Annotated in this window: 48 protein-coding genes, 1 tRNA gene and 1 other annotated feature (1 of these 50 only partly in view); of the genes, 27 read left to right on the top strand and 22 right to left on the bottom strand. The window is 41.4% G+C overall.

Annotation, left to right across the window (positions count from 1 at the left end; genetic code table 11):
- The 5 genes from V7K44_RS21640 to scyA all read right to left on the bottom strand — a co-directional run.
- A protein-coding gene (locus tag V7K44_RS21640; protein WP_334934195.1) for a ScyD/ScyE family protein crosses the window boundary here: on the bottom strand, nt 1-699 show its 5' portion. The gene continues 678 nt to the left of window position 1, outside the view; the window shows 699 of its 1,377 coding nt (coding positions 1-699); it begins with the start codon at nt 697-699; its stop codon lies off the left edge, out of view.
- Nucleotides 700-803: 104 nt separating this feature from the next.
- A complete protein-coding gene (locus tag V7K44_RS21635) occupies nt 804-2,081 on the bottom strand; it encodes a ScyD/ScyE family protein (protein WP_334934193.1) in 1,278 nt (425 codons plus the stop codon).
- A 133-nt stretch (nt 2,082-2,214) separates the two neighbouring features.
- On the bottom strand, nt 2,215-3,183 hold the full coding sequence (scyC, locus tag V7K44_RS21630) for a scytonemin biosynthesis cyclase/decarboxylase ScyC (protein WP_334934191.1): 969 nt from the start codon (nt 3,181-3,183) through the stop codon (nt 2,215-2,217).
- Between the two features lie 25 nt (nt 3,184-3,208).
- Entirely contained in the window at nt 3,209-4,270 is a 1,062-nt protein-coding gene (gene scyB / locus V7K44_RS21625; protein WP_334934189.1) for a tryptophan dehydrogenase ScyB, read from the bottom strand.
- A gap of 396 nt (nt 4,271-4,666) precedes the next feature.
- Nucleotides 4,667-6,544: a scytonemin biosynthesis protein ScyA gene (gene scyA / locus V7K44_RS21620; RefSeq protein ID WP_334934187.1), complete on the bottom strand. Its 1,878-nt coding sequence runs from the start codon at nt 6,542-6,544 to the stop codon at nt 4,667-4,669.
- A gap of 1,659 nt (nt 6,545-8,203) precedes the next feature.
- Here scyA and V7K44_RS21615 point away from each other — a divergent pair.
- Together V7K44_RS21615 and V7K44_RS21610 are read left to right on the top strand one after the other, a co-directional pair.
- The gene (locus V7K44_RS21615) at nt 8,204-10,183 is read left to right on the top strand and encodes a scytonemin biosynthesis sensor histidine kinase (protein ID WP_334934185.1); all 1,980 of its coding nucleotides are present in this window, start codon (nt 8,204-8,206) and stop codon (nt 10,181-10,183) included.
- A 312-nt stretch (nt 10,184-10,495) separates the two neighbouring features.
- Nucleotides 10,496-11,368: a response regulator transcription factor gene (locus tag V7K44_RS21610; protein WP_334934183.1), complete on the top strand. Its 873-nt coding sequence runs from the start codon at nt 10,496-10,498 to the stop codon at nt 11,366-11,368.
- 9 nt (nt 11,369-11,377) lie between these two features.
- Here V7K44_RS21610 and V7K44_RS21605 read toward each other — a convergent pair whose 3' ends face one another.
- Nucleotides 11,378-12,580: an AAA family ATPase gene (locus V7K44_RS21605; protein ID WP_334934181.1), complete on the bottom strand. Its 1,203-nt coding sequence runs from the start codon at nt 12,578-12,580 to the stop codon at nt 11,378-11,380.
- Nucleotides 12,581-13,307: 727 nt separating this feature from the next.
- On the opposite strand from V7K44_RS21605, the gene V7K44_RS21600 reads away from it, so the two are divergent.
- The 6 genes from V7K44_RS21600 (at nt 13,308) to V7K44_RS21575 (ending at nt 20,306) form a co-directional block, all read left to right on the top strand.
- Nucleotides 13,308-14,096, top strand: coding sequence for a GDSL-type esterase/lipase family protein (locus V7K44_RS21600; RefSeq protein ID WP_334934179.1), 789 nt, complete (start codon nt 13,308-13,310; stop codon nt 14,094-14,096).
- 171 nt (nt 14,097-14,267) lie between these two features.
- Entirely contained in the window at nt 14,268-14,702 is a 435-nt protein-coding gene (locus tag V7K44_RS21595) for a hypothetical protein (protein WP_334934176.1), read from the top strand.
- Between the two features lie 427 nt (nt 14,703-15,129).
- The gene (locus V7K44_RS21590) at nt 15,130-16,416 is read left to right on the top strand and encodes a cation:proton antiporter (protein ID WP_334934174.1); all 1,287 of its coding nucleotides are present in this window, start codon (nt 15,130-15,132) and stop codon (nt 16,414-16,416) included.
- 269 nt (nt 16,417-16,685) lie between these two features.
- Nucleotides 16,686-18,875: a cation:proton antiporter gene (locus V7K44_RS21585; RefSeq protein WP_334934171.1), complete on the top strand. Its 2,190-nt coding sequence runs from the start codon at nt 16,686-16,688 to the stop codon at nt 18,873-18,875.
- A 4-nt stretch (nt 18,876-18,879) separates the two neighbouring features.
- A complete protein-coding gene (locus V7K44_RS21580) occupies nt 18,880-19,362 on the top strand; it encodes a hypothetical protein (RefSeq protein ID WP_334934169.1) in 483 nt (160 codons plus the stop codon).
- A 107-nt stretch (nt 19,363-19,469) separates the two neighbouring features.
- Nucleotides 19,470-20,306, top strand: a complete 837-nt coding sequence (locus tag V7K44_RS21575; protein ID WP_334934166.1) for an AMIN domain-containing protein — start codon at nt 19,470-19,472, stop codon at nt 20,304-20,306.
- Between the two features lie 121 nt (nt 20,307-20,427).
- Here V7K44_RS21575 and V7K44_RS21570 read toward each other — a convergent pair whose 3' ends face one another.
- The gene (locus V7K44_RS21570) at nt 20,428-22,347 is read right to left on the bottom strand and encodes a transketolase C-terminal domain-containing protein (protein WP_334934164.1); all 1,920 of its coding nucleotides are present in this window, start codon (nt 22,345-22,347) and stop codon (nt 20,428-20,430) included.
- 295 nt (nt 22,348-22,642) lie between these two features.
- Between V7K44_RS21570 and V7K44_RS21565 the strand changes: the two genes are divergently transcribed.
- Nucleotides 22,643-23,407: a DeoR/GlpR family DNA-binding transcription regulator gene (locus tag V7K44_RS21565; protein WP_094348929.1), complete on the top strand. Its 765-nt coding sequence runs from the start codon at nt 22,643-22,645 to the stop codon at nt 23,405-23,407.
- A 106-nt stretch (nt 23,408-23,513) separates the two neighbouring features.
- On the opposite strand, the gene V7K44_RS21560 is transcribed toward V7K44_RS21565, so the two are convergent.
- Nucleotides 23,514-24,053: a DUF3172 domain-containing protein gene (locus V7K44_RS21560; protein WP_334934161.1), complete on the bottom strand. Its 540-nt coding sequence runs from the start codon at nt 24,051-24,053 to the stop codon at nt 23,514-23,516.
- Between the two features lie 595 nt (nt 24,054-24,648).
- Between V7K44_RS21560 and V7K44_RS21555 the strand changes: the two genes are divergently transcribed.
- On the top strand, nt 24,649-25,476 hold the full coding sequence (locus V7K44_RS21555; protein ID WP_334934159.1) for an ABC transporter permease: 828 nt from the start codon (nt 24,649-24,651) through the stop codon (nt 25,474-25,476).
- Between the two features lie 8 nt (nt 25,477-25,484).
- Here V7K44_RS21555 and V7K44_RS21550 read toward each other — a convergent pair whose 3' ends face one another.
- Entirely contained in the window at nt 25,485-25,994 is a 510-nt protein-coding gene (locus V7K44_RS21550) for a hypothetical protein (RefSeq protein ID WP_334934157.1), read from the bottom strand.
- A 344-nt stretch (nt 25,995-26,338) separates the two neighbouring features.
- Here V7K44_RS21550 and V7K44_RS21545 point away from each other — a divergent pair, with 344 nt between their 5' ends.
- Nucleotides 26,339-26,995, top strand: coding sequence for a hypothetical protein (locus V7K44_RS21545; protein ID WP_334934155.1), 657 nt, complete (start codon nt 26,339-26,341; stop codon nt 26,993-26,995).
- An 86-nt stretch (nt 26,996-27,081) separates the two neighbouring features.
- Here V7K44_RS21545 and V7K44_RS21540 read toward each other — a convergent pair whose 3' ends face one another.
- Nucleotides 27,082-28,140, bottom strand: coding sequence for a glycosyltransferase (locus tag V7K44_RS21540; protein ID WP_334934153.1), 1,059 nt, complete (start codon nt 28,138-28,140; stop codon nt 27,082-27,084).
- An 879-nt stretch (nt 28,141-29,019) separates the two neighbouring features.
- On the bottom strand, nt 29,020-30,078 hold the full coding sequence (locus V7K44_RS21535) for a glycosyltransferase family 2 protein (protein ID WP_334934151.1): 1,059 nt from the start codon (nt 30,076-30,078) through the stop codon (nt 29,020-29,022).
- Nucleotides 30,079-30,231: 153 nt separating this feature from the next.
- Between V7K44_RS21535 and rplS the strand changes: the two genes are divergently transcribed.
- The 8 genes from rplS to rplL all read left to right on the top strand — a co-directional run bounded on the left by rplS (nt 30,232) and on the right by rplL (nt 34,568).
- Nucleotides 30,232-30,594, top strand: coding sequence for a 50S ribosomal protein L19 (gene rplS, locus V7K44_RS21530; protein WP_094348921.1), 363 nt, complete (start codon nt 30,232-30,234; stop codon nt 30,592-30,594).
- 152 nt (nt 30,595-30,746) lie between these two features.
- Nucleotides 30,747-30,819 (top strand) — tRNA-Trp (locus tag V7K44_RS21525).
- A 199-nt stretch (nt 30,820-31,018) separates the two neighbouring features.
- Nucleotides 31,019-31,240 carry a preprotein translocase subunit SecE gene (gene secE / locus V7K44_RS21520; protein ID WP_292743945.1) on the top strand — a complete coding sequence of 74 codons (222 nt, stop codon included), beginning with the start codon at nt 31,019-31,021 and terminating at the stop codon, nt 31,238-31,240.
- Nucleotides 31,240-31,893, top strand: coding sequence for a transcription termination/antitermination protein NusG (gene nusG, locus V7K44_RS21515; RefSeq protein ID WP_292743942.1), 654 nt, complete (start codon nt 31,240-31,242; stop codon nt 31,891-31,893). The genes secE and nusG overlap by 1 nt, the downstream gene beginning before the upstream one ends.
- Nucleotides 31,894-31,899: 6 nt before the next feature.
- Nucleotides 31,900-32,325 (top strand): 50S ribosomal protein L11, encoded by a 426-nt coding sequence (gene rplK / locus V7K44_RS21510; RefSeq protein ID WP_099102703.1) that lies wholly within the window; start codon nt 31,900-31,902, stop codon nt 32,323-32,325.
- Between the two features lie 130 nt (nt 32,326-32,455).
- Nucleotides 32,456-33,169, top strand: a complete 714-nt coding sequence (rplA, locus tag V7K44_RS21505; protein WP_334934148.1) for a 50S ribosomal protein L1 — start codon at nt 32,456-32,458, stop codon at nt 33,167-33,169.
- 70 nt (nt 33,170-33,239) lie between these two features.
- Nucleotides 33,240-33,407 (top strand) — a sequence feature (ribosomal protein L10 leader region).
- Between the two features lie 63 nt (nt 33,408-33,470).
- Nucleotides 33,471-34,085: a 50S ribosomal protein L10 gene (rplJ, locus tag V7K44_RS21500; protein ID WP_334934146.1), complete on the top strand. Its 615-nt coding sequence runs from the start codon at nt 33,471-33,473 to the stop codon at nt 34,083-34,085.
- A gap of 93 nt (nt 34,086-34,178) precedes the next feature.
- Entirely contained in the window at nt 34,179-34,568 is a 390-nt protein-coding gene (rplL, locus tag V7K44_RS21495; RefSeq protein WP_292734349.1) for a 50S ribosomal protein L7/L12, read from the top strand.
- 237 nt (nt 34,569-34,805) lie between these two features.
- Here the strand turns inward: rplL and V7K44_RS21490 are convergent, their stop codons facing one another.
- Entirely contained in the window at nt 34,806-35,024 is a 219-nt protein-coding gene (locus tag V7K44_RS21490) for a hypothetical protein (RefSeq protein ID WP_334934144.1), read from the bottom strand.
- A 47-nt stretch (nt 35,025-35,071) separates the two neighbouring features.
- Between V7K44_RS21490 and V7K44_RS21485 the strand changes: the two genes are divergently transcribed.
- Nucleotides 35,072-35,326, top strand: coding sequence for a hypothetical protein (locus V7K44_RS21485; RefSeq protein WP_334934142.1), 255 nt, complete (start codon nt 35,072-35,074; stop codon nt 35,324-35,326).
- Between the two features lie 44 nt (nt 35,327-35,370).
- On the opposite strand, the gene V7K44_RS21480 is transcribed toward V7K44_RS21485, so the two are convergent.
- Nucleotides 35,371-36,246: a prohibitin family protein gene (locus tag V7K44_RS21480; protein WP_334934140.1), complete on the bottom strand. Its 876-nt coding sequence runs from the start codon at nt 36,244-36,246 to the stop codon at nt 35,371-35,373.
- A gap of 219 nt (nt 36,247-36,465) precedes the next feature.
- On the bottom strand, nt 36,466-38,514 hold the full coding sequence (locus V7K44_RS21475) for an elongation factor G (RefSeq protein ID WP_334934138.1): 2,049 nt from the start codon (nt 38,512-38,514) through the stop codon (nt 36,466-36,468).
- A gap of 409 nt (nt 38,515-38,923) precedes the next feature.
- Between V7K44_RS21475 and V7K44_RS21470 the strand changes: the two genes are divergently transcribed.
- The 3 genes from V7K44_RS21470 to V7K44_RS21460 all read left to right on the top strand — a co-directional run bounded on the left by V7K44_RS21470 (nt 38,924) and on the right by V7K44_RS21460 (nt 40,954).
- Complete coding sequence (locus V7K44_RS21470) at nt 38,924-39,847, top strand: tetratricopeptide repeat protein (RefSeq protein WP_334934136.1); 924 nt, start codon at nt 38,924-38,926, stop codon at nt 39,845-39,847.
- 81 nt (nt 39,848-39,928) lie between these two features.
- Nucleotides 39,929-40,483 carry a phosphate-starvation-inducible PsiE family protein gene (locus V7K44_RS21465; protein ID WP_190240812.1) on the top strand — a complete coding sequence of 185 codons (555 nt, stop codon included), beginning with the start codon at nt 39,929-39,931 and terminating at the stop codon, nt 40,481-40,483.
- A gap of 225 nt (nt 40,484-40,708) precedes the next feature.
- Entirely contained in the window at nt 40,709-40,954 is a 246-nt protein-coding gene (locus tag V7K44_RS21460; protein WP_334934134.1) for a hypothetical protein, read from the top strand.
- Nucleotides 40,955-41,101: 147 nt separating this feature from the next.
- Here V7K44_RS21460 and V7K44_RS21455 read toward each other — a convergent pair whose 3' ends face one another.
- The 3 genes from V7K44_RS21455 to trpS all read right to left on the bottom strand — a co-directional run bounded on the left by V7K44_RS21455 (nt 41,102) and on the right by trpS (nt 44,031).
- The gene (locus V7K44_RS21455; RefSeq protein ID WP_334934132.1) at nt 41,102-41,905 is read right to left on the bottom strand and encodes an Rpn family recombination-promoting nuclease/putative transposase; all 804 of its coding nucleotides are present in this window, start codon (nt 41,903-41,905) and stop codon (nt 41,102-41,104) included.
- 127 nt (nt 41,906-42,032) lie between these two features.
- A complete protein-coding gene (locus tag V7K44_RS21450; RefSeq protein WP_334934130.1) occupies nt 42,033-42,962 on the bottom strand; it encodes a methylenetetrahydrofolate reductase in 930 nt (309 codons plus the stop codon).
- A gap of 58 nt (nt 42,963-43,020) precedes the next feature.
- A complete protein-coding gene (gene trpS, locus V7K44_RS21445; RefSeq protein ID WP_334934127.1) occupies nt 43,021-44,031 on the bottom strand; it encodes a tryptophan--tRNA ligase in 1,011 nt (336 codons plus the stop codon).
- Nucleotides 44,032-44,559: 528 nt separating this feature from the next.
- On the opposite strand from trpS, the gene V7K44_RS21440 reads away from it, so the two are divergent.
- The gene (locus V7K44_RS21440; RefSeq protein ID WP_334934125.1) at nt 44,560-44,757 is read left to right on the top strand and encodes a hypothetical protein; all 198 of its coding nucleotides are present in this window, start codon (nt 44,560-44,562) and stop codon (nt 44,755-44,757) included.
- Between the two features lie 163 nt (nt 44,758-44,920).
- Here the strand turns inward: V7K44_RS21440 and V7K44_RS21435 are convergent, their stop codons facing one another.
- Nucleotides 44,921-45,787: a calcium-binding protein gene (locus tag V7K44_RS21435; RefSeq protein ID WP_334934123.1), complete on the bottom strand. Its 867-nt coding sequence runs from the start codon at nt 45,785-45,787 to the stop codon at nt 44,921-44,923.
- Between the two features lie 207 nt (nt 45,788-45,994).
- Nucleotides 45,995-47,254 (bottom strand): glycosyltransferase family 4 protein, encoded by a 1,260-nt coding sequence (locus tag V7K44_RS21430; RefSeq protein WP_334934121.1) that lies wholly within the window; start codon nt 47,252-47,254, stop codon nt 45,995-45,997.
- 151 nt (nt 47,255-47,405) lie between these two features.
- On the opposite strand from V7K44_RS21430, the gene V7K44_RS21425 reads away from it, so the two are divergent.
- Nucleotides 47,406-48,140 (top strand): DUF429 domain-containing protein, encoded by a 735-nt coding sequence (locus tag V7K44_RS21425; RefSeq protein WP_334934119.1) that lies wholly within the window; start codon nt 47,406-47,408, stop codon nt 48,138-48,140.
- An 88-nt stretch (nt 48,141-48,228) separates the two neighbouring features.
- On the opposite strand, the gene V7K44_RS21420 is transcribed toward V7K44_RS21425, so the two are convergent.
- The 3 genes from V7K44_RS21420 to V7K44_RS21410 all read right to left on the bottom strand — a co-directional run bounded on the left by V7K44_RS21420 (nt 48,229) and on the right by V7K44_RS21410 (nt 55,335).
- Nucleotides 48,229-50,886, bottom strand: a complete 2,658-nt coding sequence (locus tag V7K44_RS21420) for a beta strand repeat-containing protein (RefSeq protein ID WP_334934117.1) — start codon at nt 50,884-50,886, stop codon at nt 48,229-48,231.
- Between the two features lie 891 nt (nt 50,887-51,777).
- Nucleotides 51,778-54,342 (bottom strand): alpha-glucan family phosphorylase, encoded by a 2,565-nt coding sequence (gene glgP / locus V7K44_RS21415; RefSeq protein WP_334934115.1) that lies wholly within the window; start codon nt 54,340-54,342, stop codon nt 51,778-51,780.
- Nucleotides 54,343-55,011: 669 nt separating this feature from the next.
- A complete protein-coding gene (locus V7K44_RS21410; protein ID WP_334934113.1) occupies nt 55,012-55,335 on the bottom strand; it encodes a hypothetical protein in 324 nt (107 codons plus the stop codon).
- A 758-nt stretch (nt 55,336-56,093) separates the two neighbouring features.
- Between V7K44_RS21410 and V7K44_RS21405 the strand changes: the two genes are divergently transcribed.
- Together V7K44_RS21405 and V7K44_RS21400 are read left to right on the top strand one after the other, a co-directional pair.
- A complete protein-coding gene (locus V7K44_RS21405) occupies nt 56,094-56,222 on the top strand; it encodes a hypothetical protein (RefSeq protein ID WP_256091202.1) in 129 nt (42 codons plus the stop codon).
- Nucleotides 56,223-56,886: 664 nt separating this feature from the next.
- Entirely contained in the window at nt 56,887-57,588 is a 702-nt protein-coding gene (locus V7K44_RS21400; protein WP_334934111.1) for an acyltransferase, read from the top strand.
- The last annotated feature ends 83 nt before the right edge of the window (nt 57,589-57,671 follow it).

The raw sequence follows: 57,671 nt of genomic DNA, 5'->3' as shown, positions 1-57,671 counted from the left end.
TTTAATTTTGTAAGCAGTGTTCCCGCCCCCGTCAACGACATAAGCATTATCACCATTAACAGTCAGGTCATAGGGATTGGTTACTACATCCCCTTTATCTGGATTTTTGGTGATTTCATTCTTGGCAAAGTCAAAAATACTGGTGAGAGCTCCCGTGTTCAAGTCAACTTTGGACAGTTGTGCTAGGAGCGGTGTATTCAAAACTTTATCAGGTGTTGATGGTGGGAAAGTTGCAAGTTGCTGTGGTGGGAGTGGGGATTTAGAACCAAGGTTAAGTGTTGCTAGATCGCGGTTTCCTGGATAACCAGCAAACCCAGTCAGCAGATAAGCATTCCCTTTAGAGTCGAATTGTATGTCTTGAATACCAGCGCCTTGGTTGCCAGTGGGTTGTTCTGCTAAAGACTGAAAGTTATTAAGTAGACGCTGTTTGGTACCGTTTGGTGAAACTTTGACTAGTGAACCAGTGTTACCAGCACAGATAGGCTGAAACAACGTACTCGGAGATGGTTGACAATTTCCGTTTCCGCCGATACCTGGCTCTGCTACGTAGAGACTGCCGTCAGGACCAAAGCTAGAACCCCGTGCATTACTAATTCCATCAACAATAGTTGTTAATGTTGCAGCTTGTGCAGATGCTGTTCCACAAATAGCAGCAAAACAAAATGTAACAGACCTAAGAGCAAATGACTTGAGTTTCATACCTTTGAAGATTGAGAGTTAAATAATTTGTTTGTGGAAACTTTTATGGTTTTAAAGACAACGAATCGCAGTCTTTGAGGAACGCAGAATTGGTTTGAAACTCTTTATTTGAGCGCCACCGCTCCATTTATAGGAGGTTTGGTAGCTCTCTTCTTGTACAAACAACCAATGCCTAAGGCAGCGATCGCTAATACGCCTAAATTAGAATCAGGTTCAGGAACAGATTTGATATTTTCAATTCTGAGAACTTGTCCAGATCCTGGGCGATCGCCTCGGTTGGTGACGTACACTGCACCATCAGCACCAATAGTCAGGGCGCTAGGCGACTCTAATCCATTGCCACTCAGAAGAGTGGTGCGTGTGCCATTGGGAGCTATTTTGATTACAGAACCATCAAAATTACCCTTCCAGGCTGACTGATTGGCGTACTGCAAAGCATACAAGTTGCCCGCATCAAATTGCAAGTCTGTGAGTTGGGTAAAACCATCGGCAAAAACTGATGATTTACCATCAGCACCGACTCGATAGATTTTTGCCCCACCTTCAGGGAAAGGAAACCCGGTAAATTGGCTGATGTAATAAGCACCATCAGGTCCTTTTGCCACACCTGAAGGTACTGGTTGAGTTGCAAACTGCGATCGCACCGCTTCACCTTGAGATGGAACCTGTGCAGGTTCATTGGATGGGGTATCAGAAGGCGGAAAGATGGGATTAGTTAATATGTCTTGGGGAAAGGTAGTAATAGCTTGCAAGTTACTACCATCAGTATTTACATTGAGTAGGTCGTTTGCACCTGCATCAACTGCAACTAACTTATTGCCATCTATGACAAAACCCAAGGGATTGCTACCGACATCACCACCATCGGGATTATTGGCGAGTTCATAGTTAGCGAAATCAGCAACACTCGTCCAGGAATTGGTATTAAAGTCGGGAGCAATGATTTTACCGAGGTCAGTGTAACCTAAATTGCGATCGCGAAAAGCAGGATTCGCCCCATACCCAATCAGAACATAAGGTTTACCTGTAGCATCAAATTGGATGTCACGAGGGCCACCGGCTCCAGTACCATCTGGTAATGCTATAGAAGGAAGTCCTGTAAGTATGCGCTCGGTTTTACCATTCTCAATTTTGGTAACTGCCCCACTTGTGCCATAGCATAAAGAATCACCTTGACCGCTTGCTGGTGGAACACAACCGCCACTTCCCCCGATTCCCGCCTCTGTAACATAGAGATTACCATCAGGACTAAAGCTTAGTCCTCCGGCATTATATAGACCGTCGGCGATTACTGAAAAAGATGCAGCTGAGGCAGCTTTCATTCCTGAAAAAGCGGCAACACAAAAGGTGAGGATGGTAATGGTAAGTTGTTTCTGTTTCATGTGTTGCAATACAGGTAATCTTGAGGAATTGAGGGGGAATTTTAAACGCAGAGGGGCGCATTAGCGAAGCGGTAGCGACGTTAGGAGCGTCAGCGTCTCGCAGAGAAGGGAAGCGCAGAGGAGCGCTAAGGTTTTAGTTGGTAACTAGAGGTTCTTGAATTTTTGGTAGATAGCTCATTCCTCGGTCAAAGGACTTGAGGTTGCCAGCTTTGGCTTCGAGTAAACGTTTGATGTTCATGCTCTCAGCACCAAAGTCTTCAATTTGAAGTTTGCCGTGGGTTACAGTTCCATCTGTTTTCCAGAATGTGATTCGATGCAGAATGAAACCAGAAGCTTCGGGGTCAGCGAAAGCATAAGCGGTTGGGATAAGTAACGCTACAGAACGCTGATAATAGTCGTACTCTGGATAAAAATGTTCTTGTTCAAGCAAGTAGTATTTACTCAACGAATGAACTCGCACAGAAACTTTCACTTTTTGGTCATATTCATCTTTGAATTCACCTGATTCAGCAGTGATATCACCATTTGGTCGTAGCAAATGTGCCCATTCATCTACATTTTTTAAGTCTTTTAAGTATTCAATGCCGATTTCAATGGGGGCATCAACATAAATGGTGTCTGTATCAATAAAGTGGCTTCCTTTAGCTGCTGAGGTCAGACCAGCTTTGCGTTCCAAATTACCTTTGAGAGAACGACACTCAGAAGTGTGTACTGTGTGAATTCCCTGCATAATCATCTGAGTCTGCCGTTTGGGATCGACAAAGCTCAACCAGTGAAAGTACACACCTTTTTCATCTGTTCCCGGCTCGATGTAGTCGGTGGGAAATAGCAAGACAGGATAAACCTGAAAATATTTTTGATACTCTAATCCACAGTGCCACTCAATGCCGTAGAAAAGGGGATTTTCTAATTTTTTAACATGATAATAGAGATTTTTGTGATAACCAGACGCAGTTCCCAGCCAGGTATCTTCATCAATTTGCTCTTTCATCCGGCTATAAAGCGTCCATTCATCCAAGTTTTTTAAACTACAAAGGTAGTTAAAAGCGCTCTCTGGTGAAGTAGCAATATATGCTGATGTAGCAAAGGTATTTTTTTCCATTGTTCACTCCTGAAGATAATAAGAATTAAGCTGCGATCGCTGTAGTTTTGCTTCGCTTACTATTGTTGATCCGGTCTTCTGCTAATCGTCTAGCAGCATCGTTAGTTGTAACTTCTTGCTCTTTCGCAATCTCAAAAATTGCTAATAGCGTGTCATAAATGTTATGTACTTGCTTGAAAGCTTTTTCTTCGTCATAACCAATCATTTCGTTGTAAACATTGATTAGTCCTCCAGCATTAATTACATAATCTGGACTATAAAGAATCCCTTTTTTAGCAAGCATTTGACTATGTAGTTGCTCATTCTCTAATTGATTATTAGCTGCACCAGCAATAATCGAAGCTTGTAGGAAAGGAATTGTATGACTATTCAGAATTCCTCCTAAAGCGCAAGGAGCGAATATATCTACATCAAGAGCATAAATTTCATTTGGTTCTACAACGGTTGCACCAAAAATTCGTTTTGCCTCTTCCGCTTTTACTGGATCTATATCGCTCACAAAAAGCTGGACATCATTCTCATGTAAGTGACGACAGAGATTTTTACCAACATTTCCTAAGCCTTGAACTGCAACTTTCATGCCATCAAGTCTTTTGCTCTGCCAACGAGACTCCACGGCGGCTTTAATTCCGAGAAAAACTCCTAGTGATGTTATGGGAGCAGGCCCGCCAGACTTTTCTGATACGCCAACAACATATTTCGTTTCTTGACTAATTGTCCGCACATCGTCGGGGGTAATATTGACATCTTGTCCAGTAATGAAACGCCCATTCAAGCTATCAACAAAACGTCCATAGGCTCTCAACAGATCGTCTGTCTTATTTTCAGGATTAGCAATAATTACTGCTTTCCCTCCACCAGCCGGAATATTGGCACAGGCAGCTTTATATGTCATCCCACGACTCAGACGAAGTGCATCTTTTAAAGCAGCTTCTTCGTTGATATAAGGTAAGATTCTTGTAGCTCCCATCGCGGGGCCCAAGGTTGTGTCATGGATAGCAATAATTGCCTTAATTTCGGGATTTTTACCATGACAGAAAAGAACTTGTTCGTGACCCATTTCTCTAACAGTTTCAAATAGTAGCATCTTGACCTCTCGATATTGTTTGGGATTGCTTAGAGAAAGTAATTAACATTACAGAATGTAAAGATATAAACACAAAATTACGCTCGAAGATTAAGATTGGATGAAGTAAGAGAGACTTTTGTGTTCAAAAAAACATTTAAAATTCCAGTTCGGTGAGTGTAGTTATTAGCTGAAATAAGAGAATGAGTAAACGAACCGCAAAGGTAAGAAAGCTGTAAAGGATTTTTGCATTGGGATGCTTCCGTGTCTTACTCTCTTCCTTTGCGTCCTTCTCTAACGAGACGCTGCGCGTAGCTTGCTTCCCCGAAGGGGTATGCGGTTCGTTAAAAAAATCTTTGAGCCGGAAGAGAGTAATGTCTATAACAATCGAATAAGATTGATTGCCAGCTTTTAAAATCAAACCATTGGAAATGAAACTTGCTTGACTGCATTTTTAGCGGCACTTGATTTAACTCCTTGTGCTGCCAAACTCTTATTACGTCCACCAGAAGGTGCTGGGCGATCGGCATCAATCACTACATCGATTAAAAAGGGAACGGTTGATGCGATCGCTTGTTCTAATGCCGCTTCAATATCCGACTCTCTGACGACGACGATCGCTTCTGCTCCCATCCCACGAGCAATCATGGCAAAGTTCGTCGGTGGAAGTGTGGCATCTGCACCCTTTAATCCCAAGATTTTCATCCCTTGATGGCACATGTTATAACGCGCATCGTTAAGTACAATCCAGATTGCCGGAATTTTGTATTTCACGGCTGTGCTGATTTCGTTATTCATCAGCATTGCTCCATCACCAACAATCCCTACAGCCTTACTATTATTTGCCAACGCTGCACCCAACACTCCGGTGACGGCGTGACCCATTGCTCCGACTCCGGTGCTGACTCGGTAACGATTGGCTTCGGCAAATTGCAGTAGATGCGTTGACCAAGTAAAGGAGTTACCACACTCTGCCATCACTACAGCATTGCTACCCTCAACAACGATCTTTTGAATTGCTGCCATCAATACTTCTGGACGTACTGGATAGTCTACGTCTGATGCCGGTTCAATTGCTTTGTGTTCTGGGCGAGGTAGCGGCATTGTGGAATCAGGAGCATCTGACAATTGCTGCAACAACTCTTTCACAAAAGCTTTGATGTCAGACCGAACTCCGAAAGTTTCAACGTGGGGATAGGCTACACCTGGAACTTCCGGGTCAATATCAACATGGACAAAACCTCTTTTTGGAACTAGCGCCGAACTCCAGAAGGAAGTCGGTTCGCCAAGACGGGTTCCTAATACGAGTGTGCGTAGTGGAGGTTGTTCTTCCATGTAAGTTAAGACGGAAGCATGGCCGCCTAAACCTGTGACACCCACAAACTGGGGATGATCTTCAGGGAAGATACCTTTACCACGGGGTGAGCAGATAACGGCTGCTCCAGTTTTTTCAGCGAGTTCAAGGATTTCGGCTGCTGCGTCACGCGCACCGAAACCAACCCAGATAGCAAAGGGGCCAGATGATAATAACTCTACCGATTTAGCGATCGCTTCTTTTGAAGCAGTCATCGGAAAGGGAGAAATATCTAGCTGAGGTAAGGCTATATCCTCAACCAAACTTGTCTGCACAGCGGTGGGAATACTCAAATGGGCGACAAACCCGCCTGGTTGCGCCATAGCTAAAGCCAGTTTACGAAAAATCTGCGGTAGTTGAGCCGCAGATTCAATAGTAATTGCATAGTTGAATAGCGCTCCTGGGGTAAAAATTCCTCCACTTGGCAATGTGTAAGTACTGGTTTCTTGAATTGCCCAACGTCCACGCTGCGGTGCTGATGTGCAAGCCGACAACAAAATCACCTTTGCACCTTCACCACGAGCTGCAAATAATCCGGTGAGGGCGTTGGTGATCCCCGGTCCTGCTGTGGTAAAAACTACAGTGGGGCGATTATTCGCAAAGTAAGCTTCGGTGGCTGCAAATGCGGCTCCAGCTTCATGGCGGAAGTTCAATACCTCTATAGTGCTATTGGATAGCGCACCCCAAAGGCTGGCCATTGCACCACCAGCGACACCAAAAGCGTAGCCTACTCCCAAATTTTCCAGCATTTGAGCGATCGCATCGGCAACTGACAGCGTTGGGGCTGTTTCATCGTTTAAAAAAGGCTGAATTCCCCCATTATTCTCCGATTCATCAAGCTGACGGGAGTCAGACACAGATTTTACATATCTGTTTGCTGGAAGTTCCTTGTATGGCTCAGTGGTGATGAGAGGATTTGAACCAGTATAGTTTTGACTCATTGGTTTCACGTAATTTCAGAAAGTTACACAAAGGCTTTTTAGTTTACAATCACAGCGCTAGGAATATTTAATACAAACAACTCTGTTGTTTCTCACAGCTATGATCTAGCTTGGTCAAGAGTAGAAATGGCTGATCGCTGCTGATTGATGCTTGTGAGCGCAGTACCAAAAAATTTTTACCGAAAGCATACAACAGTTGAGGCTGTGCTTCTTGTCACCAGAATAAAGGAGATGAAGACTGTCGTGCAATCAAAAATCTTTTGATGTGGGTGTCAAATTTTTCGCTTCTATGGTGGTGACTACAGTATTTAAGTAGATCAGCGGGGAAAAACTAAATGGTGTAAAGATATATAAACTAGGAATTAACCCGAATTTAAGCGTCTCTCAGAATCTTTACAAAACTTCATATAGCTAGCTTTAATAGCACCGATCTAATTAATAAACCCCTGGTGAGGTTCTTATCCACTACAATGAAAACCTAATTTACAATGAAAAATCTTTTGGTGTAGGTGTCAATTCTTTCGCTTTAATTGTGATTGTGACATTTACAACTTAGTCACCTGAAAGATTGATATTCTGCGTAGGCATCGCATAAACGGTACATTAATAAATTTACAATAGGAAATCTTTTGATGTGGGTGTCAATTCTTTCGCTTTAGAACTTACAGAACTTTTTATCCGAATTTAAGTATGAGGAGATTTAGCGGTCTTTATATTGCCAGCAAAAACTTTTTGAGTCAATTATTTGTAACGAAAAAGACATCATTTTTTAACTTTTTATAGTTCCTTTGAGAGATGACAAAGTATTCAGTACGTAAAAAACATTAAAAAATGTGTTTTAAAATACTTAACTTATAAATATGTACTTAGTATGCGAATGCAGTGTTTCTTGAGGATAAAACAAACACAATCATATACGTAAATATATACGTATATTTTTGATACGAATGTACTTCTTACGACAGATGACTAAGCATATTCTTCTATAGTTAAATCTCTGAGAGAGTAAGTTAAGATAAATTAAGAAAATGAGTTGAAGTTTATTCATTTAAGCCAGGTTTAGCACTGCAAATTCATTTATGTTGAAAATCAAACGACTCTAGAGAAGTAGTTCGCCAAAGTGCTTGGTAGGGAAAATGTTAAAGGATAAAAATTTTTATACTTTAATCTTTCCCCAGTGGAAACCCAGGAATTTTAGGTTGATGAACTCTTGTAGAGACGTAGTATTGCTAAGTCTCTACAAGAGTTATTGATAACGCATAATTAATTTGTGGAGATGTCTATGAATTAGTTCCGGTGCAGAACGAGTTTAAATATAAAATATCTTTTCTACTTATAGATTAAGAGTTTTAAACTCTTATCTAATAAGGTTGATTGGCTAATCTAGATTTGATTTGCCTAAATATTGTATTGTTATAAAAAGCTTTTTAATTCAAAAATTATTTTTGAAAATATTTAGTTTTTTTAGGAATATTTGGTTTAATAATTTACATTTTATTGGTATGATAAGTTTTGTTAAGGTAATTGCTAATGTTTTTTAATATCCTAACAAATTTTATTTTTTCACAGCCGAACAGTACACCAAAGATTTTAGTAAGTTATGACTATTAACTCATTAATGGGAATGGTGCTGATTGATTACCAGGAGGAAGTATGAATATGAATTCTGGCGAATATACACTAGCTAGATCAAACAATCAATGGGCACTACAACCAGAAATAGAGATGAAGTTTGCTCACTTTCTAATAAATCATGCTGTAGATGCTGCCTTCTGTTTAGGAGCAAACGCGCAGTTTCTTTACGTCAACGATGCCACTTGTCTGATGACTGAGTATTCCCGTGAGGAATTACTTTCTATGAGGCTGCATGATATAGATGTAGATTTTTCGCTGCATAATTGGTCAGATATTAGCTCACAGGGTTCCCTTACCTTTAAATCTCGTTATCGGACAAAAGGAGGTCGGATATTTCTGGTAGAAATATCCATGAACTATGTAAAACACCAAGATATGGAATTTGGCTGTGCCTTTGCTCGTGAAAAAACTGATGAAATAGTAGAATTGAGCGTGCAAAAATGGACTGATGAATTAAAAGATGCCAAAGACAATTTGCAACAAGAATTTTCTCAACTCAAGTCCAAAGAAGTAGAACTAGAAACATCTCTTTGTTTACTTCGTTCTACTCTTGAGTCTACTGCCATTGGTATTGTTGCAGTTAACTTTGAGGGAGATATTCTAAGCTTGAATCAGAAATTTGTGGATATGTGGCAGATCCCAGAATCCCTAATATTATCTAAAAAATGTCCTCGATGCAAAGCATTTTTTGAGAACCAACTTAAAGATCCACAAGCCTTTAGTCGGCTGATTTGGGAAGTATCTAGCCAATCTGATTTCGAGAGCTACGATATTCTGGAGTTGAAAGATGGAAGAGTTTTTGCACATTACTCTAAACCTCAGTTGCTTGAGGGTAAAATTATTGGGAGAGTGTGGAGTATTTGGGACATTACTGAATCGAAACAGACTGAAGAAGCATTACGTCTGAACGCAACTAGATTTCGGACTTTAGCAGAAACCACAGATGCCGGCACTTTTCTGATTCAAGGTACGCGGCTTTGCTATGTAAATCCGGCAGTAGAACAACTCACTGGCTATACAAAAGAGGAACTACTAACAGGTTTTGATCTTCGCCGACTGATTAAGAGCAAAAAACGCAGGCAAATACGTAACCCGGATGAAGCCGCTAACTTTGAATACCAGGAGATGAATATCTTAACAAAAAACGGCACGGAGCGCTGGCTAGCCTGTGCAGTTGCCAAGCTTGATGGAGGGCTGGATTTTGGGGGAAACCCAGTCGAACTGATTGCAGGTATCGATATTACCGATTACAAATATGCAGAATTAGGTCTTAACCAAGCTTTAGAACAAGCCAAACAACTTAGCGAACTTAGAGCGCGTTTTCTTTCTATGGTTTGTCATCAATTCCGAACTCCATTGAATATTGTTTCATTTTCTAATAGTTTACTTAAAGAAGAAGTAGACAAACGTACACAGAAGAAAATCCAGCCATTACTCGATCACATTCAAAAAGCTACTGAACAACTGAGTCTGATGTTGGATGATATTTTGTTCTTCTCTAAAGCAGAATCAGCAAAATTAAATTGTGAGCCAAAACCGCTTGAGTTAGTTCAATTTTGTCAGGATTTAGTTGCACAAATGCAGATGAATTTTAGCCAAAACCCCATCAATTTGGTAAGTCAAGATAGCTCTTTAACAGCCTATATAGATAAAAAACTGTTAGAGCCTATTTTGAAGAATTTGCTTGATAACGCGATTAAGTATTCTCCCTCGAATCTGGCAATTAATTTAGAACTATCTTGCCAAAATGAAAAATTAATTTTCCAAGTAAAAGATAAGGGTATCGGTATTTCAGTAGTAGATCAACAACGAATATTTGAGCCATTTTACCGTGGTAGTAATATCGATCATATACCTGGTACTGGGCTAGGACTATCGATTCTTAAAACTCTTGTAGATTTACATCATGGTCAAGTTTCTGTAGAAAGTCAAGTTGATGTTGGCACTACGTTTACTGTAATGCTGCCATTAATCAAATCAGAGTTTAGCTGTTCCGAGTTATGAGTGTTGAAATGAAGATAGTTGTTAATTAATAACTTAACAATCATAACTCTCGGAACGAGTTATATCAGGTTCGGTTAAATGCTTATAACATCTGTAGGTTGGGTTAAGGAACGAAACCCAACGCTTGATCCTTGTTCATGTTGGGTTTAACTGCCGTACCCTACGGGGATCTTGTTACAACCCAACCTACATTGATAAGTTTTATTATAAGTAATCACCCGAACTTGATATTAACTAAATTTCATTCCTATTTAGATATTCACCAAAGAGTCTAGTAAGTAGCTTGTTTCACATTTATAGTAATAGAAAATCATGTACGAATCGTCAAAGAAAATTCTCGTCATTGAAGATGATAGCGTTACCCGCAATCTTTATTTAAAGGGTCTTGAGGCTAAAGGTTTTGATATGATAGGCGCTAAAAATGGTCGTGTTGGTATTCAACAAGCACAAAAGGATGTACCCGACTTAGTGATTTGCGATATCACGATGCCTGATATGGATGGTTATAGTGTTTTAAATACACTACGCCAAGATCCTCTGACAGCAATTATTCCTTTCATTTTTCTGACTGGCAGTAGTACTAAAGCAGATGTTCGCAAAGCTATGGAATTGGGAGCAGATGATTATCTTACCAAACCTTCGACATTAGATGAATTGCTCAGAGCGATCGCTATTCGCTGGGAAAAGCAAGCGAATTTCCAGTACTGGTATGCAATGAAATTTGAGAAAGCTCCAAAATCATCAGCATTTACAGATAATACTACAGCGATCGCTGCCGGTGTTGCCGTCGCCTCTGATAAAGAAGTCAAAATTCCTTCTAAGTCAATCTTTCCCTGCATTCCCCAATTAAAAGAAGTTTTCGACTTTATCGAAGCCCATTATCATGAAGGAATTACTTTGTGTGATGTGGCTGTTGCTGTTGGTTACTCATCGGCTTACTTAACGAACCGAGTAAAGGAGACAAGTGGAGAGACTGTAAACTGCTGGATTGTCAAACGCCGGATGGCAGAAGCTTGTTTTTTACTCCAAAATAATAATGAGACAGTCGAGAAGATAGCGAAAGCATTGGGCTATCAGGATGTGTCTCATTTCTCCCGCCAGTTTCGCCAACATCACGGTTTACCTCCTCAAGCTTGGCGCAAACAGCATCAGCTTGTATCGCAAAAACAGGTGAAACTGTGGTGACAGTAGATTTCAAACAAATAGTTGTGTAAACTCGTATATTAAATCTACCCTACCCTTACGTAACATGGCTGGATCTAACCTTTCAGTAGTGTTACAAGTCATCAAGATAACTAACCGTTGCTGCATCTGAATACCAGAGTCATCAATTACACTCTGATACAAAGTGCCATCCAGCAAGCTCAAAATGTGTTCGGTTTTGTTATTGTATTGCGCTACCTCCGAAGCACGATTTTGCGCTAGATTATCAGCTTCGTTAATAACGATACAAATACGCTCTATGTAAGTCGGGGGGACAAAATTAGCGATCGCATCATGATCTAAAATAAAAATTACATACCCTAGAGGTACAAGAATTTCTTTTGCTACTGCCTGTGTCCAGACTGTTTTGCCAGTACCTGGTTGTCCATGTACAACAACCGCTAACTGGTTTTGATTCATAATCGCTTGCTGTACAGAATCAGTAAAGTTTTGGATATCTGCGGGAAATGTCCGAATGTTAAATTGACTATGAACTTTGCCTACCCGACTTTGATATCCACTCAGCATCACTGCTAAGTCGTAAGTTGCTTTGTTAATTAGTGGCGCGAGATTTTGTGCCATTAAAGTATATTGTCGTCGCCCGCGATCGTAGGGATCAATTTGCAACCAAATGTCATACTTAGACCAGTAAGCATAAACAGTATTAATAACGTCTAAGCGTTCCCAGCTAACGAATTTATCTATAGGAAAGTAAAAATCTCTTTCTGAGTAATACTGAGTAATAATATCAGGATTACCCAATACACCTAAAACTCGCATTACAGTAATTTCTTGCAATCGATTCAGAACATAATCAATAGGAATATTACTACGACTAACAAATTGGACAATAGGTGTTTCCGTACTCAAAACATCTTTGTAGCGATGATCTGGTGATTGAGGATCTGGTGTGATGTAATTCCAAAACTTTTCAACTTCGTAACGGGTATTATCAGATACGACACTTAATAAATTAGCCCACCAAGCATAATTATTTCGTCCTAAAACATCAGCAACATTACTCGCTAAATTCAAACTTTTTTGACTTAATTCGCGGGAGTCACTGTACAACAGTTGCCATAAAAATTCCCAGTCTAACTCTCGATTAAACGGTCGCCAACCGCAAGCAATTAAGCTTTGCCGAGTATTATTTGTAGGAGTGCCTTCGTTGCTTCTAAAATAGTCAAAAACCATATTTATCGGTTATGCAGCGTTAATTAAGTTATTTTGTGTTAAATAGGAAGTTTGGAAAAATTTTTCTCGTAATATCAACTAATTGCATACAAATGGTAATTGTATTTCCACTGTAGTGGCGAGGAAGTCTTTTTAATCTAACTCATTACTTTTGTATTATAGTATATTACAAATTGATTACTTGTGTCAACTTTTTTGACAAACCAATTGGTAAGTGAGTGTTTACTTTTAGCGATTGATGTACCTGCACTACTTATCCGTTTGTAGATGAGGACTGACAGCGCATTTCAAATTTATGAAGTACACAAGCTAGTCTCAAAGCCAGGTACAAAGCTTGTTTTACTTCTGTTAGCGCAGCGGGGCGTAGCCCATTCTGAATTCTGACTCATGAATTCTGCTGTATATCATGTCCGTGGAATTGCCCAGCAGAATTCCCGACATCTCAAAAATCAAATTTTCGCCCATTTGAATTTATGACATAAAGGCGAAAATTTTGAGGGAATCTCCCTCTTTTCTCTTCTTCAGCGTCCTTTGCGCCTCAGCGGTTCAATTTTCATGCTGATTGTTAAAGTGCGGTAGCCCATCGTACAGAGGCTCAACTGCGGCAATATTAACCTTACAACTATATCAACAAGTAAAAACTCCATCAATGCTTGAACACTAAAGATAGCCATCTATGGTATAGAAATGTATAGAATCTTGTAAAGATATAAAATATAGTTGTTAAATGCACACATTTCTCGCTTCTTCCTCAATGCAGCTGTCTGTACCACCAAATCACTTTCAGCCTATGAAGATTGTCGCACTGGGGGACAGCTTAATTTATGGATTCGGCGACCCGGAAAAAGGAGGCTGGATTGAGCAACTACGGCGATGGTGGATGTTGCCGGATAGTGCCGGTCATATTCTTTATAATTTAGGGGTAAGAGGCGATCGCACGCAACAAGTAGCCCAAAGACTGGAAGTTGAATTTCGCCACCGGGGTGAACTGCGAAATCGTGTTCCTGATTTGATTATTTTATCCGTAGGCGTGAATGACTCAGCCCGGTTGGCGCGTCCTGATGGTAAAAGTTACACAGATTTTACATTGTTTGAAAAGGAAATTGCGTCTCTGCTAGATTTAGCACAGCAACTCTGTCCTGTGTTATTCGTGGGCATGGTGCCAGTGGATGAAGCCAAAATGCCATTTTTAGATTGTTTTTACTATAATCGTGCCGACCAGTACCGCTACAAAGAAGCAACTCGAATTGCTTGCAGCAAAAGGCAGATTCCCTATTTGGATATTTTTGAGCAATGGATGGAACGCGGTGAAAGTTGGCGACTCAAACGCTTGAGTGAAGATGGACTCCATCCCAATACACTAGGTTATCAAGCTTTGTTAGAAGATGTAATCAATTGGGATGCCATACCTTCTCTACGTTCGCGCAGCGTGTCGCAGACAGACGCTACGCGAACAATGGACTTTGCCAATGCAGCTTACCATTCTAAATTTGATTATCACCTAAAACCATCCTAATAATATAGATGTGTTGGTGCTTTGAGGGTAGCCGATATTCTCGTATTTGCCATCCTCGCAAAAAGCACCAAAATTTTCCTAACTTTTTAATGAAGCAACTCAAAATCTATTTATAAAAACTCTAATTTATCTATATTATTCATAACTTCTAACTCAGCACTCAGCACTCCTATGACACCAACTTTATTTGGTCGCTGGCAAACTCGATTATTATTACTGGCAACTGTCGGCGTACTTGTATCTTTGCCATTTGGAATGGGTTGGATTGGCCCTGGTGCTAACTCGGTTTATTTTTGGATACTTGCTTATGTCGCCATCTTTGGCTTAGGTTGGGATGTACTTTATGACTATCTCCAAAAATCCCGTTGGGATAGAGATTGGCCCGCAGCTTATCAACTCTTAGCTGGTATATGGGAATTAATATTTATATTTTGTGGAGTTAAGTTATTTGGCTTATTGCCAATACCTTTACCGAAGGAAGAACTTTCACCAGGAGCTTTTTTATTGCACTATAGCATTGTGTGGCTAGCAGTTTTTATTAGTTCCCAAAGCCTGATGCGAATTATCTTCCCTCGTTGGCGTTTCCGGGGCGGTGAGTGGTTGTAAAATTTCAAATTCTCAAACTAATTTAATCAAAAATTATAGTTGTGTAGGTTGGGTTTAGGAACGAAACCCAACATTTTCATAGCTTTGTTGGGTTGCGCTTTGCTTTACCCAACCTACAATTTTTCTTAACCCAAGCGTATTGAGCTATAAATCGCAAATTAACAAATCATAAAAATCATATATGGCGGTTTGAGTTTGGATGCAATATGTTGTATTGACGTACAGTTGTGTGCGTTCTTAAGAACAAGATTACTTTGGAAACCAAAGCAACGCACTGCTTGTTGTATCTCATCAAATTGCAAACAGCTATCTTATGTTTACAAAACGGGCATTTGTGCTGATGTAGTAGTCATATATGAGTAAAACAGGACAAACTTTAGAGTCTGGAGAGATTCTTCAATGCAGAGACGTAAATTAAGGAAGTGCAATGTCAAATTTTGATCTGGTTATTCAACTATTTCTGCAACTCACAGTTATTTTAGTAACTTGTCGCATTGTCACGATTATAGGACGCCGCTATCTTGGTCAAACCGATGTTGTTTGCGAAATGATCGCAGGTGTAATGCTAGGGCCATCACTTTTAGGATTGATTGCACCAGATTTTCAGCAATGGCTATTTCCTAAGCTTCCTATCATCACTGCTGTTGGACTCAAGATACCCAATCCATCGATGTCTATTTTATATGCTATCAGCCAAATCGGGTTGGCAATTTATATGTTTTTGATTGGTTTAGAGTTTAATACCAAACTCTTAAAACATCATATTAAAAGTGCAAGTTTGCTATCTGCGGCTGGAATTATCACTCCTTTTATTTTAGGAGCGATCGCATCTTTTTGGTTTTATCACAATGGCGATTTTTTTCAACCAAAAGTCATGCCTTGGTCAGCCGCTTTATACCTGGGTGCGTCGATGACAATTACGGCTTTTCCGATGTTAGCTCGTATTCTTTACGAACGCGGTCTTGCACAAACTCGCTTCGGTACTTTGGCTTTAGGTGCAGCATCAGTAGATGATGCAGTTGCTTGGTGTTTACTGGCGATTGTGCTGGCTAGTGTGAAAAATTCTTTAAGCATAGCCATATTAGCAATTGGTGGTGGCATTTGTTATGTGCTATTTGCGATTTTTCTCGGTCAACCTTTACTGAAAGCATTCACACGCATGACAAAACGCGAAGGTGTGAACAGACAAACCCTGACTTTAATGTTGATAATTTTGATGTTTTGTGCATGGTTTACCGATGTTACAGGTATCTATGCAATATTCGGGGCTTTTGTGTTGGGAGCAGTGACACCACGCGGAGAATTTGCCCAACAAATTCGCCAATATACGGAATTTTTAACTACTTCTTTTTTGTTACCGATCTTTTTTGTCTTCTCTGGATTAAACACTCAAATTGGATTGGTAAACACACCTATTTTGTGGGGAGTGACGCTGTTAATTATTGCGATCGCAATTCTCGGTAAAGGTGTTGCTTGTATGTTGGCTGCAAAATTGGCGGGGGAAAATTGGCGCGAATCTGCAACTATCGGCGCTCTGATGAATGCGCGTGGTTTGATGGAGTTAATCATCCTTAATATTGGTCTGGAACAAGGTATAATTACCCCAATTTTATTCACTATAATGGTTATTATGGCGGTCATTACTACTCTTATGGCATCACCACTGATTGCCTTTTTATTGCACGGTACAAGCTATGAGAAATCTTCTACTTAAGCAAATTTAAATATTAAATTAATTAAGTATCTAGTACTCGATTAAGCTAGTTTTGAGGGTTTGTAGTAAGCGCTTTACTGCTGAGAAAATTAAGGACTAAAGTCCTTACTACGAACTTGCTTACCCATAACGGCTACAACTGCATCGTAACAATAATTAATATAACAACGAAGCACAAATTATTCTTTGTTGTATTTAACAAGCTTGACATTTTCTAGTCTTTTAAAGAATTATCTTAGGGAAACCAGATAGTTAATTTTGAGGAAACCATGCACATAGTTATTCTCGTTCTGGTTGAGGTGCTGATTGTTATTGGACTTTCACGGCTAGTAGGTCTAGCATTCCGTTCTATTAAGCAACCACTAGTAATTGGTGAAATTGTTGCCGGAATTATGCTCGGTCCATCTTTATTTGGTTTAGTTGCTCCCCATCTAGCAGTTACCTTGTTTCCACCAGAAACTTTTCCTTTTCTGAATGTTTTGTCTCAGGTAGGACTAATATTTTTCATGTTTCTGATTGGTTTAGAACTAAATCCCAAATATCTCGGAGGGCAATTAGAAGTAGCAGTTTTAACTTCTCATGTCAGCATTTTGGTGCCGTTTTCTCTAGGAACATTGCTAGCGGTGATACTTTATCCCCTAGTTTCCAACGCAAGTGTATCATTCACTGCCTTTGCTTTATTTTTGGGGGCGGCGATGTCGATTACTGCCTTCCCAGTGTTGGCGCGAATCATTACTGAAAACAATTTACAAGGAACGCGTTTAGGAACGTTGGCGTTAACTTGTGCAGCCGTGGATGATGTCACAGCTTGGTGTCTCTTGGCAGTTGCGATCGCAGTTGCGCGAACTGGTGACTTTGCTGGTGCTGTACCCACAATTATCGCCAGCATAGTTTACATCGGCTTGATGTTGACAGTCGGTCGTTGGTTCCTGCAACGCCTTGCCAAACACTACCTCCGTGCGGGACGACTCAGCCAATTACTGCTAGCTGGGATTTATATGGGCGTGGTTGCGTCGGCGCTAATCACCGAATTAATTGGGATTCACTTAATTTTTGGAGCATTTTTGCTGGGAGCAGCCATGCCCAAAAATGAAGATTTAGTGCGAGAGTTGGCAATAAAAACGGAAGATTTTGTTTTAATTTTCTTGCTGCCCATATTTTTTGCCTACAGTGGCTTAAAAACGCAGATTGGCTTGCTCAACCGTCCCGAATTGTGGCTTTTGTGTGCGTTGGTTTTAGCTGTGGCGATCGCAGGTAAGTATGTTGGTACTTATGTAGCAGCTCGTGTCAGTGGCATTAGTAAACGGGAAGCCTCGGCACTCGGTTGGTTAATGAATACTCGCGGTTTAACCGAACTGATAGTGCTAAACATTGGTTTAGAGTTAGGGGTAATTTCTCCCTTAATATTTACCATGCTGGTAATTATGGCATTGGTAACTACCTTCATGACCTCGCCACTCCTGGAATGGACATATCCGAAGAAGCTGATCAGGTTAGATGTGGTGGAACCGGAGTTAGAAGCACAAACAGCTACCAGCGCTACTGATGCCGAAACTTACATTCGTCCCTACCGAATTTTGGTGCCCGTGGCGAATCCGAGTACCCAAAAAGGCTTGGTACAGTTGGCAGCAAACATTGCGCTAAACTCCCGATATCCCTCTGTTGTTAACCCTCTGAGCCTGATTGAATTTGAAGAAGATTATGCTTTTGAAAGTACGCCAGTTGAAGCAGACCGATTAATTGCCCAGCGCCGCCAGCAGCTAGAAGAATTGATTAATACGCTCGAACCAGTAGAAACACGCTCTCACGTGCATCCCATCATTCGTATATCTAGTAATGTTGCACGGGAAACCGCACAGATTGCCGCACTCAAACAAGTTGATTTAATTCTTGTGGGATGGCATCGCCCAGCTTTTAGTAGCAACCGCTTAGGTGGAAGAGTTGGGCAAATGCTCACTACTGCGCCAGTTGATGTTGCAGTGTTTGTGGACAAGGGAAGCGATCGCTTAGAAAGCTTGTTAGTGCCTTATTCGGCAAATATTCATGATGATTTAGCGCTAATAATAGCTCTGAGACTGCTAATTAACCGTGAAACTTGTATATTACAGGTTTTGCAGGTTGTACCCGAAAATCACCTCAAAGATGAATTGAGTTACGAGTTAAATACGATGATGGAGCAATTACCGAGTAGTGTACGCGATCGCATCGAAATCAAAATTGTTCAAGCTCCAGATCCAATCCAAGCTGTAGTCGAAGCCTCAAAAAATGTAGACCTAACAATTGCAGGCACTAGCCGCACTTGGGGTATCGAGCGTCAAACCTTGGGAAGATATACAGATCAACTAGCCATTCAATGTTCTTCTTCCCTGCTGATCGCTCGCCGTTATAGTCAAGTTACCGCTCATCTGGCTTCCATGCTTCCTGATGTTAGCAGTCAAGAGCCAACACTTAGGAGTTGAGAACATGAATCATTTCAACTTCAAATCTTTAGCTTTTTACGGAGTAGCAATAATTTCAGTGCTACTGTTGTTTAAAACTGTCACTGTTTACGGAGAAAACAAACTCAAGGCTCCTCCGCCAGTTAACGGTCGCTATCGTCTAACTCTAGCGGAGAATTTGCCTAACTGTGAAAAATCGGATACTCTGACGTTAAACATTGAGCAGTCGGGTATTTACTTAAATGCCTCTGTATTACCGGCAAACGCTAACGCCGACACTGACGAAAAGCACTCTCTGGCAGGCATCTTCAGAAATCAACAATTAAATTTATCTGGAAAAGTTAGTAAATCAATCCTTTGTAATATTCCTCGCCCCCAAAACGATCCTCTGAACTCAGTCACAATTCAAATGCAACTTGTGGATAAAGGTAATATGACAGGTCAATTAACCGTAAATGGTATTCCACAAACTCTGAAATTTACTGCTGTGCCTCAAAAAGTTAATTGAATTGGGGGATTGGTAAAGACGCGATTCATCGCGTCTACAGGATTGTAAGCGCGAAATAAACAGCAATGTAAGTGCATTGTATGGGTTTTATGGAGCAAATAAAAAGAATGGATCGGGAACTAAAGACTAAGCAATTTTACCAATGGGGCAAGCAGTTATTTAGCATCAGTATATTAAGTTTTTATGCAGCGATCGCCCTCGAAACTTTCACTACTGCTGCTACACCAGGGGCAAAGCTAAATAATTGGCGTTTTTCTCCCAAGACACAACAACTCGAAATCACTCTCTCAGCAGCCACAACCCCTCGTTATTTCTACTTAGCTCAACCCTCTCGTTTGGTTGTAGATTTACCGAATACTAAGTTGGGCAAAGTTACCACGCAACAAAATTATTCTGGAGCAATCAAAAGTATTCGCATTTCTCAACTCAACGCAAACGATACACGTATTGTCCTAGATTTAGCAGCAGGGACTGTTTTTAATCCCAAAAAGGTACAACTGCAACCCGTTTCCCGAAAAAACTCTACTCGCTGGGTATTACGTCCGGTTATTTCTGGTAAAACTACTGCCGTAAAATCAGGAAGTTCCCCTCCTTCAGCCAAGAAACAACCTCAAACACTCCAAAAGCCGCCTAGTAACCTACCTGTAACTACTAATTCACAATCCCCCTCACTCACAGCTCCGCCTCCATCCAATGAACTGCCCTCAACAATTACTACTAACTCAGGGCAACCTTTTGTCACCGTACCTCCTTTAAATCCAAATACATCCTCTCCCTCTCAACAACCTGCTTCGATTCTTCCCCCTCCTTCTTTCCCAAATCAACCCAGCAATTTAAATAATATTCCTCCATTCGGGATGTCAGAATTTCCTGTTCCAACCATCCCCAACGATCCCGAACCCCAGGTAATCGAGTTTGGTCAACCTTTACCAAAAACTAAATAAAAATTGAGAATTGGGCATGGAGAAGAGGCAGAGGGGCAGAGAGGAAAAATTTACTGCCACTTCTCCCCTGCTCCCCTGCTCCCCTGCTCCCCTGCTATGCCCCATGCCCCTAATAAATGAATTAACTTTTTCCAACTAACTCCTTCACCTTGTTGATGATGCCGACTGGATCGATACCTTGATATGGGTACTGTTCCCACAAACCGCCGCAACCTTCTTTATAAGTTCCAAGATGGGCATATTTGGGAGTTAACCCCCGCTCTAGTAGCCAAGAGCCGAAACGACTACCTAAGCCAGTGCGACGGTTGAAGGCTTCTACTACAAGCACAAAAGGAGCATTACCAACTTTGGTAATCATTTCTTCATCAATAGTGTTTAAAGTTGTTTTGTTAATCAAACCAACGTCTAGTCCTTCTTGTTTCAGACGCTCTACAGCATCAACGGCACGGTAGAGAGCATCGCCAAAACTGATAATGTAGCCTTGCGTCCCTTCTCGTATAACCTCATCTTTACCAGGAACAAATTTGTAGCCATTTCCAAAGAAGTCATTGCCGTTGCTGTCCTTAATGTTGGGCACTTTGGAACGGGTGGAGAAAATAAACCGCAGTCCAGGCTCATGGAATACAGCTTCTACACAAGCTGTCATTTGATTATTATCTGCCGGGAAGTACAACTGTGTTGGGTAGCCATCATCCAAGCCATTGTCGGCAAACATATTATTTATACCAAAGTGGCAGCTGTTATCTGCCATGTCATCTATACCCGCATGGGAAAAATGACACAGAACATTGGAATAGTTCAGCCGTGCCATCGTGATTTCTGAGATACACATTTCTAAAAAGGCGCTGAAGGTGGCAAAAATACCTTGCTTGCCCTCGTCCATCCCGAATCCAGCCGCAGCAGAGAAGTTGCTCCGTTCCATGATGCCGGAGGAAATAAATATTTCTGGGTATGTTTCATGAATTTTCTTCAAACCGCAGGAGCCTTCTAGGTCGCTATCAATGACCTTAACTTTTTCTTTACGCTCCGCTTCACTCATGCGACTGAGGACACCCACTACAGCTTCACCAAACACAGTACGGTTAGCGCCCCATTTGTCACTGGAACCCAGAAATGTATATGTTTGTTTGGGTTTTTCAATACTTTTCAGGTATTCGAGCGCCGCAGTTTGTCCGCGAGATTCTAGATACTTAACTGCTAAATCTACAGGAATTACATCATGACCATGAATGGAACCTTCTAAACCTTCAATACCAGGACACATCGGGCGTTTATTGATAATAGCGATCGCTCCGGGAGTATTCACAGCTTCGCAAATACGACGGTATAAATCGTCTAAGTCTTCCCCGTCTCCTTGAAGTACTTTCAAACCGTGGCCTTCTAAGGTTTTGGCGACACTGAAACCTGGTAAATATTTAGAAGGATGTCCAGCGATCGTTACATCATTGTCATCAATAATTAGCTTGACGTTGAGATGTTGAGCAACAGCCAAGCGAGCAGCTTCAGCATCATTGCCTTCTTGCTGCGAACCATCAGAACCGAGACAGAAAACTGCCTTGCCTGGATTCGCCATTGCCACACCATTGATGTAAGGCCAAATATGGCCCAAGCGCCCAGAACTAAATTTCACACCAGGAGTTAGTTTTAGTTCGGGGTGTCCCGGTAAATTGGAATGTGCTTGCCGATAACGTAAAAGTTGCTCGGCAGGTAAATCACCATGCAATGTTGCCATCAGATATTGGGTGGCGACTCGATGTCCTGCTTCATCAAAGAAAATCGGTACAAATTGCTCCGATGCTCCCCGGAAAAAGGCATCAAGAATCATTACCTCTGGGACTGTATCGTATGGCCCGCCAGTATGACCGCCGACTCCGCTAGCAGCGCCAGTCGCTGTAAAAAAGACGATCGCATCCCGGCAGAGTTGAATATTCGCTTTTAGACTCTCTCGCTGTTCAGCTGTGAGGCTCGAATTTGCTGGATTGAGCGCTAAAGGTTTGTAAGCACTGAGATCGATCGGAAATTGGGTATTAATAATAGTCATGGTTTATTGATTGAATAAAAAACAATGTGAACAAGCAAAAGGCGCGATCGCACTACAAAAAAATTGTTAAAACCCAGATTGGGCAACAATTATCCAAGTTCAAGTTAACCACTCGGAACCGTTGTGGAACTGTGTGATTTGATCAAATGCCAAAATCAATAAATTCAATTATGCATGAATGTGCTTGAATTCAATTGAAGTTACGGATTACCGTACAAAAACTTGCATATCAATAAGTATAAACTCACAAACACGCAACTTCAAGCCCAAAAACGCAATTTCAGGAAAATTAATTATGCTAACTGCTGAACGACGACAATTCATCTTAGAAATTCTGCGTCGTGATAAAAAGGTACTTTCGACAGAACTTAGTGCTGTTTTGAAAGTTTCTGAGGATACGATTCGCCGGGATTTGCGAGAACTGGCAGAAACGGGACTATTGCAACGCGTTCATGGGGGAGCGCTCCTCAAATCTCCAGCCACCGCCAGTTATGCCGATCGCCAAAAGCAAGCGCCAAAAGAAAAGGAAGCGATCGCTCGAACAGCAGCAAAATTAGTTTGTACAGGACAAGTGGTAATTTTAGATGGAGGTACAACAACTCTCCAAGTAACCCGTCATTTACCCCTAGATTTGCACGCAACAGTGATCACAAATAGTCCGCCAATCGCCGTTGCATTAGCAGAACATCCCCACATAGAGGTTGTGATGTTAGGCGGACAACTCTACAAAAAAGCCTTGGTGAACGTGGGTACTGTCACCATTGAGACATTACGGATGATTCGTGCAGATTTGTGTATGTTGGGAGTTTGCAGTTTGCATCCAGAAGTTGGGATTAGTGTACCGAACCTAGACGAAGCCCACGTAAAACGAGCCATGATTGCTGGATCGGCTGAGGTAGTGGGATTAGTGACAGCAGAAAAATTAGACACGGCTGCTCCTTATCTAGTGGAGTCTATTCATGCCCTGACTTACCTAGTAACTGCACCAACAGTATCTAATAATATGCTGAGTGCCTACAAAGCTTTAGGTTTGACAATTATACGTGAAGAATACGAATGATCTAGATGAAGGCACTGAGGATTGGGCACTGAATAAGGGAATAGGGTACAGGTAAGACGGTACAGATTATTCCCTATCACCTCTTCCCTAACCCCAATGCCCAAATCTAAAATCTGTCCGTTTCTTGAGGTGTTCCAACTGCTCCTGGTTGAGCGGTGAAGAAGTTTTGAGCAGCTTCATTCTGATATATACATCTAATATCAGGTTGTCCACTGTCCAAGTTACCTGTGAAACCAAAGGTGTTCAGGCGATTTTTGCACTCATTTACCTGCTCAGATGTCACTAGCTTACGTTGCTCTAAAAGCGCCCAGTTATTTTGTCGGATCACGCATCCAGGACGCATACTCGGCTGGGCAACATAGACATTAAAGGGGTTGAGAGTGACGAATAGTCTCGCGTCCATCACCATCGCGCTGGCTCCGTATTGCACACAAATTTCAGGGTTTGGTGCTTTGGTGTCAATGAATTCACGAGAAGCCACATTTGATGGGGCTAACGTGGTTGTAGAACTAAAAGCAATACCAATCCCAATTCCCAAAATCAACACCCCTCCCATAATTGCGATGGTGGTGAAGTTAAATAGAGGGGATTGGAAAATAGAGGGTTTAGGAGTAGTAGCCGATCTACCAGTAGATTTACGTTTCATTGTTGCTTAATCACCTTCACGCCGATTTGGGAGGGAGTGGTCTCAAGTTTTTTCTCCCTCTTTCAGTATGCCTATTCTTGACTGTAATTGCCTGTAACTTTCTCTGCGATCTTCTTATTAAATGACAAAAATACGAGTTTATCTAGATTTTTGGGCAGAATTTCAATATCGTACACTGTGGCGAAAGTTTGCCTACCTTATACAAGTTAGTCAAGCAACTTGTCGAGCTAATTGAAATGATAGCTGAATTTATGCAAAGCCGTACTAGTCGCTGATTGTTTCCATCTGGAATAATTAGTGAGTATTTTCCTTTCTTTGCTCATTAACTAATTGTTATTATTTATCACCTTTGCACTACTTGACTTGATTAAGTAACTGTATGAATTTATTTTGTTAATTATACCATAGGTTGAATTGTTATCAGATATAAGTAATTGAGTTTTCACAATTAATTTAGTCAGAATCCTTAAACTATCTAACTTGTGCTGTTAATTTCCAATTTTGAGAATGAGATATTTTTGTTACCCCTAGTAATTGAGGTGTAAAACGATGTAAATTAACACTTAATGAAATTTTAATAACTAATTGAAAGCACGTGACATTTCAAAAAGCGCTATCTTCGGGCAAGAGGTTCAAAACTTCGCAACTTCAAATCTTTCTGGCTGATAGTCTGACTATTTTTTGGGGAGATTGGTTAGATTTACGCGCGAGAATTTTACCTGTTGCGGCATCAGGCTTAATATCGCCACTGATATATATTTTAGCTTTTGGCTTGGGTTTGGGTAGTTCCATCAAACCCGGTTCAGGAATTAGTGGCAACTATAACAACTATTTGGAATTTATCTTACCGGGAATGGTGGCGCTGTCATCGATGACGGTTAGCTTTGCTGGAACGACATTTTCAATTTGTGGAGACAGACTATTTACCAAAACCTTTGAGGAATTGTTGTTGACTCCCATAAACCCCTTAGCTTTGTACATCGGTAAAATGCTGGCGGGAGTCGTGCGGGGTTTGATGACTTCCGGTTCCGTGATTTTGGTAGCGCTGCTGTTAACAGGAAACTGGAATTTTCTCAATCCACTATTTTTACTTTTGGTGGCGCTGAATTGTTCGGTATTTGCTGGATTAGGGGTGATTATAGGGTTGAGTGTGCGATCGCTCGAATCAGTCGGACTCTACAATAATTTTATCATTATCCCCATGTCCTTCTTAGGAGCGACTTTCTTTGACCCTGCGACACTACCATTTGCTCTCAAAGTTGTAGTTTACCTTTTGCCACTAACCTACACCAGCATTGGATTGCGTGCAGTTGCACATCTACCCTTGTCTCAGTTTCCTTGGTACAGTATACCGATTTTGTTGGTGGTTGCGATCGCTCTTTCTCTCTGGGGCGGTTATAAATTTGCTCATCAACAAGATTAAAGCCTTAATTACAACCTGTGCTTTAACTGTTGAATTTTCTGTAAAACTTTTTCCCGATGCTGCGTCAGCTTGATCCATCGGGGTAGGCGACTGGCAAGACTGCCATTGTGCCAGCCTAATGACTCATCTGGCAAGTGTTCTCGCAACCTCGATCGAACATAGCTTTCCAGGAAGTTCAAATGAGCTTCATTATATGCCCATAGCATCTGACCGCAACAAGAGATTTGTAGCCACAGGGGTAAGCCAAAAAAATGGTCTAATATTCCATAGCTAGAATTTCGTTTATGCCTGTAATTGTTTTGCCACAATAGCAGTGCAGGTTTTCGTTTAGCAGCATTTGACTGTTGTTTTGTATAGCTACAGTGCTGACAGGTAATTCTTTTGATGGAACTGAGACTTGATTGCTCAGAGTTTACAGTCAATACCTTGGCAATGCGATTGCATTGGGGACAACGTACTAAAATTTCTTGCTCAAAATCAGAAAGCCGTTTGCCATAGTCTCTAAATCTTATAACCATTTCATCTCAAGCCTACTACGTGGCGTCCCGTTAAGACAGCAATGAACCACAGTTCATGAGGAGTCAGGATAATTACTTATGCAACACATATTGCCTAATGTGTCAATGTATAAGTTCTAATTTGGATTTATTATAAAGATTGCGTGAAATTACTAGTTATCATGATAAAGCATTACAAGAATTGCTTTATAAATCAACCTATGAGTAGATATCAACTCAGTGAGCAAGCACACATTAACCATTATTTATCTAGCAGGTAGATGCGGTTGAAAAGTGAGTTTTTGCTGTTTGATTTAACTCACACGGTATAGCATTCTGTTAATAAATATCAGAAGGACACAAATATGACTAGAATTGCCACAAAAATAGCCTTGTCTGTTCTAGGAGCAGCAGGAATTAGTTTTTTGTCTTGGACACCAGCAAAAGCCGTCATCTTTGTAGAACCCATTGTGACGACTAAAAATCAAGATGTACTTGATGCAAAAAAACCAAGAACTCTTACAGGGTTTTTACCAGGACAAGTAATAGAATATGGTGTTCCAGATGTAGCTAATAACTTTATAAATGCTACCGGGTACGATATAAATAGCTTGGTCTTTGATTTAAAAACGCTGTCCTATAGTAATCCAAAATCTACTCCACCATTTGATAATGAAAAAGTGGAGTGGGGAGATGTTAATGGAGATGGGAAGATTGGTTCCTCTGTTAACCCCGATCTAAAGGATATTTTTAAAGACATTACCATCAAGGGTAGTACTGTCACTTTTAGTGGTGGCGTAATCCCTAATGGAAGCCTATTTTACAATCCATTCGCTACCAAGCCTAATCTAGCGCCAGGTGCTGGAATCATTCCACCAATTCCAGCAGATCAAGAAGATAAAGATGGTCCGATCAGGGTAGCTGCTTATTACACGGCTGTTCCTGAATCAACTAACGTTTTGGGTGTACTGGTTTTTGGCGCTTTAGGCGTAGCTTTAAAATTAAAGCGATCGCTCTGTTAAGGGGATTGGGGAAGAAGCAGGGGAGCAGGGGAGAAGTTGCAGTAAGTTTTTCCCTTCTGCCCCTCTGCCTCTTGTGTCCCATGCTCTCATTCTGTAATTAACTCACGATACACTGTCATTGTTTCCTGATGGACGCGGGCAACACTCAGCCTTTCTAGGTTTTTCTTTGCCCGCTGTTTCCACTCTTGCAGCATCTCGGCATTACTCAGTAATTGCACTAAAACCCCAGCCAAAGCATGACTATCTTTTGCTGGCACTAAAAGACCTGCTCGCCCGTTGTCTAAAGCTTCAGGAATCCCGTCTACCTGAGTCCCGACGATCGCAGTTCCAGTTTCTCTAGCTTCCGAAAGTACCAGAGGGCAAGGATCACGGTGGGAAGCCAGCACAAATATGTCACAAGATATCAGATAGCGTTGAGGTTCCGGTTGAAAGCCTTCAAAATGAATGCGTTCTTTTACAGAAGTTGCTTGTGCCTGTGCCTCAAATAGCTGTTTATCGGGGCCGTTTCCTACCAAATAAAGATGAGCTTGGGGAAAATCTGAGGCAATTTGTTCAAAGGCAGCAATTAACTCAGCAATTCCCTTGCGTTGATACATCCCGGCTACAGTAGCGATCGCTGGATGTTGTAATGGTAAAGGTAGATAATCTTGTATTTGTCGAGTGCGCGGACTGCCTAAAGTGCCGTTACATACCACCCGCAACTTATGTTCTGGAATACCACGCCTAATCATAGAATCACACACAGCTTTACTGACAGCAATTACTCTGTCAGCTAAACCCATTAGTAGGCTGGCACGCTGAAATTCGTTGTGGACTGTAGAAACTAAAGCATATTTGTTTCCTTTAAAAATACGTGCTAATATTAGTCCCGTCATCATGTGGGCATGAACAATATCCGGCTGAAATTCAGCTGCGATCGCTCGGTAACGTATAGCTGCTTTAATCGTATTTAGCGGTTTCCTGCTTTGGTCTAAGTAGTAATGTTTGACACCACAAATATCTAGTAAAGCCTCGTATTCCCCACCAGCAGAAACAACCGCGACCTCATAACCAGATTTTGCCTGTAGACAAGCCAGATCCACAGCCACATTCACAATACCGTTACCTATTTCTTGAACGTGGTTCAAAATATGTACGATTCGCATAATCTTTGAGATGTATATAAAAAATAAAGATAAGTAACCGAGTATAAATCAATCAACATAATTATTGAGGTCTTCAGCGACAACTCAAAAGTAGTCAGTAGTGCGTAAAATTAACCACTTTCTAATGATTAAGAGCGCTTATTACCAGTTACTTAGCTTAAAGACTTATTCAGTAACGGCTCGATAAATCGGGGTAAAACTTCAAAATTCTGAAGACTGAATCTGTTATCTCAAATTTTATATTTCTTAATACCTAGTATCCAAACTCTAGTACAGCACACCAGCCAAACCAGAGAATAAAAGCTTTTTTAAAATACTGCTTTATAACAACAGCATTTTGCTTGATGTTAAAGAAGGTAATTAATGGTAACAAATAATTCATTATTACTGTTAATAGTTGTGTGAAATCCCAGTAATGATAAAGCTTCAGTCAGTTTTAGAGGGTGTTTTAAAAGTCTAAATTATTACTAGCGTTGGTGACTAGAAGTCACGGCTACACAGACTTGTGTTGAGCGGAGTCGAAATACAAAACCCACCTACGTGGGTTAAAGAGTTTGATTTTGTGTTACTCCGCACAGGCGGACTTTGCTTGTATAGCCGCGATTTCCAATCGCCCAAAACTTTTCAAACATCCTCTTAGTTGAATTCATAATCTTAGTGTGAGGTGACAAAATGGCAACGTTACAGACTCCATACTGCCAATCAAATTCGATAATTCCCACCTCATGCACCCATAACCAGGTCTGATGGCAACATATAATTTTTGCAATCTGGTACTTCTACAGAAGTTAAAGTCCTTGGTTATTATCCTTTTTACACCTTGGCGACTTTGGATAATTTCACTGCGACAAATCTAGTAGTTGGTAGTAATGTCCTCGTTTAGCGCTCAGAGTTCGACTGAGCGCTCACAGGCAAGTTCACCAGTGACACAGAATCTAATTCTAAATTCTGAAGACTGGCGCTTGTATTCTGGGCATTTTGCCAGACATCATAGTAAAACTCAATCAATACAAGTTTACGAACCTGAGAATTGTTTCCCTGAGAGCGGCGTGATGAAATAGCAGTTAGCAAAAATTTCCAAGACCGAGGAGAAAGTATTGATGGATCTATGATTGAAAGAAAACTCTTGAGATTTTTTTGCTTGAGTGCGACTAAAAGCCAATGGAGTTTCAGGTAATTTTTTATATCCTGAAAGACGGGAATCTTTGAGCGATGTTGCTCATTTACCAAGGCGTAAATTTTCTCCTTCATCAAAATATTTGTCGTCAACCGCCGAGACAAAGAAAACTTTTGATTATATGCACCCGGCCAGATAGTGCGGTAAGCAAGACACTGGTTGAAGAAAATAGCATCGCCAAACTGAGCAATCCGAATCCAGGAATCGATGTCATCACAGTTAGCATCGAGTGTGGAGTCCCAACCGCCACTTTGCAGGAAAGCATCACGGCGGCAAGCTACTTGTACAGGTGTGCCAAAGGGTACAAGCTCTAAAAGCATCCCATAATGAATATCGGCTTGGGGGATATAAAAAGCTAAACCAGGGCCAACTTGGGGGGTGCGAGAGAGTTCAACTTCATTGCCATCCACCTGAGCCGCCACACAAGAGCAGATTACAGCATCGGGACGAAGTGCGATCGCCTTTGCCATTTCTTCTATACAGTTGGGCGCTAAATAGTCGTCATCATCTAAAAACTTAATCCAGTTGCCGCTAGCTTTGGCAACTCCAGCATTTACCGTTGCTGCATGACCAAGGTTTACTTCGTTACGATGGTAAACAACCTTATCCCCTAAGCTTTTGAGATAGGTTTGGGTGTCATCAGATGAACAATCGTCAGCAACAACCACCTCGCACTCCATTGTTTGGTTACGAGCCGAATCAATTGCTCTTTGCAGCAAATTCAAGCGATTATAGGTACTGATGACGATACTAAATTTCATAAATTTTTCCTTTGTAGTACGGCATTCTGCAATATAGCTTCGATCTTTAGGCTGTTGTATCAGTACAATTATCAATCCTAACAAGTAGACTGAAATAGGATTATCGATTTATCATTGATGATCGTGAGTTTTTTTTAAGCAGACAGAAAGACTATGAACGCTCAAGAGATTATCCGCTCCATTGAAGCGGAACAGATAAAATCGAATCTGCCCGACATTTATGTGGGCGACACTGTAAAAGTGGGAGTGAAAATCAAAGAAGGCGAAAAATACCGCGTGCAACCTTACGAGGGAGTTGTGATTGCCAAGCGCAATGGCGGCATCAACGAAACTATTACAGTTCGTAAGGTTTTTCAAGGCGTGGGCGTTGAGCGGGTATTTCTGTTGCATTCTCCCCGGATTGACAGCATTAAGGTGTTACGTCGTGGTAAAGTCCGCCGTGCTAAACTATATTATCTCCGCGATCGCGTAGGTAAGGCAACCCGAATCAAGCAACGGTTTGACCGCCCTTTGTGATTCGTCCTTCAAAAGTATGGGAGAAATCTCAAGCTGCAAGCGGCATCTGCCGCTGACTTGTTTTCCCGACAAAATTAAGGTATGATATAAATCGCATATTGCGTTAAACTGAAATTTAGTTCAGCGCAATCAGTGAATCAAAAACAGCTTGTGCGCTCTTAGTTCAGTTGGTAGAACGCAGGTCTCCAAAACCTGATGTCGGGGGTTCAAGTCCTCCAGGGCGCGCTCAAGAGCAAAAAAACAAAGCCCGAAATAATTACGCAGCTGCTAATAGAGCAGTTAGCGCTAATAATTTCGGGTAAACTTATTGTATTTGCAGTTGTTTTGCTTCCAGTACTTCCAGTAAGTGAAATAGAGTCGAAACTGCAAAACCTAGATGACAATTAAATCAGGATCTAGTATAAGAAACGGGGGATAAACGGTCGTGGCCAAAAAAAGTGAAGCAGAATTGCCAGAAACCACAAATGGGTTTAGCTTTGGCAACTTCATACAGGGAACCAAAGAAGAACTTGAAAAAGTAGTTTGGCCCAGTCGGAAACAAATAGTCAGCGAATCCGCCGCTGTGTTGTTAATGGTGGCACTCTCCGCATCTTTGATATACTTGGTCGATGGATTGTTTGGTTGGGCAGCAAAACAGGTGTTCTAATGAGTTTTGCAACAGATGAACCACGCAACTCAATGTTGCAGTCAGAAGAAACAGCAGAAGCAGCAGAAGCAGCAGAAGCAGCGTCAAAAGAAGCACGTTGGTATGCAGTACAAGTAGCTTCAGGCTGTGAAAAGCGTGTAAAGACTAACTTAGAGCAACGCATTCAAACTTTTGATGTCGCTGACAAAATTATCCAGGTAGAAATTCCGCAGACGCCAGCGGTGAAAATCCGTAAAGATGGCAGTCGCCAGCATACAGAAGAAAAAGTTTTCCCTGGTTATGTGCTGGTGCGGATGATGATGGATGATGATACTTGGCAGGTGGTACGAAACACCTCTCATGTAATCAACTTTGTCGGTTCAGAACAAAAACGTGGTGGTAGTAGTAAGGGTCGCGGTCATGTGCATCCCATACCACTGAGTGCTTCAGAAGTCGAACGTATATTCAAACAAACCAGCGAACAAGAAGCTGTTGTCAAAATTGACATGGCTACTGGTGATAAGATAATGGTGCTTTCTGGTCCATTTAAAGATTTTGAAGGTGAGGTGATTGAAGTTTCTCCAGAACGGAGTAAACTTAAAGCCTTGCTCTCAATTTTCGGCAGGGATACACCAGTAGAATTGGAATTTAATCAGGTAGAGAAACAGAGTTAAATACAAATGGCGAAGAAAGTAGTGGCGGTCATTAAACTGGCCCTGAATGCTGGAAAAGCCAACCCAGCACCGCCAGTTGGTCCCGCCTTGGGTCAACATGGTGTCAATATTATGATGTTTTGTAAAGAGTACAACGCCAAAACAGCAGACCAAGCTGGAATGGTGATACCTGTAGAAATTTCGGTTTTTGAAGACCGGAGTTTTACATTCGTACTCAAAACGCCACCCGCATCAGTACTGATTCGGAAGGCGGCGAAAGTTGAAAAAGGCTCAAATGAACCCAACAAAAAGAAGGTTGGGTCAATAACCAAAGCACAATTGCAAGAAATAGCCCAAACCAAACTCCCCGACCTCAATGCCAACGACATCGAAGCGGCAATGAAGATTGTGGCAGGAACGGCTAAAAATATGGGTGTAACAGTTACAGATTAAGAAAGTTATGAGTTATGAGTTATGAGTTATGAGTTTTAAATTAGTAACTCCTCATTCCTAACTTCCTAATCTAAAATCCAAAATTTTATCGGGGGAGAGGCGAGGCTTCGGAATTACCCCAGGAGAACAAATGCCAAAAATATCGCGTCGTTTGCAGGGTCTGCAAGCAAAAGTAGAAGAAAAGGACTATCATCCTCTAGAGGCTTTAGCCCTTCTTAAAGACACAGCAACAGCTAAATTTACCGAAGCTGCTGAAGCGCATATCAGGTTGGGTATTGACCCCAAGTATACAGACCAACAGTTGCGGACAACGGTAGCACTGCCCAAAGGTACAGGACAAATCGTCCGGGTGGCAGTGATAGCCAGAGGCGAAAAGGTAAACGAAGCTAGCAACGCTGGTGCTGATATAGTCGGTTCAGAAGAACTGATTGACGAAATCCAGAAAGGTAGAATGGATTTTGACAAGCTGATTGCCACACCTGATGTGATGCCACAGGTGGCAAAGCTGGGTAAGTTGCTTGGTCCACGTGGTTTGATGCCATCGCCCAAGGGTGGAACCGTAACATTTGATTTAGGAAGTGCGATCGCAGAATTCAAAGCAGGTAAATTAGAATTCCGGGCCGATCGAACTGGTATTGTCCATGTTATGTTTGGTAAGACAACCTTCTCGCCCGAAGATTTGTTAGTCAACCTGAAGGCATTGCAGGAGACGATTGACCGTAACCGTCCTTCAGGAGCTAAGGGTCGTTATTGGCGCACATTTTATGTGTCAGCCACTATGGGGCCATCAATTAAAGTTGATATCAGTGCCCTACGAGATTTGAAACTGAGCCAAGCAGGTTAATAAGAGTTATGAGTTATAAGTTAGGAGTTAAAAATAAAACTTCTAACTCCTAACTACTCACTCCTAACTTTAAATTAAATAGGCAAAGCCGGAGACAGCAGGTGCTAATAACTTAATACCCTGCCGAGGTTAAAACTCTAATTGTCAGAATTACCACCCACAAAGGTGTGATAACTATGGCGTCAAGAGTCTTACTACTCAACCCCGGCTAAGTTAGCTGGGGTTTGTTGTTTGGGTTCAGGTTGAGAAAAAACACACAACTAGGGCACTTCCCCGATTGTTTTAAGGAGGTGAGATTGGAATGGGTAGAACACTAGAAAATAAAAAAGAAATAGTAGCTGACCTCAAAGAAACTTTGAGTGAGTCAACTCTGGCACTGGTAATTGACTATCAGGGGCTAACAGTTTCGGAAATCACAGACTTACGGCGGCGGTTACGTCCCAGTGGCACTGTTTGTAAGGTGACGAAGAACACCTTAATGGGCATTGCCATCAAAGACGATGAAAAATGGCAGCCTTTGTCGGAATTGCTCAATGGTTCTTCCGCCTTTTTGCTGGTAAAAGAAGATTTTTCATCGGCAATTAAGGCATACCAAGAATTCCAGAAAGTCACTAAGAAGACAGAACTTCGTGGTGGTGTACTGGAAGGTCGTCTACTCAAAGAACCTGATGTCAAGGTACTAGGAGACTTGCCATCTAAGGAACAACTCATTGCACAAATTGCTGGGGCTATCAACGCTTTGGCTACCAAGATTGCTGTGGGTATCAACGAAGTTCCTGGTTCGCTGGCTCGTGCTTTGCAGGCTGTGGCCGACCAAGAGCAAAGTGGTGGTAGCACCGAAACTGCCGCTGTTCAAGATAGCAACACCGAAACCACTGCTGAAGGTGATAGTAGCACTGAAACTGCTGCTGAATAGACTTCGTGGTTCATCAGTCAAAAGTCAAAAGTCTATAGTTAAAGACCAATGACCCATGACAAATAAATAATCAAAATTACAGGAGTTATATCAATGTCTGCTGCAACCGATAACATTTTAGAACAACTAAAAACTCTTTCTTTGCTGGAAGCTTCTGAATTAGTCAAGCAAATTGAAGAAGCTTTTGGCGTGAGTGCTGCTGCACCCGTTGGCGTAGCGTTCGCAGGCCCTGGTGCTGCTGCTGCTCCGGCTGAAGAAGCTGTTGAGCAAACTGAGTTTGAAGTGATTCTCGAATCAGTCCCAGCTGATAAGAAGATTGCTGTGCTGAAGATTGTTCGGGAATTGACCGGTCTGGGTCTGAAAGAAGCTAAAGACTTGGTGGAAGCTGCGCCCAAGGCAGTTAAAGAAGGTATTGCTAAGGATGCTGCTGAAGATGCTAAGAAGCGCATCGAAGAAGCTGGCGGTAAGGTGACTGTTAAGTAGTCACAATTCTTTTACCACTTTTTTATTAAGGAGCCTAACTTAGGCTCCTTTTTTTTATCGTAGAGTCTTTTGTTGCAGATAAAAATACTAAGCTAAACCACATCTAGTTTGCATATCTAAAATTTATATAACTCTTCTGGGGTGGGCATCTTACCCGCCGTAATTATGCAATTTAAATGTGGAACAGCTTATTAAGTATTACAACGCTAATTTGTTGTTAAAAAAGCAAGGGTTACATTAAGTTGGATTGATTTGCTTTCTTACCCATTGACGAAATGCTCTAAGCGTTGGACTTCTACCTAAAGTTCGGCTGTGTTCGACAAATCGGGGAATTTCTTCAACAATTGGCAAGTTGGGAAAAGTAGAACTAATTTCAGACTCAATGTATTTACCTTCCTGAAGAATATTAATTTGTAGCTTGCCATTTTCATATCGCCACAGTTCAGGAATTCGCAATGCTTCGTAAGCATCTAGTTGAGTTTTGGAAGTAACATATTGTTCAAATGCTGAACAATCAACTTTATCGCGACACAAATGCTGAAGATGAATTTAATATTTATCGTATTGTGCAGGTAGTTTGGATGACCGATAATTGGGAGCATCCTCCAGAAAATGACAAAGTATTTGATTGTTCCATTCATTTTCCTCAATCTGGGAAAGCAATAAAATTGGAAAATATACAAAAATTACAAACGCGTTGGGGTAAAGAAGGATTAGCGTTTCAACAGCACGTCCAAAGCGTATTAAATATTTATTAACAAAAAGCCTTACATTTAAAAGTGCAGGGCTTTGAGGTTCTTGTTTATGGCTGGATCATAATAGGCACTATGCCTTTTTCAGAACCAATAATTACAAGCTTAGAATTATTAGATTGAGCTAGCTTTTCTGTGGCTTCAATCGCTCGTAATTGTAGCACTTGGTTGTTAAGTCCACCAGAGATAATTTTTTGGGAATCGGCTATACCTCGCGCTTCAATAAGCTTTCGTTCTGCCTCTTGACGCTCTTTCTCTAAAACAAATTTCATCTGCTGATTTTCTTGCTCTGTCTTGAGTTTGTTTTGAATTGCAGCTTGTAGAGTATCAGGCATTTTGATGTTTCGTAAAAGAGCTTCCTCAACGATGAAACCCAAAGCTGGTATCTCTTGAGTCAGTTGTTGGTCAATTTTTTGGGCAATTTCTTGGCGTTTGGTAGAGTAAATAGCATTGGCTGGGTAATTTGCCGTGATGGCGCGGACAGTAGAGCGAAATCTGGAAATCACCAGTTGTGTTTCATCAGTTCCAATTGTTTTATAGACTGTAGCTGCCTTTTGCGGGTCGAGCTTATACTGAAGACTGACATCAAGATTTAGGCTCAAACCTTCTTGGGATGTTGCATCTACATTTTCCTTTATATCCTTAATGCGAGTAGAAAAATTCAGCACCTTGCTAAAGGGGTTAAGCAAGTGGACACCAGGATTAAGAGTAGTTTCGGAAACCTCACCAAAGAAATTGACGACACCGACATTACCAGGTGGGACAATCACCAAAAGCCTAGAAAAAGAATTCAGTACTGCAATGCTGCCAATTAATATCATAATTCCACGTATTGCTAAACGTGACCTTTCATCAGATATCTTATCTGTATTGAGATAAACGAGAATTGCAATTAGGCTAGTTACAAGAGAGACTGTAAAGCCCATGAGTTTTTTGTGTGTAGTTAAGAGGAATGTACTTAATCACATAATTCCCAAACGCTTTTATAAAACTAATACTATTTCACCCAAGTTCGAGATTTACGAATCTTTTTACAGATTAAAAAAGATTCCCGACTTTTCTCAGAAGTCAGGAATCTCAGCCTTGCAGCGATGCCTACGACAGGCATTGCCTACGCTAATGTACAATTAATTCAAAATCCAAAATTACTTGCCGTTGCCGTTACTACCATTGCCATTGCTGTGAATGACACGTTCGGCAAGCTTTTCCGGTACTTCCTGGAGATGGTCATATTCCCAGTGGAAGGAACCAACGCCGAGAGTGAGCGATCGCAGCTCTACAATAAAGTTTTGCATCTCTGCTTGTGGCAAGTATGCAGAGACATTATCCCAGCCTTGCCAATCGTTTCTCCCCTCATAGCCTAAAATTTGCCCCCGTCTACCACTCAACAGTTGCAGCACTTTGGAGGTAAATTCGCTCGGTGTGGTAACATCTACCCGCAGAATTGGTTCTAACAAGGTAGGTTCCGCTTGCGATATCCCCGTTTGCATTGCCAATCGCGCAGCTTGTTTAAAGGCTTGTTCGGAACTATCAACGTTATGATACGAACCATTAGTCAGAGTTACCGCCAAATCCACCATTGGAAAGCCCAAAGGCCCATGTGTGAGAAATTCCCGCACGCCCATTTCCACCCCAGGAATGTACTGTTTAGGAACCACACCACCGACAATAGTTTCATTAAAATTAAAACCTGTACCGCGTGGTAAAGGCTTGATTTCGAGAAAAACATCACCAAACTGTCCGTGACCACCGCTTTGATGTTTGTAGCGTCCATGAACTGAAGCCACTGTTTTGCGGATGGTTTCTTTGTAAGGCACTTGCGGTAAGTGGGTTGTCATTGGCAAGTTATATTTGCGGCGCAGTCTGTCTAGGGTAACTTGCAAATGAATCTCGCCTTGACCCCACAAAATAACTTCGTGAGTATCGCCGTGTTGTTCCCAAGCAAGTGAGCAGTCTTCTTCTAATAACTTGGTAATAGCACTGCTGAGTTTAACTTCATCGTTGCGCTTTTCTGGTGTAATAGCGAGGGCATACACTGGTTCCAACTGTACAGCTTTGGGTAATTCCATCGCTGATTGCTGCTCTGTGGAGATTGTATCGCCTGTTTTAATTCCTTCTAAACGGCTCAATGCGACAATTTCACCAGCACCAACTTCATTAACAAACTGCTGTTGTTGTCCCATGAGGCGGTAAATTCCACCAGCGCGAATGCCATTGAGGACAATACCATCAGTTAATTTGCCCCGCCAAACACGCACGAGAGAGAGTTTACCACCTTGGGGAGTGTAGAAAGTTTTTAATACCTGCGCTAGAGGTTTATCACCTTTGATGTTTTTTAAACGACGTTCTGCTGTGGTTTCTGGTTCGGGGGCTTCTCGTAACAAGGCTTCTAATAGAGGTCTAACACCATAATCTTGTTCTGCTACACCAAAGAAAACGGGCACTACTAAATCTGCCCCTAATTCCATTTTTAAATCTTTGAGGATTTCTTCTTGGGGTGGTTCGATGTCTTCTAAAAGTTCTTCGAGTAAATGGTCGTCAAAATTTGCTAAAGCTTCGAGCATTTCTGCCCGTGCGATATGTTCTTCTTCTTTTAAATTTTCGGGGAAGGGAATGGGGTCAGCAGCTGCACCTGGATGATATTTATATGCTTGTTCGCTCACCATATCAATAAAGCCGGTGAGTTGTTCCCCGTTCATGATGGGATATTGATGCGCTACCAGGGGACGGCTAGATACTGCTTTCAGGGCGTGTAACGTTTCTAAAACATGAATATTTGCCCGATCCATCTTGTTGACGAAGACGAGGTGGGGAATTTCCCAATCATCGAGAAATTTAAATAGAGGGGCAAGGGTGAGGACTCGTTCGCGGATGGGTTCGCAAACTACAATTGCCGCATCCACTCCGATTAAAGCATTGTAAGTTTCTTGGGCAAATTCTACGCTTCCCGGACAGTCAATAAAAGTAAAGCGAATGTCGTTATACTCAGTGCTAGCGGCGCTGACTTCTACACTCATCTGGCGATCGCGCGACTCAGTTGCACTATCTCCCACTGTATTGCTGTCCTTAACACTCCCTTTGCGAGAAATTGCCCCTGTGACAAATAACAAGCTTTCTAGTAAAGTGGTTTTTCCACTTAAATAAGGCCCGACAATTGCAACGTTCCGCGAACCCGATTTTACTTTTTCGTTCATAAAACCTCCCTTGCGGTAAGTCTTTTATAACCGCATGATTCTTTATGTATCAAGGGTTAAAGAAGAATCCAGAAATCAGAATTCAGGATTCAGAATCAAGACAGTAGCGAGTCCGCAAATGTCTTAAACCGATTTATCCATTCACCAGTCGTACAAAATTCAGAATGAATTTTGACTCCTGACTCCTGAATTCTATTTGATCAAAAAATGGTTCTCTGGAGTCAAAATTACCCCTTCTTTAATTCGTTATTATCCTCTCTTTAATCGAAAGTTAAAAAAATTGTAGCCTGTCGTAAGATTTAGCTTAAGAAAAGTTAAGTATCACAAATTTTTATCCCGAATCAAAAACTTTTGTAAAAAACTTTTTATCAAGTAAATTTAACTGAAAGTGTTGCAAGTCAGAAAATCAATGAGATTATCATTCTATAAATATCGCATAGCAGGGTTAGTAAGTTTGACTTTGCTGATTATGAGTATTTCCTCTCCCTCTCTTGCTCTATCTCCTCCTGTCGCCTCAAAGTTGGCACAATCTAATGTTAAAACTGCTGTAGACTGGTTAAACCAAGGTTTGCAGGCAATTCAGGCGGGAAAGGTACAAGATGCGATCGCTGCCTTTAAACAAGCAACTCAGTTAGATCCGACATTAGCACCAGCGTACTATAATCTGGGGCTAGCATACCGACAAACGGGGCAATTACAACCCTCTGCGGATGCATTTTATCGAGCGACGCAAGCCGATCCCAAATTTGCTCCAGCTTTTGCTAATTTAGGCGGAGCTTTGTTAGAAGGCAATAATTTAAAGTTAGCTAACGATTATTTGCAACACGCCTTAAAACTCGATCCCAAACTCGGATTTGCCCACTATAACTTGGGGTTGGTACGAGAACAGCAACGAGATTGCGAACAAGCGATCGCATCTTTTAAAAAAGCTGTACAGTATAGCAAAAACGCACCAGAACCTCCTTACCATATAGGGATGTGTTATCTCCAACAAGGTAAACTCGATCCAGCCAGAAGTGCATTTTATCAGGCATTAAAAATTAATCCCAAGTATCCAGAAGCTTTCTACAATCTCGGCTCGATTTTTTTTCAACAAAGTAAATTACAAGAAGCATTAGAGGCTTTTAGAAAATCAGCCGAAGCTAACTCTAACTATCCCAACGCTTATTATGGTGCTGGGTTAGTTTTTATGCAGTTACAGCAATATGGCGATGCAGTACAAGTATTGCAATTTGCTAGAGATTTATACAATGCTCAAAAAAATCCCCAGTGGGCGAAAAATGCCGAGCAATTGTTGCAACAAGCACAAAATTTAAATTACCAACCTCGCTGAGGCGCAAAAACTTAATATTGCATAACATAAAACTATTGGGTTGACTCGCTGGTGTTGTCTGAACTTGTCCCGATTGGAAAAATGTACATGCAAAAGCGCCAGAAAAGTCGATTTTTATTTAGCGATCGCTGGCTTGATCGGCAATCAATTGTTCGCAACATGGAAGCCTTTCAAGACTTAATTGTGATTGTTTTGTGTTTGGGTTTGTTCGCCGTCATGCTAATCCAATTGTGGGGGATAGCTATCGCCCTCACGCAGCCACTAGACTATAAACACGTGACTGCAAAAATACTATTTGTGTTGATTTTAGTCGAGTTATTTCGACTATTAATGGTCTATTTGCAAGAACATAGTATCTCTGTAGGAGTGGCAGTTGAGGTAACAATAGTATCTCTACTGCGCGAGGTAGTAGTTCACGGAGCGCTGGAAATTTCTTGGGTTAATACGCTTGCAATTTGTGGTTTGTTATTTGTTTTGGGTGGACTACTTGTGGTATGCGCTAAGACACCACACATGGATTGTATGAGCGCTAACACTAAGTTTTGTCCGGTTGTGTATAGGGGAGGTAGAGAACGCCAAAACGAGTTGGAATTACAGTATTCACGTCAATGTGATGAGAATCAACCGCTTGGATAAATTGTTATGAAAATGGGGAGTGGGAGAGACGTGATTAATTGCGTCTGTACTGGGGAGTGGGGAAAATACTTTTTCTCCACTCCCCACTCTTTTGTGTGAGGCTGTATCAAGAAATTATTTTTGCAAAGTACTTCCGACGTATTTAAATATACTCTTTTTGGAAGATGAATCGCTCTTTAAGGGTGAGTATAACGTTAATTAGAAATCCTAAAAGAGGTTCAAGCAATGGTTACAAATACAGGTAACGGACAATCTCAAGCAGCGATTAGCGACTTGGAATATGATTTTGTCACTATTTTGCACAACAAGGCTGAAGCTGTTAAAGCTTACGATACTTACATCAGAGATGCAGAACAAGTAGGTTCTCAACCTTGTGTACAGTTGTTCCAAAAATTGCGGCAATCTGATATTGAACACGCACAAGAGATTCGCCAACATCTACAACAAGTGCTGCAACACGGTAAGATGTAACGCAGGTTTTGAGTTCGTAGGCGTAAGCCCGACGTAGACATCGCTTCTGGTTTAGCTAAAACAAAAAGAGGCGATGTCTAAAACAGGCTATTGGGCGTCACACTTGCTGATTAAATTAGAGGCAAGCACTGCCCACTATCAGATAGACTAATTCTGGGTTGCTTGCTCTACTTGCGCCACCGTTAAATCGAGAGCCACCGCCACTTGTTCTACACTCAATCCCAATGCCAACAATCGGGGAATAGCTTCTAACTTAGCTTCCTGGCGACCTTCCTGGCGACCTTCTTCTAAGCCGTCTTCTTTGATTGATTGATACATCCGTGTTTTTTTGAATTCGTCGTCTATACCCAACATTTCTGCTAACTCCTCTCGGCTTAACCGGGTAAATTTGTACAACAGAATAGTCTCTATCAATTCTACAATTTGCTTGCTGGTAGATTCATCTGCCAGTTGTTGCCTTGCTTGTAAAATTAATTCTCTACCTTTGTCAAGGGCTGTCTCTTCTCTTTCGATAATTAATTTAACGATCGCAACTTGAAGTGAGTTCTCCCCTGTATCTAATTCATCCAGATAAATTCGTTGCACTTGTGAACTGTCTAGCAGCAATTGATATGGTAGCCGATCGTTTGGATCTAAACTTCGTTGTGGATAGATGACAACTGCACGCCAGAAATTGACTGATTCGTTTTGACGCAAGTAAAGGAAGATTTCGGCAAAGAAGCGTCTATAAAAATTTGCGTCTAATTGAAACTGAACTTCAACAAAGTAAAGTGGTTGGTTTGTGGTTTCACTTGTGGGGATAAATACCCCATCAATTCTAAAAGCAGTTTCTTTTAGCTCGACTGAAACAAATTGATATGCGTTGACATTGGCAGTCGTATCGCCAATTATCGCAAAAAATATGCTAGGAAAAGCTTGAAATAAACTATAAAATATTTTGTCAGTTTGCACCTAGATTTAATCAAGCGAACATTGGATATTGAAAGTCTATCAAAAATAGTGTAAACGTGTATATTTTAGTAGAAAAAAAAGCAGATAGGAATGACCATCTGCTTTAATAAAAGATTCATTCTCTAATTTACGTAGATAGCAACTGATTCACTGGGGCAATCCCAGCTAAATCTAAAATTGGCGCGATCGCATCTTCACGCTTCACCGCCATCATGTGAACTCCTTGACACAATTGCCGCGCTATTTGCACTTGCTCGGCAGCAATTTTTATCCCTTCCTCAAAAGGGTCTTTGGCTTTTGCCAATCTATCAATAATATGTTGGGGAATATCTACACCCGGAACACATCTATTAATAAACTGGGCATTTTTTGCTGATTTCAACAGAAATATTCCTGCCAAAATTGGTTTTTTATAACCAGCAGCAATGGTATCCATAAACTTTTCTAGCCGCTCAAAATCGGTAATCAACTGACTTTGAAAAAACTGCGCTCCAGCTTCGATTTTGCGTTCAAATCGACTTTGTAAACCCGACCAACTTTTACATTGCGGATCTACTGCTGCACCAACAAATAAATCTAACGCTCCATCAGTCAAGGGTTTCTCATTACAATCAACACCTTGATTCATCTTCCGAATCAGTTGCAGCAGTCGCACTGCTTCTAAGTCAAATACTGCTTTGGCATCTGGATGATCCCCTGCTTTTACTGGGTCGCCAGTCAAAGCTAAAATATTACGGATACCTAAAGCATGAGCGCCCATCAAATCAGCTTGTAAACCGATACGATTGCGATCGCGACAGGCAATTTGACAAATCGGCTCTATACCATTCTGTGACAAAATCACCGACGCCATTAACGAAGACATCCTTAACACGGCGCGGCTACCATCAGTTACATTGACGGCATGAACTCTCCCCTTAAGAGTCGCCGCCATTTGAATCATGTGCGCTGGATCTCCCCCCTTTGGCGGTGCTACCTCGGCGGTAACTAGAAATTCACCTGCTTGTACAGCTCTGCGAAAGTCATTTAAACCTGTGGGGCTGTGGGTGTGATGCATAACATTAAGCTGTTCAATTTCTTAAATGGTATAACAAATCACACCCAAAGGGGAAAACTTATAGAGGTAGAGAGTAGCCTAAAGCAGCTTTTACCTGTGATAAAGTTTGATTTGCGATCGCTCTAGCTTTTTCCCCTCCATCCCGTAACACAGAGTCCAAATAGCTTTTGTCTGCCGTTACCGAGTGATATTTTTCTTGAATTGGTTTCAGGGACTCAATTATCGTGTCTGTCAACAATGGCTTGAACTGTCCCCAACCCATATCTTGACACTCAACTGCCACATCTTCCTTTTTCTTCCCAGCAAGCAATGTATAGAGCGTTAACAAATTATTACACTCTGGACGCGCTGGATCGTCAAAAGTCAGCCCACGAATCGGATCGGTTTTACAACGCTTAATCTTGTATTGAATCTGTTCCGGTGAATCTAGCAAACTAATCCGGCTTAACTCCGAAGGATCGGACTTCGACATTTTGCGTGTACCGTCTGCTAAACTCATCACCCTAGCCCCTTCCTTGCGAATCAAAGGGTCTGGTAATTTCAAAACTGGTTGTTCTGGTTTACCAAACTGGTGATTTAACCGAGCTGCAATATCCCGTGTCAATTCCAAATGTTGCTTTTGATCTTCACCCACCGGCACTTTATCCGCTTGATAAAGCAAAATATCCGCTGCCATCAGCACAGGGTAATCCAATAAGCCTGCACTCACATTTTCTCCCTGCTTGACAGCCTTTTCTTTGAACTGAATCATATCTTGCAGCCAGTTTAGAGGTGTAATGCAGTTGAGCAACCAAGTGAGTTCACTGTGGGCCGAAACATGAGATTGTACAAAGATAGTAGAGTGATTTAAATCAAGACCACAAGCTAAATAGAGAGCAGCAAGAGTGTAGGTATCAGCTGCCAACTGTTTTGGGTCGTGTGGCACTGTAATCGCGTGCAAATCAGCCACAAAAAGGTAATTTTCGTATTCGCTCTGACCTTCTACCCAGTTGCGAATGGCTCCCAAGTAGTTACCTAGATGGTAATTGCCGGTTGGTTGAACTCCAGAAAGAACACGTTGCTTGCCCATAAATTCCAACTTAGTTATCTCAAATCCGCGCTATGTCAAGTGGCGATGTCTGGCGACAAGTTGCTTGCGCCTACGCAAAACTCATTTAATTTTGACATTTTCCAGGTCAACTCGCCGTTGTGGGATGAGAGATTTTAACTCAACTCTGATTGCTATAGAAACTCTTCAAGGAAAACCATAACTTAGGGACTTGCAAAAAATAAATTATCTCAAATTATTTCTAGATTTTTAGGGGCGTAAGACCTTGCATTGGTGTCAACTTAACGTAAAAACCATTCTAGAACCAGCTTTTACATATTGTCTCGTTCACCTGCTCCGACTGGGAATGCTGTCCTAGAGGCTCTGCCGCCAGCAAGGGAGGCAGAGCCGCAATTGAAGTGCATTTCCAGCCCAGAGGGTGGAAACGAGATTTGAAAAGCTTTTCAGCTTAAATTGACACGAATGAACGCCTTGCGCCCCTACTTTCGACTTATAGAGTAGGCATTGTAAAGCTTGACTGTAATCTGTTGTAAATAAAAAGTCGATACAATGGCATTGTTAGTCGATGCAATGGCATTGTTAGTTGATGCAATGGCATTGTTAGTTGATGCAATGGCATTGTTAGTTGATGCAATGGCATTGTTAGTCGATGCAATGGCATTGTTAGTTGATGCAATGGCATTGTTAGTCGATGCAATGGCATTGTCAGTCGATGCAATGGCATCGCAAAAGGTTGCGTTTACATAACACGGCAATAGAAATACTAAACTGCAAAACGCGTGTAGAGACGCGATGAATCCCGTCTTTTAATTGAATTAGTATTAGTTGATTGTTGAGCGATCGCTAATGTATTTTTATAAATAGAAATAGCGATTGCACTAATCTTTCTTACTAAACCCTAGAACTCACTTTACCTTTCAGCCAAACCCACCTGTCCGCCAATTAGCCCCAGAAATCCAGTTCCAAAATGCTGAATCTCCAAAAAGCTTGCTTGTTCCGGCGAGGTTTTGTAAATTTGGAATGTCTTCATAATTCCTAAAGTAGCAGCACTTTCTAGAGGCCCAACAAAACTAACATCTCGGTCAATAAAATAGGTTTGATTAGCCCAGTGAGCCATTTGATTTGCATTTAAAAAGTAGCAGCCTGCGTGAGGATTGAGGGCACGACGAAAGGTAATTGCTGCATTCATAATTGCACCATTAAGTTCCTGTTGCTCCTGCACATTTTGAAAAGGAGCAGTTACTCGCAAAGCCAAATCCCCATCAATATAAGCTTTGTGAACCAAAGCTTTGGGAGAGACTTCATAACGATTTGGCTGAAGCAAATTTAAATCACCCGCTTGTTGGGTAAACCAGTTTAATTTGATAAAAAACCAAGGGTCATGAATAATTAAGTCATCTTCAAGAAAGCAATAATAATCATACTGACCGAGACAACTTTGCAGAACAGCTTGACACTCAAACCCCAAAAGTAGAGGTTCTGCCTTAGTAGAATGATGCCTATATAAATAGGATGGTAAGAGAAGCTGATTCAGAAGATGATTATCTTTAGTTGTACAAATAACAATATCTAGTTCGTGAGACTGCGGCTGGTTGGCGGGAAAAGCTATTCGTTGAGCAATGTTAATGATACTTTGAGATTTACCAAATAATTGGTGTAAGGCGGTAAGGCTATTAGTTAACGCCTGCAACCGGGGTTGGGGATCTTTGCGTTGGGAAGCATGACGACCCTCACTGCTAGGTTTGAAAAAATGGGAAATAGTAAAAATAATTCGCATTTTACATATCGATTTTGTATTTTTTTGTCATTTGTACTAAGCTTAATCGTTAGTGCAGCATCTCCAAGAGTTATATTGGTCATTTATCATTTTTTTGACCAATAATCATCACTAATGATTAATATGCTTATCGCAAAAGTCTTGCTTTTCAGGCTTTTATTTGCACCTTTGCTTAAGGCAAAAAATATTTATGCAAGTGACCAATGACTAATTTTTGCCAAATCCTTTAGAACTTGGACGCTTTTTCAAACTATCAGAAGTTTTACCAGCGAACATCCATTGCAAATGCTGTGGTAATAGTTTGGCTAAATCATAACGCTTCAAAATAGTCTCTCGCGCATTCGCACGAATTGCTTTCATCTCTTGAGGATTATTCAGCGCCTCTTCAACCCGATTAGCAATATTCTGGGGAGAAAAGAAATCTACCAGCAGTCCATTCACCCCATCCTGTACGACCTCCAAGACTGGGGAAGTCTTAGAAGCTATTAGTAAACATCCTGCTGCCATTACTTCTAACATTGACCAGGATAATACAAAAGGACGGGTTAAATAAACATGAGCAGAAGAAGCTTGCAAAACTTGAAGGTACTCATTGTAAGGAAGCCTATCTGTAAAGTGCAGCCTCGATAAATCTAAAGATAATTTTTCTAGCATTAATTGTTTATAAGTTTTACCATCGGGTAGATTCTTCCCATAAGCAACCCGGTCTTCTCCGACAACTACCACGTGGCATTTAGGTCGTCGCTGTTGAAGTAGCGCTACCGTTTCCATAAACTGCGGAAAACCTCTATAAGGTTCCATTCCTCGTCCTACATAAGTTACCAACTCTTCCACATGAGAAAGATCCAGATTTATTCTTGGTAAAACTAACTTTGCGCCTGGTTTGGGGACAAAATAATTGGTATCAACACCATCATGAATGACAGTGAGTTTGCTATGATATTCTTTGGGAAACTGTTGACGCTGCCAATTAGTTGGAGAAAGACCGCGATCGCAGCTATATAAATCAGTCAAAATCGGCGCATTTTTCACGCGGATGCGACATTCATCATCAGCATTCAATGGATCGTTGGGATCGAAATCTGCATCGGAACCGTGAGCGTGATAAAACCACTCGAAATAACACAATAATTCTGCTTTGGGGAAAACATCTTTCATAAATAAAGTCGGCCCCCAACCAGAATGACCATAAACTATATCTGGAAAGAAACCCTCAGATTTTAATTTTTCTGCCACGCGATAGACAGCCTGCGCAGTGAGAACAGCATTTTCTAGGTTGCGAACGTAGTGGTGAGTTTGAGGTGCAGCTTCACGAGAAGGAGTATAAATAGCTTTAAAAACGCCAGGTATTTCCCCTTCCCGACGATTTGTCCCAAAGACGACTTGGCAATTAGGATCTTTACCTAAAACTATCGCTAGGTTGCGAAATTGTGAGGGGAAATTGGGATGTAAAAATAAGATTTTCATGGGAATAATCTTGATTAATTTATTGCCAGATAAAATAAATTAAAACAATCTTTTTAAGATTATAAGATTATTTTTCACGATTTTTAGCAAGAAAATTTAGGGAAATGGTTGCCCGTAAATGTGAAAATAAGTGCAAATTCGTGTTATTACCATGAAATTTATTGGCATTGATTTAGGCTGGCGATCGCAACCGAGCGGACTATGCTGTTTAGAATGGGTAGATGGACAACTACAACTACTCGATCTAGACCGCAAAGAAGCCATTGCAGACATCCTTACCTGGATCGATCAAAGCGTCCAACCAGACGAACCAGCCATCATCGCCGTAGATGCACCTACCCTCATACCCAACGCTACCGGGAGTCGTCTCCCCGACAAACTCAGTCACAAATACTTTGGTAAATATCACGCGGGATGCTACCCAGCTAACCAAAACTTACCCTTCGCCGATCGCACCATCAACTTTGGCTTAGAATTAGAATCACGCGGTTTTGCCCACGCACCCACCATTGAAGCGCAAAAACTCAGCAGATATCAAATAGAAGTCTTCCCCCACCCAGCAATCGTTAACCTATTCAACTTAGAACGCATCCTCAAATACAAAAAAGGACGACTCAGCGAACGCCGCCTAGAACTAATCAAACTCCAAAATTATCTTCTCAATATCCTCCCCTCTCTTTCCCCCTCTCTGCGGACTCTGCGCCTCTGCGGTTCGTTTCCTCTTGAAATCCCCACCACAGGCGCAACCCTCAAAGCAACCGAAGATAAACTAGATAGCCTAATTTGCGCTTATGTTGCTGCATACTGGTGGTATTGGGGAGAACAACGTAATTTGGTATTAGGCGATCGCACCACTGGCTACATTATCATTCCCCAAAGAATTTGAGCATAGGCGAAGCCTATGCTGCTTTAGAGTCCTTGCTGATGCTAAAAATAGCATTCCGCAAACCGTATCGCTTGGTAATGCCAGAGCGCTAATCAGGATTAAAAAACACAAAATTGTTGTTGGTTAGTGACAATCCAGCAGATACTTGTGCAAATTGTACCTGAGTAAACCCAGATGCACTACCATCTTGGTCAAAGAACAATGCACCTGTAGCGCTGTTGTAAATAAATCGCTCTTCACTAGTGGTTGCAGATGTTCCGATTGTAAACTGACTTGCTGAAAGTGAACCTATTGACAAGGGACTTCCAAACCCATAAGCCGATAGCTGAATCAATTCATTAGTAGCGTTGAAGTCATAAATAGTATCAACACCTTTGGTGTAATTATAGACAGTAAAAGTATCAGTACCGTTTCCACCTGTCAGGGTATCATTGCCACCAAAGTAGCCCCCACAGAGCGTATCGTTGCCATTACTCCCCACAATGTTGTCATTGGCATCTGTACCTAAAATATTTAATCGTTCGATATTCTTGTAGCTAACACTATTGATACCTGTCGTAATTGACCCAGTGTTAGTAGTAGCATTGAAAGTCGAAGTCATTGCTTTGAAAGTACTGGTATAATTTACTGACAACAAATCGTCACCCTTACCCCCATCGATCGTATCTTTGCCACTATACTGCCCAGAGAGGGTATCGTTCCCACTGTTCCCCACAATGTTGTCATCGTAAGCTGTACCTGTGATATCTAATCGTTCAATATTGTTGTAGCTAACCCGATTTGTGCCTGTTGTAATTGACCCAGTGTTAGTATTAGTATTGAAATTTGTTGTGATTCCTTGGTTAGCATAGGTATAATCGGCGAACAACACATCGTCACCCTTACCCCCATCGATCGTATCTTTGCCACCATACTGCCCAGAGAGGGTATCGTTCCCACTGTTCCCCACAATGTTGTCATCGTAAGCTGTACCTGTGATATCTAATCGTTCGATATTGTTGTAGCTAACCCGATTTGTGCCTGTTGTAATTGACCCACTGTTAGTAGTAGCATTGAAATTCGTTGTGATTCCTTCGTTAGCATAGGTATAATCGGCGAACAACACATCGTCACCCTTACCCCCATCGATCGTATCATTGCCAGCATTGCCCCCAGAGAGGGTATCGTTGCCATTGCTCCCCACAATGTTGTCATCGTAGGCTGTACCTCTAATATCTAATCGTTCGATATTGTTGTAGCTAACCAGATTCGTGTCTGCTGTAATTGATCCAATGTTAGTAGTAGCATTGAAATTCGTTGTGATTCCTCTAGTAGCCCCGTAATAATAGAAAGACAACAAATCATCACCTTTACCCCCATCGAGCGTATCTTTGCCAGTAATGCCCAGATTGTACGAATCATTGCCACTAGTGCCCCCAGAGAAGGTATCGTTGCCATCGCCCCCAAAGAGCAAATTATTGCCTTTTGAGTTGTTAACATTCAAGTAATCATTACCGATATCACCGTTGAGAATGTTATTACCTGTTGTATAACTAACATCCAAGGTATCGTTACCAGCATCACCATTGAGAGTGTTATTACCTGTTGTATAATTAGCATCCAATGTATCGTCACCAGCGCCACCATTGAGGGTGTTATTGCCAGTGCCATAAATTCTCCCAAAAGCTCCATAAAAATAGTCGTGGAAGCCAGAAACGGAGAGATAATCCTTACCAGCGCCACCTGAAAGCAGATTATTACCTGTTGAATAAATAGCATCCAAGTAATCATCACCAATACCACCGTTGAGGGTATTATTGCCTGTTGAATAACCAGCATTCAAGGTGTCGTCACCAGCGCCACCATTGAGGGTGTTATTGCCAGAGATAGAATTGCCAAATAAAATTTCGCCTCCTCGGATCGGGCTGTAGTCACCAGAAGCAAAGAGAGAATCATTTCCATCGCCACCAATGAGCAGATCGTTGCCTTTTGAATTGTTAAGATTCAAATTATCATCGGCAGTACCATAAGCGATGGAGTTATTGCCTGTGTTACCAATGAGCGTGTCATTCCCAGCACCACCAATAAGCGTGTCATTCCCCGCACCACCTCTGAGTAAGTCATTGCCACTTTTGCCATCGATTTTGTCATCACCCCCCTGACCATTTATGACATCATCTGAGTTATCAAAGCCGTTAACATTATTATTCAGGTCGTTAAGGAAGGTGACTGTATTCTTATTGAAGATAGTACTTTGGGTAGAGTTGGCATTGAAAACATCAAAGCTATCTGTGATGGTAGTTTGCCCATAAAACAAGATATTACCCAAGTTTACACTCGCTCCAGTGGATTTGCTGAGGTTATCCAGATTTTCCAAGGCAAAGTTTTGCAGAATGACTTTGGGAGTAGCGTCGTCTTGATAGTAGCTTGCATTTGCAAAGGTGATTTCCAGATTGTTGCCATTCTGGGTCAGGATCATATTTTGGGCAGTTAAGCGACTATCGCCCTGAAAATTTAGAGTGTCCACTTCAGCAATGACTGCTGCTGCTGGGTGTGTTCCTTTACCTATGCCACCAAAATCGGTGATGATATTTATATTATTGGTGTTGTAGCCATAAACAAATTCATCATTGCCACCGCCACCAGTTAAGGTGTCGTTACCCCCGTTACCTGTGATGATATCGTTCCCTGCTTTACCGTTAATTGTGTCCTCGTCATAAGTACCTAGTAGGTTATCATTCCCGTTGGTTCCAATGATATTTGCCATAACTTTTATCTACCTAAATCTAGCTTTTCAGTAACTTCCGTTATCAACATGGACTTTATTGCTATTTTTGGGCACAAAAATTAACCGGGATTTTAAGTTTCTGCCATACTTATACATCATCTTTAATTAACACTAGTGTTCATCAAAGATTCATCCAAAGAATGGCTTTTACGTGACACTATCTAAATCTATCTGAAAACTATCTAAGCCTTAAGCGCTGTAAAACTAATGAGCGTCTGTATTTAGGATTATCAGTTATTTCAGACTAAATTAATTATCCTTGTTCAGTAATAATCATTAAACAAGGATGATTAAAGAATCTGACGATTGAATGCCTGGAATTTATACTTGGTATTTGGTTTCTTGCCAGCGTCTAAGTCTTACTAAAAGAGAAAATATTCAACTTTTGATCCGGAAAGAGATTTTCATACCCCCCTTGTGGACAATTCTGTTTAGATGTCTAGGTTGAAAATAGAGAACATCTAAATAATCAAACATTTAGCATATAATACTGTATTTACTTAGATATTTTTACTTCTGCACGCATCTTTGCATATTCTTCACATTATTTGTTGATAAATTTACGTAAAAATATTTTTTGTGTACTATTTTTTGATCGTCAATCAAAGCTATTACAGATTGGTATAACGGTTGTAAACCAAGAAATTCACGTTTGCAGACATTAGTACTTGTCACTCCAAAGCGCGGATCGATCAAAGCTTAAGAAGCTGACTTTTGTGATTATTCCAGTCAAATTGCATTTTCCTTATAATTACGAGGAATTATAGCAATAATTATTTTTTGGGTGTGACTGCATCGCATAATAAAAGGCGTTGCTAAACTTAAATTAGCAACGCCTAATCTTGAAGATTTAATAACTACTCAGCACTATTATTCTGCCCAAGCAATCAACCTTGGTTCATAAGCATTAGCCAAGTGGGGATTTTTCGGTAATACACGCAAAGACAAGCCTTGTAAACCAGAAGCAGTATAGGTAATATTACCCGTGTAAATACTCAATTGCTGTGAATCTTCACCTTGGTAATCCATCACCACTGTTACAGCGTTGACAATCTCACCATTGGCATCGATCGCACCTTGATATAGCTCCACCTGCACATCTTCTTTGCTCAAAGTTGCTAAGTCAACCTTGGCTTTGACAGCAACGGTTTGGTTAACTTCAATGTCTGAAGCTGCTGATACGTCAACATCTTTGATTCTGATGTTGAACCAGTGTTCGCTCAGTTTTTCTTTCCAAGCGGCTAGTTCTTTAGCTGGGGCATAGTTATCAACAGTCAGGGTATGATAGCGATCGCTAGCCGGGAAGTAAGCCCTCCCAGCATATTCTCCTACCATCCGCGCTGTATTAAAGAAGGGACAATTCAACCGAATTGCATCCTTCATTTTGGCAACCCACGGACGGGGCAAGCCATCAGTATCCCGATGGTCATAAAATAACGGTACAACTTCCTTCTCTAACAACTCGTAGAGAGCATTTGCTTCTACTTCATCTTGGTAGTTAGGATCGTCGTAATTCTCTCCATGTCCAATCGCCCAGCCTGTGCGGACGTAATCAGCTTCATCCCACCAGCCATCTAGCACACTTAAATTTGGCAAGCCATTCATTGCGGCTTTCATGCCACTAGTACCAGAGGCTTCCCGTGGACGACGCGGTGTATTTAACCAGATATCGCAACCCGCAACCATCAACCGCGAGATGTGAATGTCGTAATTGGGAACAAACACTACCTGTTTTTCTAAATGCTGTTCGCGGATAAAGTGATTGATATCGCGGATCAGTTCTTTACCGGGAATATCCTTGGGATGTGCCTTACCAGCAATGACAAATTGCACTTTCCGGTCTTTGTTAGCCAACAGAAGCCGCTTAATGCGATCCAGATCGCGCATCCAAAGGGTAGCCCGTTTGTAGGTGGCAAAGCGACGGGCAAAGCCAATGGTGAAAGCGTAAGGATCTAAAACTTCTTGGGCTTGGACAATTTCGGAAGCCGAAGCGCCGCGATCGGTTAAATGCTTCACCAAATGCTCCCGCACATACAAAATCATATCCAAGCGGCAGCGTTCGTGATTGCGCCACAATTCCTCATCGGGTATGGCGTCCATCCGCTCCCACAATGGGCTATCTGGTGGTGCTGATGACCAATTGGGGCCAAGATAGCGATCGTATAACTCTTGAGTCGATTTCGCTACACAACTCCGAGCATGGACACCGTTGGTAATTGCTGCGATCGGCACTTCTTCTACTGGCACTTTCTGCCACAAGCCCTGGAACATTTGCCGCGACACTACACCGTGCAGTTGGGCGACACCGTTAGAAAACGTTGCCATTTTCAGCGCCAGCACCGCCATACTGAAAGGCCCAGATAAATCCCCTGTATTCTCGCGCCCCAGTCCTAAAAATTGCTCTTTGGGCAACCCAAATATCTCTGCATAGTACCCCAGGTAGTGCAGCATTTTGTCGGGAGCGAACAAGTCAATCCCTGCTGGTACTGGCGTATGGGTGGTAAAGATATTGCTGGAAGCGACCACCTGTCTAGCTTGGACATAATTCAGTCCCTCTTCCTGAATCAGCAAGCGGATGCGTTCTAGGGCAGAGAAGGCAGCGTGGCCTTCATTCATGTGGTAAGCGGTAACTTTCAGCCCCAAAGCTTTGAGCATTTGCACACCACCGATCCCCAGCATGATTTCCTGGTGGATACGCATATCGATGTCGCCACCGTACAGCTGGTCTGTAATGTCGTGGTCGTAAGTGTTGTTTGGTTCAATATTGGTGTCCATCAAATACAGAGGAACCGTTCCCACCTGTACGCGCCAAACTCTGGCATACACCTTGCGTCCAGGATAATCTACCGCAATCCGCAGTTCTGAACCATCGGCATTGCGCTCTAGATGCAAGGGCATATTGTAAAAATCATTCATCAGGTAGCGTTCTTGCTGCCAGCCATCAGCATTGAGATACTGGGCAAAATAGCCTTGCTGATAGAGCAAACCTACACCGACAAGCGGTAAACCCAAGTCACTAGCAGATTTGAGGTGATCCCCCGCCAGAACGCCCAAGCCTCCAGAATAGACGGGCAAACAATCTACAAGTCCAAATTCCGCCGAAAAATAGGCGTAGCATTCTTTTGGTTTCTGCTCCCGTTGTTTCTGATACCAGGTGCGCTCTTGCAAATAATCGTCTAACTGACGGTCAGCTCGATCCATTTGCGCTAAAAAGCCTTCATCTTCGACAACTTCCAGAAGCCGCGATTGAGAGATTGTACCCAACATTAACACTGGGTTATGATGGCTAAACTCCCACAGGTCAGAGTCTAAGCGACGAAATAAGTCTTTAGTATCAACGTTCCAATCCCAGTGCAAGTTATATGCCAGCCGCCGTAGTGGTTCGAGTCGCGGCGGTAGTGAAGGGGATACGTTAAATGTACGAATTGGCTGCATAAGTTGGCAAAACTCCAAGTTTAGCTATGGTTATTGTTTACTCTCTTTACCAATGTTGCCAATTCTTTATACAGTAGTTTGTGAAAAAGCGATGACTTTGTTAAGCATTGAGAATTATTTTTAACCTCGTTGCTAAAGTTTACACCAAGGTGTTTCTAATTCTATGCCTGACTCTAAGCCATGTACTTGGTATATTAAAATTTAATCATTGACTGGTATGTATCACTTAAAAAAATTTAATTTTAAAGAAATAATTTATATTTATTTTAGTATTGCTTCCGGGGATCAATTCGAGATTCTTGACTGAGGGTGAAAATTCCCCATAGCTGTGTCCAGTAAAGTAAAATTTTTTAATTATTTTTTAATAAAATTGCGCTGTCAAAGTAGAAGACAGTCCCGATAAAACGAGTTTCAAAAGCCAAGCCTGAAAATCTTCTAAAGACTGGGATTTTTACTCAGCACGGGCTAAACCTTAGCTATCCGCTAACACCACTCAACACTCTCAAGCCAGGAGGCAGAAAGGAAACCCCATAAATAATTAATCGGATGAAAACCCTACCAAGCAATTAACCAGGAAAAGCGATGCCTGCGCTTTTTGCTAGCCTACGCTAACTACTTGGTATGAAATATTTGCACTAAACCAGCGAAATAACTTATAAAGGTGTTATTTTATGCACCTAGTGAAGGCTGATCTTTACTATTTTTTGTCATTGTCAGAGCTACAGCTGCTGCATAAGCAAGTTCCGCTGCCATTTGATAAGCTAGTTTGATACTTGATGAAGTGTCCTTGGCTTTAGGAGATGCAGAAGCTTTTTTTCGGCGCGACTCTTGTTTAACATCACCTGCTGCAATAGCTCGCTGTAAAATGATCCAGGCATCTAGGTCTTCTGAGTCATAATTACTTTGAAGCTGCGATCGCAGTTGATCTTCGGCTACAACACTCAGATAGCCAATAGTCAGAGCTTCTTGTACGATTTCTTTAATTAAAGCCATAATTTGAACCAAGTATGTGAGTTAAAACCGATACCTCAATTTGGGAAATTAGATGTTTTTTTGTAGATTTATCCTCGAAACTAAGCTACTTTTAGCTTTCTTTATAATAAAATTTATAATGAGTAGTACCAAGCACGCATCACCCGCTTGGCTCACCCGAATGGGTGATTTATAAACTTTTAGATACTTTTAGATACAAGTAATAGAAAAGAGAAAAATTTTCAGCTACTTTGGCTTTTTAACGAAGAGGGTGTCACAAGTATAGTAGATATCATTCTGAGTTTAACCCCCAATTATAAAATAGTAATCGATAGAAATATAGACCAAAATGCCAATAAGCATTTTTAAATCTCCCTCCTTAATGGATGCTATCTAAGTGTATAAAAATATTTTAGAGTAGCGTCGTACCACTTGCCTGCACTTCTCTACGAGACACTGTGCCTAGCTTGCTTACACGTTCGCGCAGCGTGCCGGCAAGTGGGTTCGACTCCGGCTCCATCGAGCGACTTGTACTGAGCGTAGTCGAAGTAAGCCGAGATGCTCACCAGCCGCTCAGTGAGCATCGTAAGGCATCGCTCTAGTAAAAAAGTTAACTTATTTCCAGTATTATCATCAACAATAAATCTGGAAATCAACTTATTTAATGAGAGTGTTCCACTAAAAATAAAATGTGTTATCGTTGAAAACAATTGTTATTAAAAACCATTCATGTCATTACAAACGTGAATTGGCTAGTCTGTAAATCATCCGTGTGCAACATGATTGGAGCAGCATACTCTAGAAATTCGTTGCAAGAAAGCCGTCATAGCAGTCGGGGAAGCGCTTACTTGTTTGCACCGATGGTTAACTTCAATGTGATGGCTGATGTGGGAGATAATCCACCATAATTGGATTTTATTTGGGCACAAATACCCATACAAATCCAACAATAATTACATTGTCATGCTAGGCATAAATTTTATCTAAACTTTGAATATAGTCTAGTTAAATGTATTTTTTTGTTGCAAAATAGCTTGTGAAACTGAGTTGTTTCAAAAGACTAAAACCGCTTGAGAGGAAATAGCCTCAAGACAAACAACACTATCCTAGTTACTTTAGGAGTGCTGTTAGCGGTAGCAAGCTTTTCAAATTTGCCAGAGAACCAAAACAGTAGTCTATCTAAACCAGCAAATTTTCCATCAGACAATTTAAAAGCCTGAGTTTTGACCCGGCAATGCACTGAAATTGTTTTGTTAATTGATTTTGTGAAAAATAAGCCAAAGTTTTACGTGCATATAGTACAAAATCTGCTAGAGACTTAACGTAATTGTGCATATTACTTGAGTAATTCTACACACTTAACCTCAAGAATTGCTTGCATAGGCAAAGCCAGACTGTGGTTTTTCAAATGTTGGAAACCCATCTAAAAATCTTGGGGAATTTTGGTGATACTGCTACCTTAGCTCATGTAATTAATACACACGGAGCCTATTGGTATTGGCAAAAGATTAGGATACAGCCAAAACAACTTGAAACACTGTCAACAACAATTGATTAAAGAGATATGTAGCCATGCAGAACGAGCAATATTTTTCCAAATTGCAGCGCGTGCAAGAACTTTTAGTAACTACAGTGTTAGCAGATATTCCAACACTTCTTCTTGGATCAAAGTTGCGTAATTTAGGATATCGTAGTATTTTTGCCCAGATAGGCAGCCCCGTGTATATTCAAAATGGTGTTGAATTTAACGGTACTTCTTGTATTGAGATCGGCGCAGGAGTCTATATTTTCAAGGGTGTGCGAATAGATGCAAGAGGACACAAAAATAATAGAATTCATGTAGGCAATAGAGTCGCAATTGAGCGTAACGTTGATATCGGGTCTTTGGAAGATACGTGTATACATATTGATGAAGACACCTTCATTGCTCCCAATGTGTCTATTGAGGGGCCAGGAGACATTAAAATTGGTAAACACTGCTTAATTGCCGCCCACTCAGGGATATATGCCAATAATCATAATTTTGCCGATCCGATGGAGCTGATTAAATACCAAGGTGTTACTCGCAAGGGAATTGTGATTGAGGATGATTGTTGGCTAGGACATGGAGTAACAGTATTAGATGGCGTTACTATCGGCAAAGGCAGTGTTATTGGTGCGGGAGCAGTTGTTAATAGAGATATTCCTCCTTTTTCCGTTGCTGTTGGCATACCTGCACGAGTAATCAAAAACCGAATTGGCAAAGATATAGCAAAGCTTCAAGTTGAGAAATAGGGCATGGGGTATAAGAGGCAGAGGGACAGGGGGGCAGGGGGGCAGAGGGGCAGAAAAGAAATAATAACTCCTAACTCAGCACT

This window comes from Nostoc sp. (assembly GCF_036917235.1).
Lineage (GTDB): Bacteria > Cyanobacteriota > Cyanobacteriia > Cyanobacteriales > Nostocaceae > Nostoc.
The sequence above is the reverse complement of the archived record's forward strand: the minus strand, read 5'-3'. Positions and strand labels throughout refer to the sequence as shown.

Excerpts from the sequence above, each read along its gene's own strand:
- V7K44_RS21615 (WP_334934185.1), top strand. The coding sequence starts at position 8,204 with ATGAATTCTGGCGAATATACACTAGCTAGATCAAACAATCAATGGGCA.
- trpS (WP_334934127.1), bottom strand. The coding sequence starts at position 44,031 with ATGGGCAAGCAACGTGTTCTTTCTGGAGTTCAACCAACCGGCAATTAC.
- V7K44_RS21535 (WP_334934151.1), bottom strand. The coding sequence starts at position 30,078 with ATGAAATTTAGTATCGTCATCAGTACCTATAATCGCTTGAATTTGCTG.
- scyC (WP_334934191.1), bottom strand. The coding sequence starts at position 3,183 with ATGGAAAAAAATACCTTTGCTACATCAGCATATATTGCTACTTCACCA.
- glgP (WP_334934115.1), bottom strand. The coding sequence starts at position 54,342 with ATGCAGCCAATTCGTACATTTAACGTATCCCCTTCACTACCGCCGCGA.
- scyA (WP_334934187.1), bottom strand. The coding sequence starts at position 6,544 with ATGAGTCAAAACTATACTGGTTCAAATCCTCTCATCACCACTGAGCCA.
- V7K44_RS21440 (WP_334934125.1), top strand. The coding sequence starts at position 44,560 with ATGGCATTGTTAGTCGATGCAATGGCATTGTTAGTTGATGCAATGGCA.
- V7K44_RS21485 (WP_334934142.1), top strand. The coding sequence starts at position 35,072 with ATGCTGAACAATCAACTTTATCGCGACACAAATGCTGAAGATGAATTT.
- V7K44_RS21460 (WP_334934134.1), top strand. The coding sequence starts at position 40,709 with ATGGTTACAAATACAGGTAACGGACAATCTCAAGCAGCGATTAGCGAC.
- V7K44_RS21450 (WP_334934130.1), bottom strand. The coding sequence starts at position 42,962 with ATGCATCACACCCACAGCCCCACAGGTTTAAATGACTTTCGCAGAGCT.
- rplA (WP_334934148.1), top strand. The coding sequence starts at position 32,456 with ATGCCAAAAATATCGCGTCGTTTGCAGGGTCTGCAAGCAAAAGTAGAA.
- V7K44_RS21590 (WP_334934174.1), top strand. The coding sequence starts at position 15,130 with ATGTCAAATTTTGATCTGGTTATTCAACTATTTCTGCAACTCACAGTT.
- rplL (WP_292734349.1), top strand. The coding sequence starts at position 34,179 with ATGTCTGCTGCAACCGATAACATTTTAGAACAACTAAAAACTCTTTCT.
- V7K44_RS21425 (WP_334934119.1), top strand. The coding sequence starts at position 47,406 with ATGAAATTTATTGGCATTGATTTAGGCTGGCGATCGCAACCGAGCGGA.
- rplS (WP_094348921.1), top strand. The coding sequence starts at position 30,232 with ATGAACGCTCAAGAGATTATCCGCTCCATTGAAGCGGAACAGATAAAA.
- V7K44_RS21430 (WP_334934121.1), bottom strand. The coding sequence starts at position 47,254 with ATGAAAATCTTATTTTTACATCCCAATTTCCCCTCACAATTTCGCAAC.
- scyB (WP_334934189.1), bottom strand. The coding sequence starts at position 4,270 with ATGCTACTATTTGAAACTGTTAGAGAAATGGGTCACGAACAAGTTCTT.
- V7K44_RS21575 (WP_334934166.1), top strand. The coding sequence starts at position 19,470 with ATGGATCGGGAACTAAAGACTAAGCAATTTTACCAATGGGGCAAGCAG.
- rplK (WP_099102703.1), top strand. The coding sequence starts at position 31,900 with ATGGCGAAGAAAGTAGTGGCGGTCATTAAACTGGCCCTGAATGCTGGA.
- V7K44_RS21550 (WP_334934157.1), bottom strand. The coding sequence starts at position 25,994 with ATGGTTATAAGATTTAGAGACTATGGCAAACGGCTTTCTGATTTTGAG.
- V7K44_RS21635 (WP_334934193.1), bottom strand. The coding sequence starts at position 2,081 with ATGAAACAGAAACAACTTACCATTACCATCCTCACCTTTTGTGTTGCC.
- rplJ (WP_334934146.1), top strand. The coding sequence starts at position 33,471 with ATGGGTAGAACACTAGAAAATAAAAAAGAAATAGTAGCTGACCTCAAA.
- V7K44_RS21560 (WP_334934161.1), bottom strand. The coding sequence starts at position 24,053 with ATGAAACGTAAATCTACTGGTAGATCGGCTACTACTCCTAAACCCTCT.
- V7K44_RS21420 (WP_334934117.1), bottom strand. The coding sequence starts at position 50,886 with ATGGCAAATATCATTGGAACCAACGGGAATGATAACCTACTAGGTACT.
- V7K44_RS21400 (WP_334934111.1), top strand. The coding sequence starts at position 56,887 with ATGCAGAACGAGCAATATTTTTCCAAATTGCAGCGCGTGCAAGAACTT.
- V7K44_RS21405 (WP_256091202.1), top strand. The coding sequence starts at position 56,094 with ATGATTGGAGCAGCATACTCTAGAAATTCGTTGCAAGAAAGCCGTCAT.
- V7K44_RS21595 (WP_334934176.1), top strand. The coding sequence starts at position 14,268 with ATGACACCAACTTTATTTGGTCGCTGGCAAACTCGATTATTATTACTG.
- V7K44_RS21585 (WP_334934171.1), top strand. The coding sequence starts at position 16,686 with ATGCACATAGTTATTCTCGTTCTGGTTGAGGTGCTGATTGTTATTGGA.
- V7K44_RS21475 (WP_334934138.1), bottom strand. The coding sequence starts at position 38,514 with ATGAACGAAAAAGTAAAATCGGGTTCGCGGAACGTTGCAATTGTCGGG.
- V7K44_RS21540 (WP_334934153.1), bottom strand. The coding sequence starts at position 28,140 with ATGCGAATCGTACATATTTTGAACCACGTTCAAGAAATAGGTAACGGT.
- V7K44_RS21545 (WP_334934155.1), top strand. The coding sequence starts at position 26,339 with ATGACTAGAATTGCCACAAAAATAGCCTTGTCTGTTCTAGGAGCAGCA.
- V7K44_RS21605 (WP_334934181.1), bottom strand. The coding sequence starts at position 12,580 with ATGGTTTTTGACTATTTTAGAAGCAACGAAGGCACTCCTACAAATAAT.
- V7K44_RS21480 (WP_334934140.1), bottom strand. The coding sequence starts at position 36,246 with ATGGGCTTTACAGTCTCTCTTGTAACTAGCCTAATTGCAATTCTCGTT.
- V7K44_RS21410 (WP_334934113.1), bottom strand. The coding sequence starts at position 55,335 with ATGGCTTTAATTAAAGAAATCGTACAAGAAGCTCTGACTATTGGCTAT.
- V7K44_RS21565 (WP_094348929.1), top strand. The coding sequence starts at position 22,643 with ATGCTAACTGCTGAACGACGACAATTCATCTTAGAAATTCTGCGTCGT.
- V7K44_RS21600 (WP_334934179.1), top strand. The coding sequence starts at position 13,308 with ATGCACACATTTCTCGCTTCTTCCTCAATGCAGCTGTCTGTACCACCA.
- V7K44_RS21570 (WP_334934164.1), bottom strand. The coding sequence starts at position 22,347 with ATGACTATTATTAATACCCAATTTCCGATCGATCTCAGTGCTTACAAA.
- V7K44_RS21465 (WP_190240812.1), top strand. The coding sequence starts at position 39,929 with ATGTACATGCAAAAGCGCCAGAAAAGTCGATTTTTATTTAGCGATCGC.
- V7K44_RS21435 (WP_334934123.1), bottom strand. The coding sequence starts at position 45,787 with ATGCGAATTATTTTTACTATTTCCCATTTTTTCAAACCTAGCAGTGAG.
- V7K44_RS21610 (WP_334934183.1), top strand. The coding sequence starts at position 10,496 with ATGTACGAATCGTCAAAGAAAATTCTCGTCATTGAAGATGATAGCGTT.
- nusG (WP_292743942.1), top strand. The coding sequence starts at position 31,240 with ATGAGTTTTGCAACAGATGAACCACGCAACTCAATGTTGCAGTCAGAA.
- V7K44_RS21580 (WP_334934169.1), top strand. The coding sequence starts at position 18,880 with ATGAATCATTTCAACTTCAAATCTTTAGCTTTTTACGGAGTAGCAATA.
- V7K44_RS21470 (WP_334934136.1), top strand. The coding sequence starts at position 38,924 with ATGAGATTATCATTCTATAAATATCGCATAGCAGGGTTAGTAAGTTTG.